The organism is Solimicrobium silvestre (assembly GCF_002976435.1).
Taxonomy (GTDB): domain Bacteria; phylum Pseudomonadota; class Gammaproteobacteria; order Burkholderiales; family Burkholderiaceae_D; genus Solimicrobium; species Solimicrobium silvestre.
Genome location: NZ_PUGF01000001.1, coordinates 519,044 through 571,580, shown reverse-complemented (window position 1 = coordinate 571,580; position 52,537 = coordinate 519,044). Strand labels below are relative to the sequence as shown.

The 52,537-nt window shown below is 45.9% G+C and carries 51 protein-coding genes, 2 tRNA genes, 1 rRNA gene and 1 riboswitch (1 of these 55 only partly in view); of the genes, 34 read left to right on the top strand and 20 right to left on the bottom strand.

The annotated features are described in order from the left end of the window. A 5S ribosomal RNA gene (gene rrf, locus S2091_RS02445) occupies positions 1–103 on the top strand; the annotation flags it as partial. A gap of 195 nt (positions 104–298) precedes the next feature. Here the strand turns inward: rrf and S2091_RS24740 are convergent. Beyond that, positions 299–394: an acyloxyacyl hydrolase gene (locus S2091_RS24740; protein ID WP_423828226.1), complete on the bottom strand. Its 96-nt coding sequence runs from the start codon at positions 392–394 to the stop codon at positions 299–301. 84 nt (positions 395–478) lie between these two features. Between S2091_RS24740 and aat the strand changes: the two genes are divergently transcribed. From aat to S2091_RS02420, 4 genes are all read left to right on the top strand, one after another. Next, positions 479–1,195: a leucyl/phenylalanyl-tRNA--protein transferase gene (gene aat / locus S2091_RS02435; protein WP_105530154.1), complete on the top strand. Its 717-nt coding sequence runs from the start codon at positions 479–481 to the stop codon at positions 1,193–1,195. A 1-nt stretch (position 1,196) separates the two neighbouring features. Further along, positions 1,197–1,922, top strand: coding sequence for an arginyltransferase (locus S2091_RS02430; RefSeq protein WP_105530153.1), 726 nt, complete (start codon positions 1,197–1,199; stop codon positions 1,920–1,922). Positions 1,923–1,985: 63 nt separating this feature from the next. Then, positions 1,986–3,023 carry a quinone-dependent dihydroorotate dehydrogenase gene (locus S2091_RS02425; protein WP_105530152.1) on the top strand — a complete coding sequence of 346 codons (1,038 nt, stop codon included), beginning with the start codon at positions 1,986–1,988 and terminating at the stop codon, positions 3,021–3,023. 15 nt (positions 3,024–3,038) lie between these two features. Beyond that, positions 3,039–3,374 carry a DUF7709 family protein gene (locus S2091_RS02420; RefSeq protein ID WP_105530212.1) on the top strand — a complete coding sequence of 112 codons (336 nt, stop codon included), beginning with the start codon at positions 3,039–3,041 and terminating at the stop codon, positions 3,372–3,374. 24 nt (positions 3,375–3,398) lie between these two features. On the opposite strand, the gene nrdR is transcribed toward S2091_RS02420, so the two are convergent. From nrdR to S2091_RS02390, 5 genes are all read right to left on the bottom strand, one after another. After that, on the bottom strand, positions 3,399–3,884 hold the full coding sequence (gene nrdR, locus S2091_RS02415; protein ID WP_105530151.1) for a transcriptional regulator NrdR: 486 nt from the start codon (positions 3,882–3,884) through the stop codon (positions 3,399–3,401). A gap of 94 nt (positions 3,885–3,978) precedes the next feature. Then, a complete protein-coding gene (glyA, locus tag S2091_RS02410) occupies positions 3,979–5,226 on the bottom strand; it encodes a serine hydroxymethyltransferase (protein ID WP_105530150.1) in 1,248 nt (415 codons plus the stop codon). Between the two features lie 95 nt (positions 5,227–5,321). Next, a riboswitch (ZMP/ZTP riboswitch) is annotated at positions 5,322–5,471 on the bottom strand. A 393-nt stretch (positions 5,472–5,864) separates the two neighbouring features. Then, the gene (locus S2091_RS02400) at positions 5,865–6,929 is read right to left on the bottom strand and encodes an ABC transporter ATP-binding protein (RefSeq protein WP_423828223.1); all 1,065 of its coding nucleotides are present in this window, start codon (positions 6,927–6,929) and stop codon (positions 5,865–5,867) included. Continuing rightward, entirely contained in the window at positions 6,926–8,446 is a 1,521-nt protein-coding gene (locus S2091_RS02395; RefSeq protein ID WP_243405286.1) for an ABC transporter permease, read from the bottom strand. Before S2091_RS02395 ends, S2091_RS02400 begins: the two co-directional genes overlap by 4 nt. A 97-nt stretch (positions 8,447–8,543) precedes the next feature. Then, positions 8,544–9,560, bottom strand: a complete 1,017-nt coding sequence (locus S2091_RS02390) for an extracellular solute-binding protein (protein ID WP_105530147.1) — start codon at positions 9,558–9,560, stop codon at positions 8,544–8,546. 177 nt (positions 9,561–9,737) lie between these two features. Between S2091_RS02390 and S2091_RS02385 the strand changes: the two genes are divergently transcribed. From S2091_RS02385 to S2091_RS02320, 14 genes are all read left to right on the top strand, one after another. Continuing rightward, positions 9,738–10,484 (top strand): SDR family NAD(P)-dependent oxidoreductase, encoded by a 747-nt coding sequence (locus S2091_RS02385; RefSeq protein ID WP_105530146.1) that lies wholly within the window; start codon positions 9,738–9,740, stop codon positions 10,482–10,484. A 302-nt stretch (positions 10,485–10,786) separates the two neighbouring features. After that, positions 10,787–11,215 (top strand): tol-pal system-associated acyl-CoA thioesterase, encoded by a 429-nt coding sequence (ybgC, locus tag S2091_RS02380; RefSeq protein WP_243405285.1) that lies wholly within the window; start codon positions 10,787–10,789, stop codon positions 11,213–11,215. Positions 11,216–11,239: 24 nt separating this feature from the next. Continuing rightward, a complete protein-coding gene (gene tolQ, locus S2091_RS02375; protein WP_105530145.1) occupies positions 11,240–11,917 on the top strand; it encodes a protein TolQ in 678 nt (225 codons plus the stop codon). A 3-nt stretch (positions 11,918–11,920) separates the two neighbouring features. After that, a complete protein-coding gene (locus S2091_RS02370; RefSeq protein WP_243405284.1) occupies positions 11,921–12,340 on the top strand; it encodes an ExbD/TolR family protein in 420 nt (139 codons plus the stop codon). A 23-nt stretch (positions 12,341–12,363) separates the two neighbouring features. Then, entirely contained in the window at positions 12,364–14,139 is a 1,776-nt protein-coding gene (locus tag S2091_RS02365) for an autotransporter assembly complex protein TamA (protein ID WP_165794886.1), read from the top strand. Between the two features lie 2 nt (positions 14,140–14,141). Then, positions 14,142–18,305 carry a translocation/assembly module TamB domain-containing protein gene (locus S2091_RS02360; RefSeq protein WP_105530142.1) on the top strand — a complete coding sequence of 1,388 codons (4,164 nt, stop codon included), beginning with the start codon at positions 14,142–14,144 and terminating at the stop codon, positions 18,303–18,305. A gap of 18 nt (positions 18,306–18,323) precedes the next feature. Then, the gene (locus S2091_RS02355) at positions 18,324–19,295 is read left to right on the top strand and encodes a cell envelope integrity TolA family protein (RefSeq protein ID WP_105530141.1); all 972 of its coding nucleotides are present in this window, start codon (positions 18,324–18,326) and stop codon (positions 19,293–19,295) included. Between the two features lie 17 nt (positions 19,296–19,312). After that, positions 19,313–20,590 (top strand): Tol-Pal system beta propeller repeat protein TolB, encoded by a 1,278-nt coding sequence (gene tolB / locus S2091_RS02350; RefSeq protein WP_105530209.1) that lies wholly within the window; start codon positions 19,313–19,315, stop codon positions 20,588–20,590. Positions 20,591–20,688: 98 nt separating this feature from the next. Then, positions 20,689–21,210 carry a peptidoglycan-associated lipoprotein Pal gene (pal, locus tag S2091_RS02345; protein ID WP_105530140.1) on the top strand — a complete coding sequence of 174 codons (522 nt, stop codon included), beginning with the start codon at positions 20,689–20,691 and terminating at the stop codon, positions 21,208–21,210. A gap of 13 nt (positions 21,211–21,223) precedes the next feature. Then, positions 21,224–21,976 carry a tol-pal system protein YbgF gene (ybgF, locus tag S2091_RS02340; protein WP_105530139.1) on the top strand — a complete coding sequence of 251 codons (753 nt, stop codon included), beginning with the start codon at positions 21,224–21,226 and terminating at the stop codon, positions 21,974–21,976. Between the two features lie 166 nt (positions 21,977–22,142). Further along, positions 22,143–22,218: transfer RNA gene (locus tag S2091_RS02335), tRNA-Lys, on the top strand. Between the two features lie 128 nt (positions 22,219–22,346). Continuing rightward, positions 22,347–22,422: transfer RNA gene (locus S2091_RS02330), tRNA-Lys, on the top strand. A gap of 103 nt (positions 22,423–22,525) precedes the next feature. Continuing rightward, positions 22,526–23,407: a class I SAM-dependent methyltransferase gene (locus tag S2091_RS02325; protein ID WP_105530138.1), complete on the top strand. Its 882-nt coding sequence runs from the start codon at positions 22,526–22,528 to the stop codon at positions 23,405–23,407. A gap of 88 nt (positions 23,408–23,495) precedes the next feature. Continuing rightward, positions 23,496–24,953: a Ppx/GppA phosphatase family protein gene (locus S2091_RS02320; protein WP_105530137.1), complete on the top strand. Its 1,458-nt coding sequence runs from the start codon at positions 23,496–23,498 to the stop codon at positions 24,951–24,953. A 12-nt stretch (positions 24,954–24,965) separates the two neighbouring features. On the opposite strand, the gene S2091_RS02315 is transcribed toward S2091_RS02320, so the two are convergent. Then, positions 24,966–25,691, bottom strand: coding sequence for an ArsR/SmtB family transcription factor (locus tag S2091_RS02315; protein ID WP_243405283.1), 726 nt, complete (start codon positions 25,689–25,691; stop codon positions 24,966–24,968). A gap of 75 nt (positions 25,692–25,766) precedes the next feature. Here S2091_RS02315 and S2091_RS02310 point away from each other — a divergent pair, with 75 nt between their 5' ends. The 4 genes from S2091_RS02310 (at position 25,767) to S2091_RS02295 (ending at position 28,707) form a co-directional block, all read left to right on the top strand. Further along, a complete protein-coding gene (locus tag S2091_RS02310; RefSeq protein WP_105530136.1) occupies positions 25,767–26,948 on the top strand; it encodes a cytochrome P450 in 1,182 nt (393 codons plus the stop codon). A 1-nt stretch (position 26,949) separates the two neighbouring features. Next, a complete protein-coding gene (locus tag S2091_RS02305; RefSeq protein WP_105530135.1) occupies positions 26,950–27,294 on the top strand; it encodes an antibiotic biosynthesis monooxygenase family protein in 345 nt (114 codons plus the stop codon). Between the two features lie 142 nt (positions 27,295–27,436). Further along, the gene (locus S2091_RS02300) at positions 27,437–27,817 is read left to right on the top strand and encodes a hypothetical protein (RefSeq protein WP_133166840.1); all 381 of its coding nucleotides are present in this window, start codon (positions 27,437–27,439) and stop codon (positions 27,815–27,817) included. A 347-nt stretch (positions 27,818–28,164) separates the two neighbouring features. Further along, a complete protein-coding gene (locus S2091_RS02295) occupies positions 28,165–28,707 on the top strand; it encodes an adenine phosphoribosyltransferase (protein WP_105530133.1) in 543 nt (180 codons plus the stop codon). A 2-nt stretch (positions 28,708–28,709) separates the two neighbouring features. On the opposite strand, the gene pstS (S2091_RS02290) is transcribed toward S2091_RS02295, so the two are convergent. Continuing rightward, positions 28,710–29,756: a phosphate ABC transporter substrate-binding protein PstS gene (pstS, locus tag S2091_RS02290; protein WP_105530132.1), complete on the bottom strand. Its 1,047-nt coding sequence runs from the start codon at positions 29,754–29,756 to the stop codon at positions 28,710–28,712. A 163-nt stretch (positions 29,757–29,919) separates the two neighbouring features. Between pstS (S2091_RS02290) and S2091_RS02285 the strand changes: the two genes are divergently transcribed. Further along, positions 29,920–30,138, top strand: a complete 219-nt coding sequence (locus S2091_RS02285; protein ID WP_105530131.1) for a hypothetical protein — start codon at positions 29,920–29,922, stop codon at positions 30,136–30,138. Positions 30,139–30,168: 30 nt separating this feature from the next. Here S2091_RS02285 and pstS (S2091_RS02280) read toward each other — a convergent pair whose 3' ends face one another. Beyond that, on the bottom strand, positions 30,169–31,215 hold the full coding sequence (gene pstS, locus S2091_RS02280; protein WP_105530130.1) for a phosphate ABC transporter substrate-binding protein PstS: 1,047 nt from the start codon (positions 31,213–31,215) through the stop codon (positions 30,169–30,171). A 273-nt stretch (positions 31,216–31,488) separates the two neighbouring features. Between pstS (S2091_RS02280) and S2091_RS02275 the strand changes: the two genes are divergently transcribed. Continuing rightward, positions 31,489–33,459: a polysaccharide biosynthesis protein gene (locus S2091_RS02275; protein WP_105530129.1), complete on the top strand. Its 1,971-nt coding sequence runs from the start codon at positions 31,489–31,491 to the stop codon at positions 33,457–33,459. Positions 33,460–33,496: 37 nt separating this feature from the next. Further along, positions 33,497–34,033, top strand: coding sequence for a superoxide dismutase [Cu-Zn] SodC (sodC, locus tag S2091_RS02270; RefSeq protein ID WP_279337027.1), 537 nt, complete (start codon positions 33,497–33,499; stop codon positions 34,031–34,033). 20 nt (positions 34,034–34,053) lie between these two features. Here the strand turns inward: sodC and S2091_RS02265 are convergent, their stop codons facing one another. The 5 genes from S2091_RS02265 to S2091_RS02245 all read right to left on the bottom strand — a co-directional run bounded on the left by S2091_RS02265 (position 34,054) and on the right by S2091_RS02245 (position 39,713). Beyond that, positions 34,054–34,602 (bottom strand): hypothetical protein, encoded by a 549-nt coding sequence (locus S2091_RS02265; protein WP_105530128.1) that lies wholly within the window; start codon positions 34,600–34,602, stop codon positions 34,054–34,056. 37 nt (positions 34,603–34,639) lie between these two features. Next, on the bottom strand, positions 34,640–35,404 hold the full coding sequence (gene xth, locus S2091_RS02260; RefSeq protein WP_105530127.1) for an exodeoxyribonuclease III: 765 nt from the start codon (positions 35,402–35,404) through the stop codon (positions 34,640–34,642). 147 nt (positions 35,405–35,551) lie between these two features. Continuing rightward, the gene (locus S2091_RS02255; RefSeq protein WP_105530126.1) at positions 35,552–35,899 is read right to left on the bottom strand and encodes an energy transducer TonB; all 348 of its coding nucleotides are present in this window, start codon (positions 35,897–35,899) and stop codon (positions 35,552–35,554) included. Between the two features lie 85 nt (positions 35,900–35,984). Next, positions 35,985–37,751, bottom strand: coding sequence for a methyl-accepting chemotaxis protein (locus S2091_RS02250; protein ID WP_105530125.1), 1,767 nt, complete (start codon positions 37,749–37,751; stop codon positions 35,985–35,987). Positions 37,752–38,183: 432 nt separating this feature from the next. Beyond that, the gene (locus S2091_RS02245; RefSeq protein WP_105530124.1) at positions 38,184–39,713 is read right to left on the bottom strand and encodes a leucyl aminopeptidase; all 1,530 of its coding nucleotides are present in this window, start codon (positions 39,711–39,713) and stop codon (positions 38,184–38,186) included. 49 nt (positions 39,714–39,762) lie between these two features. Here S2091_RS02245 and lptF point away from each other — a divergent pair, with 49 nt between their 5' ends. The 5 genes from lptF to S2091_RS02220 all read left to right on the top strand — a co-directional run bounded on the left by lptF (position 39,763) and on the right by S2091_RS02220 (position 43,652). Next, on the top strand, positions 39,763–40,914 hold the full coding sequence (lptF, locus tag S2091_RS02240) for an LPS export ABC transporter permease LptF (RefSeq protein WP_105530123.1): 1,152 nt from the start codon (positions 39,763–39,765) through the stop codon (positions 40,912–40,914). After that, complete coding sequence (gene lptG, locus S2091_RS02235) at positions 40,914–42,050, top strand: LPS export ABC transporter permease LptG (RefSeq protein WP_105530206.1); 1,137 nt, start codon at positions 40,914–40,916, stop codon at positions 42,048–42,050. Before lptF ends, lptG begins: the two co-directional genes overlap by 1 nt. After that, positions 42,050–42,448 (top strand): sirohydrochlorin chelatase, encoded by a 399-nt coding sequence (locus tag S2091_RS02230; RefSeq protein WP_105530122.1) that lies wholly within the window; start codon positions 42,050–42,052, stop codon positions 42,446–42,448. The genes lptG and S2091_RS02230 overlap by 1 nt, the downstream gene beginning before the upstream one ends. A gap of 8 nt (positions 42,449–42,456) precedes the next feature. Continuing rightward, positions 42,457–42,711 (top strand): YciI family protein, encoded by a 255-nt coding sequence (locus S2091_RS02225; RefSeq protein ID WP_105530121.1) that lies wholly within the window; start codon positions 42,457–42,459, stop codon positions 42,709–42,711. 95 nt (positions 42,712–42,806) lie between these two features. Then, the gene (locus tag S2091_RS02220; RefSeq protein ID WP_165794885.1) at positions 42,807–43,652 is read left to right on the top strand and encodes an alpha/beta hydrolase; all 846 of its coding nucleotides are present in this window, start codon (positions 42,807–42,809) and stop codon (positions 43,650–43,652) included. A 72-nt stretch (positions 43,653–43,724) separates the two neighbouring features. Here S2091_RS02220 and S2091_RS02215 read toward each other — a convergent pair whose 3' ends face one another. After that, complete coding sequence (locus S2091_RS02215; RefSeq protein WP_105530119.1) at positions 43,725–44,177, bottom strand: tautomerase family protein; 453 nt, start codon at positions 44,175–44,177, stop codon at positions 43,725–43,727. Between the two features lie 97 nt (positions 44,178–44,274). Here S2091_RS02215 and S2091_RS02210 point away from each other — a divergent pair, with 97 nt between their 5' ends. Then, positions 44,275–45,252 carry a GlxA family transcriptional regulator gene (locus tag S2091_RS02210; RefSeq protein WP_105530118.1) on the top strand — a complete coding sequence of 326 codons (978 nt, stop codon included), beginning with the start codon at positions 44,275–44,277 and terminating at the stop codon, positions 45,250–45,252. 43 nt (positions 45,253–45,295) lie between these two features. Here the strand turns inward: S2091_RS02210 and S2091_RS02205 are convergent, their stop codons facing one another. The 3 genes from S2091_RS02205 to S2091_RS02195 are packed head-to-tail and all read right to left on the bottom strand — an operon-like array spanning position 45,296 to position 47,623. Then, positions 45,296–45,553, bottom strand: coding sequence for a hypothetical protein (locus S2091_RS02205; protein ID WP_105530117.1), 258 nt, complete (start codon positions 45,551–45,553; stop codon positions 45,296–45,298). Between the two features lie 56 nt (positions 45,554–45,609). Beyond that, positions 45,610–46,677 carry an ABC transporter permease gene (locus S2091_RS02200; RefSeq protein ID WP_105530116.1) on the bottom strand — a complete coding sequence of 356 codons (1,068 nt, stop codon included), beginning with the start codon at positions 46,675–46,677 and terminating at the stop codon, positions 45,610–45,612. 25 nt (positions 46,678–46,702) lie between these two features. Beyond that, a complete protein-coding gene (locus tag S2091_RS02195; RefSeq protein WP_105530115.1) occupies positions 46,703–47,623 on the bottom strand; it encodes an ABC transporter ATP-binding protein in 921 nt (306 codons plus the stop codon). Positions 47,624–48,076: 453 nt separating this feature from the next. On the opposite strand from S2091_RS02195, the gene S2091_RS02190 reads away from it, so the two are divergent. Together S2091_RS02190 and S2091_RS02185 are read left to right on the top strand one after the other, a co-directional pair. Beyond that, on the top strand, positions 48,077–48,772 hold the full coding sequence (locus S2091_RS02190; protein ID WP_243405282.1) for a methylamine utilization protein: 696 nt from the start codon (positions 48,077–48,079) through the stop codon (positions 48,770–48,772). 11 nt (positions 48,773–48,783) lie between these two features. Beyond that, positions 48,784–51,261, top strand: coding sequence for a putative bifunctional diguanylate cyclase/phosphodiesterase (locus S2091_RS02185; RefSeq protein ID WP_105530204.1), 2,478 nt, complete (start codon positions 48,784–48,786; stop codon positions 51,259–51,261). Positions 51,262–51,300: 39 nt separating this feature from the next. On the opposite strand, the gene S2091_RS02180 is transcribed toward S2091_RS02185, so the two are convergent. Both S2091_RS02180 and S2091_RS02175 read right to left on the bottom strand, forming a co-directional pair. After that, the gene (locus S2091_RS02180; RefSeq protein ID WP_105530114.1) at positions 51,301–52,032 is read right to left on the bottom strand and encodes a hypothetical protein; all 732 of its coding nucleotides are present in this window, start codon (positions 52,030–52,032) and stop codon (positions 51,301–51,303) included. Between the two features lie 74 nt (positions 52,033–52,106). Beyond that, on the bottom strand, positions 52,107–52,537 hold the 3' portion of the coding sequence (locus S2091_RS02175) for a sensor domain-containing diguanylate cyclase (RefSeq protein ID WP_105530113.1). 529 nt of this gene lie beyond the right edge of the window; 431 of the gene's 960 nt are visible here — the last part of the coding sequence; its start codon lies beyond the right edge, outside the window; its stop codon occupies positions 52,107–52,109.

Genomic DNA, 52,537 nt, shown 5'->3' with positions numbered 1-52,537 from the left:
ATAGCGAGTCGGTCCCACCCCTTCCCATCCCGAACAGGACCGTGAAACGACTCTGCGCCAATGATAGTGCTGCAACCAGTGTGAAAGTAGGTTATCGTCAGGCTGTTCTTCCTAAAAACCCCCGCTATGTTTAGTGGGGGTTTTTTTATGCCCGTTTGCTTTTTACTGCGCTGATTTATCGGCATAGTCTTTTACTGCGCTACCATTTGACCTGCGCCACCATCTGCGCAGATGGGCTGAACAATGGCGGCACGCTAGAATTTATCCTGCGCCACCACTTGCGCAGATTGGCTATTCGCTAAAAGGCGTAGCCCAGTTTGATCAAGGCGAAATTCATCGCTGGATTTGGCTTCTTGATGCTGGCGTTTGAGAAGTGCTGAAACTTCAATGCAATTTCAATTAGTTCATCGTTGGATTTGCTTTTTACTTCCTGACATTATCCTGCTACGCTTTATCTTTTATTTACTCCGCTCAAACAATGATTCCCTGGCTTGAGGCTGATACACCTTTTCCATCTGTCGAAACTGCGCTTACGGAGCAACAAGGTGCTGCTGGATTGCTTGCTGCCGGAGCAGATTTATCCGCACAGCGCTTACTCGATGCCTATCGGCAAGGGATTTTTCCCTGGTTTTCCGAAGGGCAGCCGATTTTGTGGTGGTCGACTGATCCACGCATGGTGTTATATACCGAGCACTTCAAATTATCTAAAAGTCTGAAAAAAACGCTGCGGAAATTGCAAAATAATCCTTTAGTTGAATTTAAATTCGATAGCGCGTTTGAATCAGTGATGCGCGCTTGCGCTGCTCCGCGCCGTGATGGAACCGGCACCTGGATTTCTGAACAAATGATTAGCGCCTATACTGAATTACATCGGATGGGTTATGCGCATTCTTCGGAAGTCTGGATTAATGGTGAATTGGTTGGCGGAGCATATGGTCTTTGTATAGGTCGTATGTTTTATGGCGAATCGATGTTTTCGCGGGTGAGTGATGCATCAAAAATGGCGCTGGCTCAATTAGTATTTTTTTTGAAGTCGCAACAAGTGCAAATGATAGACTGTCAACAGGAAACCGAGCATTTGGCGTCGCTGGGAGCGGCTCCAATTGCACGTCAGGAATTTACTAATTGGATACAGCAGGCCGTATTGCAGCCGTCAATCAGGGAGTGGAAACTCAGTGAAAAAATAGGAGATTAATGTGACAAAGTTAAATGATTTGCCATTAAATACAATTCAGTTTTATGCCACTGCGCCATATACCTGCAGTTATTTGGATGATCGGTTAGCCCGCTCTCAAGTGGCGACTCCTGCCCACTTTATTAATGCCGATGTCTATTCAGCCCTGGTTAAAAGCGGCTTCCGACGTAGTGGCGAATTTACTTATCGCCCCTATTGCGATGAATGTCATGCCTGTGTTCCGGTGCGTGTTTGTGTTGCTGAATTTACGCCGAATCGCAGTCAGCGACGTGCGTTTGCTTTGCATGCAGGATTAGTCACCACCGTATGTGATTTGAGTTATGTCGCGGAACATTACGATTTATATCAACGGTATCAGCAGGCGCGTCATGCCGGCGGTGGAATGGATCAGGATAGTCGCGATCAATACGTCCAATTTTTATTGCAAAGTCGGGTTGATACGCGTCTAGTTGAATTCCGCGATGCAGACAATGTGCTGAAAATGGTCAGTTTGATTGATATTCTGGATGACGGGTTTTCTTCTGTGTATACATTTTATGAACCTGACATATCGGCGTCATATGGAACATATAATGTGTTGTGGCAGATCGAGCAAGTTAAAAGCGTCGGCTTACCTTATCTTTATTTAGGCTATTGGATTAGTGAAACCGGTAAAATGGCATACAAATCAAATTTCCGTCCTTTTGAGGCTTATATCAATGATGAATGGAAATTACATTCGAGTTAGCCAACCCCACTTATAATACCCAGCCCTGAGCTTAATCAAATCAACCTTGTACCGCCCGCCTTCATGTCTACTAAACTCTTATACGCATTTGCCCGCCCTTTCTTATTCTCGATGGATGCGGAAAGCGCACATCACCTTACTTTACCTTTGTTGAAAAATGCCGTAGCACTCGGAATGGGGAATTTAATTACCCGCCCGAGCTCTGATCCACGTACCGTGATGGGAATTACGTTTCCCAACCCAATTGGTTTAGCGGCTGGTTTGGATAAAGATGGTGCTTATATTGATGCACTGGCGGCACTGGGTTTTGGCTCAATAGAAATTGGCACCGTCACTCCGCGCGCCCAAGCTGGAAATCCTAAACCACGCATGTTTCGCCTACCTCAGGCACAGGCCATTATTAACCGCATGGGATTTAATAATGGCGGTGTTGATGCGTTTATTTCCAATGTTCAAGACTCGCGGTTTTATCAAGATAAATTGGGCGTGTTGGGATTGAATATTGGTAAAAATGCCGATACGCCGATCGAGCGTGCCGCCGATGATTACCTGCATTGTCTGGAAAAAGTGTATCCGTATGCCAGCTATGTAACGGTAAATATTTCATCACCAAACACCAAAAATTTACGTCAGCTGCAAGGTGCAAATGAACTGGACGATTTGTTGGCCAAGCTTAAAGATGCACAACAACGATTGTCGGATAAGCATAAACGTTATGTGCCGCTGGCCTTAAAAATTGCACCGGATATGGATGCCGAGCAGATCAAAATGATTGCAGATAATTTACTGCAACATAAGATCGACGCAGTGATTGCCACCAATACAACCTTGAGTCGCGATGCTGTTGCAGGCTTAAATCATGCGGCTGAGGCGGGCGGTTTGTCGGGTGCACCGGTATTTGAATTATCGAATGCGGTGATACGCGGATTGAAAGCAGAATTAGGTGACGCTATTCCGATTATTGGCGTAGGTGGGATTTTATCCGGTAGCGATGCCAAAGCAAAAATTGCTGCCGGTGCCGAACTGGTGCAAATCTATTCAGGATTAATTTATCAAGGGCCTGCGCTGATTCGTGAGTGCGCAGAAGCCATCAAACACTAAGATAGGATGCAATCAATGGAATCGAAAATATCAACGCAACATAATCAGCAATTAGCGCAAATTAATCAGAAAATTATCGCTGACGGCGAGACGCTTCCTTCAGTGATGCTTAAAGATGGGAGCTCTGTTCAAACTGGAACGGTCGCCACTATGCTGCATAATATTAATTTATACAATGCGGGTCAGCGTGGAACAGTGGAGACGGAGCTTGAGCTGGCAATACCGACCTTATTTAAGGTTGGTCTGTTTGATTTGTTTGTGCCAGATGAATGGTTGTCGGATGGTAATTCGGGCCGTCAATTCGTTGGAAGAAAAGCCAAAGAATTTTTGGCAAATAAAGTCAATAAATAAAAGGGCTTGCGTCCGCAAGAAACCTCAAACAAGTTTTGAGGTTTTTTTTCTTGGATGAGCTGTAGGGCTAAACTCATCAATCATGTCGCGGAATTCAGCCACATCTTCAAAGCTTTTATACACAGAAGCAAAGCGAATGTAAGCGATTTTATCCAGTCGTTTTAGTTCGTGCATGACCAATTCACCGACTTGTACTGAAAGGATTTCACGTTCGCCGCTGGCTAGTAAGCGCTCTTCAATGTGCTCAATGGCGCTATCAATAGCGGGTGCTGAAACCGGACGTTTGCGTAATGCCAGCATTAAACTGGCGCGTAATTTTGACGAGTCATAATCACAGCGGCTGCCATTTTTTTTAACGATGTATGGCATCGCCAATTCGATACGTTCATAGGTCGTGAAACGTTTTTCGCATTTATTGCAACGACGTCGACGACGAATAGCGTCGCCCTCTTCGGATACGCGGGTATCCAAAACTTGGGTATCATCGTTATGGCAAAAAGGACATTTCATAGTCTGGTCTGGGTTATTGAGTGTTGACGCAATTTAGTTGTGACTTCATTTCACATCAACACTCTGTCCAACTTAGTTGAACGCTGATTTATTCTTATGCAGAATAAACCGGATGCGCATCAGTTAATTTCTTAACTTCCGCTTTAACACGTTCAATCGTTGCTGCATCAGTTGGGTTATCCAATACATCCGCCAACAAATGCCCGACTTTCGCTGCATCAGCTTCTTTAAAACCACGAGTCGTCATTGCTGGGCTACCCAGACGAATACCGGATGTTACGAACGGTTTTTCAGGGTCGTTAGGAATCGAGTTTTTGTTGCAGGTAATGTGAGCAGAACCCAAAACAGCTTCAGCTGCTTTACCGGTAATGTTTTTAGAACGTAAATCTACCAACATCACGTGCGATTCAGTACGACCGGAAATAATCCGCAAACCGCGTTCGATTAATGCATTTGCCAAGGCGTTAGCATTTTTAACGACTTGTTCTTGGTAGGTTTTAAATTCCGGTGTTAACGCTTCTTTAAATGCAACCGCTTTACCTGCAATCACGTGCATTAACGGGCCGCCTTGCAAGCCTGGGAAAATTGCTGAATTGATGATTTTTTCGTGCTCAGCCTTCATCAAAATAATACCGCCGCGTGGGCCGCGTAATGATTTGTGCGTAGTTGAAGTAACGAAGTCAGCGTAAGGAACCGGGTTAGGGTACACGCCAGCGGCGATCAGGCCAGCGTAATGGGCCATATCCACCATAAAGTATGCGCCTACTTCTTTGGCGATTTTTGAGAAACGTTCAAAATCAATCCGCAATGAATAGGCTGATGCGCCAGCGATGATCAGTTTTGGTTTGGTTTCACGCGCCAAACGTTCCATCGCTTCGTAGTCGATTTCTTCTTTATCGTTTAAACCGTAAGAAACTACGTTAAACCATTTACCAGACATATTTAACGGCATACCGTGCGTTAAGTGACCGCCTTCCGCCAGCGACATACCCATGATGGTGTCGCCTGGTTTTAACACGGCAAAGAACACGCCTTGGTTAGCTTGTGAACCGGAATTCGGTTGCACGTTAGCGGCTTCCGCTCCAAACAGTTTTTTAAGGCGATCAATCGCTAATTGCTCTACTACGTCTACGTGTTCGCAGCCACCGTAATAGCGTTTACCCGGATAGCCTTCAGCGTATTTGTTCGTCAGTTGTGAGCCTTGCGCTTCCATGACGGCTGGTGACGTGTAATTTTCTGAAGCGATCAACTCAATGTGTTCTTGTTGACGCTGATTTTCGAGTTGAATAACCGCGAAAATTTCTGGATCGATCTGGTCTAAAGTATGATTTTTGGTAAACATTATTTTTCCTAGCGATGAAGGATAAGTCCGATATCGTTTAATGCTGCATGGATTGCAAAAAGGGAAAGACAGGCAGCCGTCAACGTTCTTACCATATGGGCTACCCAGGCGTACGGCTTTGGACTCTTACTGTAACGCATTACTACAATGCGAGCCCGAACAAAATCTCACGCTTCCCGATGGAACTCCATCTTGCGCCGCACCTTGGTAGAGGTGTGACGGCTTCGCCAGTTGCGTGAGACGAAATGGTGGGCAAATTCTACGCGATGCTCCATTTTTGGGCAAGTTCAACGCGCTTATTTGCCGGTCTAATACCCATCAATTACGCGTTAATTTGCTTTGAAATAGCGACGAATTACACGGAAATTGTGCTGAAATCGGCACAATTCATATGCTCCCTCCCGTTATATTTTAATATTTTTAGCATATCCAATGGTTTTTCTGTGGGTGAAAATCATATTTTCAACAGTATATAAATAGTCAAATAGGTTTATTTGATAATTTGTCAATTTCATCAAAACTATACTCCTGTACTTTAAAATATTGAATGGTCGTTAAGGAATTTGTCCTTGCAAGGACAAATCGTTACGTAGGCGTGATGCATGCATCATGAAACCCCTGCTTCACCAGGTGTATTCTCAACTTGAAATGCCACTTTTTTGAAACGTGATGACATGTTCAACATCAGGTTTTATTTCGAGTTCAATACCAATATAGTCGTCAATCGCGTGCGGATAGTGGCTGGGAATTCGCGATAAAACTCGCTGGCCGCTGGGCAGCTCCAGAGTATATAAACAGTCGGCACCGCGAAACGCCTTGCCCACGACTTTAGCCCGTAAATTACTGCGCTCACTTTGCACAATGTCGTCCGGACGAAGTAGTAATTCAATGCTGCTGCCGCGTGGATGGCCGCGCTGGTTACGAACCAGCCCTAATTCGATTTCGATTTGATGCTCGTTAATCACCTGCCCATCAATGAAGCCGCCCTCGCCGATAAAATTCGCCACAAAACGATTGCTCGGCTGGTGATATAACTGATCGGCGCTATCCCATTGTTGCATGCTGCCTTGATGCATAACCCCAATTTCATCGGCCATGGCAAACGCTTCATGCTGGTCGTGCGTGACCAAAATTGCAGTGCTGTTTTGCCGCTTTAAGATGGTGCGAATTTCGATGCAAAGTCGTTCGCGTAACTCTACATCAAGATTGGAAAACGGTTCGTCGAGCAGCAATAACGCAGGTCTGGGTGCTAAGGCACGCGCCAGGGCAACGCGTTGTTGCTGGCCGCCGGAAAGTTGATGCGGGTAGGCTTTGGCGTAGCCGGATAAGCCGACAATTTCGAGCAGTTCGTCCACGCGTTGTTGGCGTTGCGCCGCGCCGAATTTAAACAGACCAAAGCTAATATTGCGTGCCACATTCAGGTGCGGGAATAAAGCATAATCCTGAAAAATCATACCGATTTGGCGTTGCTCAGCCGGCTGATTAAAGCCTGCACGACTGACTAACTGGTTGTTGATGAGAATCGCACCGGAGCTAATTTCTTCAAAGCCAGCGATGCACCGCAATGCGGTAGTTTTTCCGCAGCCGGAAGGCCCCAGCAAGCAAGCGATTTGTCCTTTCATGAGCTTAAAGCTGAGTTCTGAAAAAGTTGTTTTACTTGAGTAGGAATGAGCGACCTGCTGTAGTTCTAATAAAGGCATCATGCGAACTCCTTTGGTCTGATTAATAAAAATACCGGCAACAGGCCAATCACTACAATCGCCAGTGCTGGCAATGCTGCGTGTTCCCATTGCCCTTCAGAGGTCATTTCAAAAATGCGCACTGCCAGGGTGTCCCAACCGAACGGGCGCGTCATTAAGGTGATCGGCATTTCTTTCATAACGTCGACAAATACCAGCAGCGCTGCGCCTAATATTCCGCCGCGTAGCATCGGGAAATACAGTCGTGAAAATAGTCGCCAGCCGGTTAAGCCCAAGCCTCGCGCTGCGTCTTCCTGATTTTTTGTAATGCGCTGCATGGCACTGTCGAGCGTATTAAAAGCGGGTGCCAGAAAACGCGCCAAATACGCGCACAACATCAACGCCAGGCTGCCGCGTAACAGCATGTGGCCGCTTATGTCAAAAAACTGTTGATCTAGCCATGCCGCCGGAATAAAAATTCCGACTGCTAGAACCGTGCCGGGAATCGCATAGCCGAGCGTGGCAAGTCGTACAAAAAAACGAGTAGGCCAATCATGATGACGGCGTAAGGTAATCACCAGTACTAGCGCTGCCAGCACCACCATACCTGCTGCCATGCTGGACAGCAGCACGGTATGCCAGACGAAACCAGCAAAGCGCTGATCCCATTCGCCAGTAAGCGATTTCGAGCTCCAGGCCAGCAATTGCGTCACCGGAATAACAAAGCCCGACGCAAAAATTACCGCGGCAAATGCACAGGCGTACCAGCGTGCTTGAGGGCTGAGTTGAATGCGTTTGGACGCAGAATTGTCAGGTGAATTACTGTGATATCGACGTTGCCGCTGCCAGTACTGTTCGGCAAACACCAGTATTAAAATTGCCAGCAATAATAAGGAAGCCAGTTGCGATGCGGCGCTCAGTGAAAACAGGCCGAACCAGGTTTTGTAAATGGCGGTGCTAAAGGTGTCGACATTAAAAATCGACACTGCGCCAAAGTCGGCCAGCGTTTCCATTACGACTAACATCAGGCCGGCGGCAATCCACGGTCTGGCCATTGGCAATGCAATGCGAAAAAAGCCCATGCGTCTAGTCAGCCCTAGTGATTGTCCAGCTTCCAGCGCACGCGAACCTTGCGTTAGAAAGGCTTGGCGAGCCAATAAATACACATACGGATAGAGCGATAAACTCAAGATGAGAATCGCTCCGCCGAGTGATCTAATTGGCGGAAACCAAGCGCTGCGACCGCCAGTCAGGTCGCGCAACATAGTTTGCAGCGGGCCGGTGAAGTCGAATAGGCCGATTGCGACAAATGCTGCAACATAAGCGGGAATCGCTAGCGGTAGCATTAGCGCCCAACTGAAGAAAGTACGGCCGGGAAATTCGCACACGGCGGTCAGCCATGCCAATGCAACGCCTAACAACGCAGTGCCAGCAACTACGCCCAGCACCAGCCACAGCGTGTTGCTGATTAATTCCGGCAGCACGTAGGTTTGCAGATGTGCCCAGATTTCTGTTTCGGGAGTGAACACAGAAAAGAGCACGACGGACAGCGGCACCAGGGTGATTAAGGATACTAGCCCGGCACAAAGCCGCCATGCGCCTAGCGGTTTGTACTCAAAGCGAGTCGATGAAAGGAGCTTATTTATAACCAGCCCTATCCATCAATTTAACGGCTTCCGCTTGTAACTCACCGGCTTTGCTGACATTGATCAGATTCTGTTTGAATGGTCCCCATTTTACTAAGCGCGGATCGGCTGGAATGGCCGGATTGGCCGGAAACTCCATCGCGCCATCGGTGTATAGGTTTTGTGCTTGGCTGGATGATAACCATTCCAGTAATTTTTGCGCACCAGTCGGGTTCTTGGCGAACTTGGTCACGCCGGCACCAGAAATATTTACATGCACGCCGCCGTTATTTTGATTAGCCCAGAAAATGCCGATAGGCAGCGTCGGCCATTTATCCATCAAGCGGCCGTAATAATAGCTATTGGCAATCCCGACTTCACACTGACCAGCCGCAATCGCTTCCAGCATTTTTGTGTCATCGGAAAAAACCGGCGTAGCTAGATTGGAGACCCAGCCTTTCACTATTTGCTCGGCCTTGATGGCACCATGTTCCGCGATCAGCATAGCCGTGAGTGACTGGTTGTAAATTTTTTTGGAGGTGCGCAAGCAGAGTTTGCCTTTCCATTTTGGATCGGCCAACTCTTCATAAGTAGACAGGCTAGCTGGAGTTACTTGCTTAGTGTTGAAGAAAATCGTGCGGGCTCGAATTGATAAGCCGAACCATTGATTGTTGGTATCACGTAAATGCGCTGGGATGTTGGCGGTTAAAGTGCTGGATGTCAGTGGCTGGAATAAATCCATTTGCGCGGCTTGCCACAAATTACCTGCATCCACTGTCATGAAAATATCGGCTGGTGTCTGTTTACCTTCGGCTTTGAGGCGCTCCATCAGCGGCCCTTCTTTGTCGGTAACAAATTTGATTTGTACGCCAGTTTGTTTGGTGTAAGCATCAAACAGTGGTTTGATTAATTGTTCATTGCGTGCGGAATAGACCACGACTTGTTCTGCGGATGCGGTCAAGCTGGTGGCGAGTAGTGATGTAAATAAGGCGGCGGATATGAGGCGAGTAAGGTGGTTTAGTTTTTTCATGAAGTCGGGGAGAATGATTAATGGCAGGTTATAAGTTATTAAATGAGAATGGTAATCATTACGACTTGAATGGCACTAACAAGTTCCAATTAAATGTTCAACTAATGAGGGCAGTAATGAGTTGAGGTAACATAGCGGCTAATCAGAAAGCCGCATTTAAATCAAAGGGAGTTGAACATGATCGTACTAATTACTGGGGCGAGTTCCGGTTTTGGCGAAGCAATGGCGCGCAGGTTTGTGCAGGGCGGCCATCGCGTGATTGCGGCAGCGCGGCGCAGCGATAAACTGGCTGCGCTAGCCGCTGAACTGGGTGCTGCATTGTTGCCGATCACCTTGGACGTCACGCAAACCGATACTATTCCGGCTGCGTTGGCGGCATTGCCAGCCGAGTGGCAAGCCATCGATGTGCTAATTAATAACGCCGGTTTGGCATTAGGCACGGCGCCGGCCCAGCAAGCATCATTGCTTGATTGGGATACGATGATTTCAACCAATAATCGCGGTTTGGTACACATGACGCACGCGGTGTTACCTGGCATGGTGGCGCGCCGTAGTGGTTTGGTGATGAATTTGGGCTCAGTGGCTGGCAGTTATGCGTATCCGGGCGGCAATGTATATGGCGCGAGCAAGGCATTTGTTGATCATTTCACCTTAAATTTACGTGCTGATCTGGCAGGAACCGGGGTTCGTGCTACCAATATTGCACCGGGCTTATGCGGTGGTACCGAGTTTTCTCAGGTGCGCTACAAGTGGGACGAAGCTGCTGCAGCCAAAGTGTATCAAGGCACACAGCCATTAACTGCGCAAGATATTGCAGAAACCGCGTATTGGATTGCTACGCTGCCGAGCCATATCAATATCAATAATATTGAATTGATGCCGGTATGCCAGAGCTTTGCCGGAATGGCGATAACTCGGGAGTAGCTGTAAAAAGTAGAAAATTCGAGATAAATGTAGTGGGGATGACGGAAGTTAGGCTGAAAAACAGAAAGTAGCGCTATTTTTATATACCCCCACTATTTTTGAATTTTTTTAACCATTTTAATGACTATCCAGATAAATAAAATCACTAATTTCGACAGTATATTTAATTCACCTATATAGAATATAGTGAAAATAGCTATTTAAGTAAGAATATGCCAGAGTATGCCAAAAAGCATAAGTGCATATTTGATGTTAAAAAATACGCTAAAATGCCTGACTTTAGCGGATATGAAAAGGCTCAAGTGATACAAGATTCAAATTTTTGCTGGCCACTGCGCATCTATTACGAAGACACCGATGCAGGCGGCATCGTTTATTACGCTAATTACCTCAAATATTTTGAACGCGCCCGCACGGAATGGTTACGTCAGCTCGGCGTTAATCAGCAAGAATTGGCCGATCAGCAGCAAGCCATGTTCGTCGTGAAATCAAGCTTGGTCGACTACCATCTGCCAGCTAGATTAGATGATGAATTACAGCTTATAACGGTAGTTGAAAAACTCGGCCGAGCCTCTCTAGTGTTTGTGCAAGAAGCATGGCGTGGCACCCAATGCCTGGTCAGTGGGCGCTTTAAGGTTGGCTGTGTTGATACGCAAACTATTCGTCCTTGCGCGATTCCTCCGGCAGTATTACAAGCGCTGCAAGCATCGCATTTCCCTTCTTTAGACTAATTAAAGTTACCTTCCCTCAAAATGATGACTGTTACTCAAGACCTCTCCTTTATTACCTTAATTACCAACGCGTCGATCATCGTGCAAATTGTGATGGCGATGCTGTTGTGCGTTTCGCTGATGAGCTGGAATTATATTTTCCGCAAACGCTTTGCAATTAAAAAAGCCCGTATCCAGACCGAAAAATTCGAACGTGAATTCTGGTCAGGCGGCAGCTTAAATGAATTGTATAAAAGTCTGGATCACCGTCGCGAACAAAGCGGCGCATTAGAGCGTATTTTTGGTGCAGGAATGAATGAATTCCATAAAAACCGTGCCACTGCCGGTACCGACAGTGCTGCGATGCTAGATGGCGCACGCCGTGCAATGCGTGCCGCGTACCAGCGTGAAATGGATGCATTGGACTCCCACTTATCTTTCCTGGCGTCAGTCGGTTCCGTATCGCCTTACGTCGGTTTGTTCGGCACAGTATGGGGAATTATGAATGCTTTCCGCGGATTAGCGAATGTGCAGCAAGCGACTTTAGCGGCAGTGGCTCCGGGTATTGCAGAAGCGTTGGTAGCGACTGCAATCGGCCTGTTTGCGGCAATTCCAGCCTTGGTTGCGTATAACTCCTGCACTCATGATATTGACCGTTTAGCGATTCGTTTTGAAAGTTTTGTTGAAGAGTTCTCTAACATTCTGCAACGACAAGGACGTTAATCTATGCCAGTTAGTATGCGCAGCGGTCGCACCCGCAAATTAAAGTCTGAAATTAACGTCGTGCCGTACATCGACGTAATGTTAGTGCTGGTGGTTATTTTAATGGTGGCAGCACCAATGACTAATCCCAGCGTCGTGAATTTGCCGAACGCAGGAGCAAGCAAACAGGCACCGACTGACTATCTGGAACTCACCATTAAACCGGACGGTACAGCCAGCGTCGGCAAGCATAGCCAAGGCAAAGCAGAAGCCAGTACTGGTCGCGCAGATTTGTTAGAGCGTCTGCAGCACTTGCATGAAACCGAGCCTGATTTGCCTCTGCTGATTGCAGCGGATAAAGAAATTAAATACGACGAAGTGATTCAGATGATTGCCGGAGCAAAAAAACTCGGCATTTCACGCGTAGGTTTAGCGACTAAATGAGGTTAATTTTCTGTGCTGCGCTCATGCTTAATTTATGGGTAAGTCTGCCTTGCCTGGCACAGGAAATTAATCCTGATCCGGAATCCGCGGTATCAGAAGACGCAAGTACATCAACTGAGCCAGAACAGGCTCTGTCCACGCAATTTGATTTAGTAGAAAATTCTGCGATTGACTCAAAAATCCATGATTTACTGAAAAATCATGTCAGCGTATTGAATCGTCCGGCCGATAAAATTACCTCATCAGAACTGCGTTTGTTACGGTTTTCAGTGCGACGTGAAATTGCTAACATTCTAGCCACCGAAGGCTATTTTTCACCGCTCATTAATTTTGATGTGCAAATAAAAAAATCCGAAAAAATTTTGGTGCATATCAAGGTTGAATTAGGGCCGGTAACTAAAGTCACTACCGCGCAAGTTAATTTTGTCGGCGACGCAGTGCCACCTGAATTGCAGCAATCAATACAATCCAATTGGGGCTTGCAAAAAGGCGCGACATTTCGCGATGACGATTGGAGCCACGCGAAAACTAAAGCGTTAGAAAGCTTGACCGAACACAGTTATGCCGCCGCCAAAATTACCGACAGTCAAGCGACAATTCAAGATCAGCAGGCCGACCTTTCTGTGCTGCTAGACAGCGGCCCGGTATTTCGTATTGGCGAACTTCGTATACAAGGTTTGAATTTGTATAAACCTTGGCTGTTGGATCGCTATCATCCGCCGGTAACGGGTGATGTATACAGTCGCGAGAGCCTGTTGAAATTTCAACGCACCTTACAAAACTCTCCTTACTTTTCCTCGGTCTCGGTTAGTGTTGACCCAGACCCAGAAGTCGCTGCGGCGGTGCCAGTTGAAGTGTTGGTTAAAGAGCGGCAGGAGCATGATGTCGGCTTGGGCGCAGGCTACAGTACTAATACCGGTGCGCGCGGGGAAGTCTCTTATCGGGACAGAGATTTTGTCGGCGATGCGTATGATTTAAGAAGCGTACTGCGAATTGAACAACTACGGCAAATTGGCTACGCCGATATTTATCTGCCGCCGCGCTTAAGTGGTTATCTCGATTCGTTCGGGGTGTTGTTTGATCGCTCCGACATTTCAGGCTTACTCACTGCTACCAGTTCATTCGGCGCTAAACGAGTCATCACCGAAGACTCGGTAGAAAGGCGTTTGGGCCTGTCTTTTGTGTATGAACAAAGCACCGTTAGCGGCGATGAAGAAACCCACGCTAAAGCGTTGGTGAGTTCTATCGGTTGGACTTGGCGCGCAGTGAATAATGTGTTCGAGCCGCGACAAGGACAAATTACTCAATTGGATATTAGCGGTGCGACGAAACACCTGATCTCCGATCAAAATTTTCTACGTTTATATGGAAAATATCAACGCTGGATACCGGTTGCTACGCGCGACGTTATTATTTTGCGGATTGAAGCTGGATACGTGCTGGCCGCTGACAGTGTCGGTATTCCTGAAGACTATTTATTCCGTGCCGGCGGTACTGCCAGCGTACGCGGCTATTCGTACCAAAGCCTTGGGGTTAATCAGGCCGACGGTGTGGTGGGTGGTCGTGTGCTGACGACGGCAACTGCTGAGTACGTGCATTGGTTAGAGGCAAACTGGGGCGTGGCTGGTTTTGTGGATGTAGGCGATGCTGCCGACCATGTTTCTGATCTGTCTCTGAAACAAGGCATCGGTATGGGGCTGCGTTATAAAACCCCGGCGGGTCCGATTGCGCTTGATTTGGCTTATGGTCGCCAAACGGAAAAATTACGTTTGGATTTTTCTATTGGGATTGCGTTCTAATAATGACTGATCCTACTAACACTGCTAATCATATAAATGCAGCTGCAGCAACGCCAAAACAGAACAAAAAAAGCGTAGCCAGACGTATTTTTAACATGCTGTTTTTGAGTGCGCTACTCTTCATAGCGTTGCTGATTTTGGCCGCGGCTTGGTTAGTTGCAACCGAAGCCGGCGCTAAAACTACCCTTGCTTTGTTGGATCGCTATGCCAGCATACATAGCCAAGGCGTTTCCGGCAGCTTGCTGCATCAACTCAAGATTCAACATATCGAATTGCGTAATAAAGAGCTGGATTTAGTCGTCGATGATGTGGCGTTGCAATGGCAGCCCAGTGCATTATGGCGTCAACAGCTACAGCTTGATTATCTGCGGATTAATAGTCTGCAATTAGCCCTTGCACCAACACCAAGCGATGATAAGCCAGCGATTTTGCCTGCATCATTAAGCCTGCCGCGTTTAATTAAATTAGTTAAGGCAGATCAGCTTGCGATTAATAATTTTCAGTTATCAACCTTGGATGCGAGCGGGAAACACGGTGGAGTGCAGCAATTTTCTGCGTTAACCGCGCAAGTGGTAATTAATTCAGAGAATTATCAACTGCAATTCTCCGGCACAACGCCGTGGGGTAATGCTGCGTTATCTGGTAATTTAGGCAGCGCTGCACCATTTAATTTACAAGCCAAGTTCGACTGGCAAGGTCTGGCGATCCAACAAAGTGGCGTTACTGTTCCCGTGACGCAATTGCACGGCACATTATCAGGGAATTTAAAAAAATTGCTGTTACAAGCTCAGCTTGATGTAGCCGAGATTGAAAAAAATGCCGCACCAAATTTCAAACCTGCCAGCGGTCAAATTCACGCGGTATTAACGCCGTTTTCCGTATTGCCGCTAGATACCTTGCAATTGGATTTAAACTCAGTCAACCCAGCTAGTTTTTATGCAGATGCCCCCAAAGCAAATTTGCATCTTAAGGCCGATTTTAAGGCGGTCGGCGATGTAAAAGCGCCGATCTTGCGCGGACATTTTGCAATTAAAAATACCATGCCGATGATCTGGAATGCCGGCGGAATCCCAGTTGCGGCGATCAGTTCAGACATCACATTAGATGAACATCAAATCAGTTGGCAGGCGACGCAAATAGAACTCGAAGCTGGTGGTTCGGTGCTCGGTTCGGGGCATCTCAACTTGCATAAAACGGCTTTGCCTGATCTGTTTGCTCAATTAGATTTAAAAAATGTGGATTTACTTCACATAGATAAACGCTTAAAGAAAACCCAGTTAAGCGGACAAGTTCGAGTAGAAAATATCACAACCGGCTTGCAATTTGCACTGAATCTACACGAATCCCAACCTAATTTATCTGCCAACTTAAAAGCCAATGTTCATCTAAGTAATGAACAACTGCTGAGTGTGCAAAAACTGGAATTACTCGCCAAGGATGCTACTTTAAACGCGCAAGGTAGTTTTGCATTGCAGGGCCGGCAAGAATTTTTACTGCAAGGTGAAGCGCATAATTTAAATCCGGCGCGTTGGATTGATGTGCCGGAAGGGCACATTGCTACGCGCTTTAAGGTGGCTGGCCAAGTACAACAAGGTTGGAGGATTGATGCGCAATTGGCTGAATTGTCCGGGCAATTTGCTGGCTTGGCGTTGCAGGGCGAATCTAATTTGATTGCTCAGCAAGGCAAATTGTTGTCGATCAAAAAATTAGAATTAAACTGGGGTAAAAGTCATTTATCGGCTAGCGGGAATTGGCAGTTAAATGAATCGGCGAATGCTAATCAACATGAGCAATTGCAGCTTGCGCTTGCGGTGCCTGATCTGGCTGCGTTAAGCCGCCCCTTTGAAAAAATAGTACCGATCTCATTAAAAGGTTCACTTTTTGTGGATGGAATTTTGTCGGGAAATTCAAAGCAACCTAGTGGTCGGCTGAATGTGAAAGCCGATAAATTAGCTATCCCTGAACTCATCACGTTGGAAAAATTGCAGGCAAATATCGAGTTGGCAGAGGGTATCACCGGAAAAATTGACGGCAATTTGGAATTGACTGGATTGGCCGCGGGGAAAAGTGAAACGGAGAATTTTAAGATTGAGCGCATACAGGCCAGTTTGTCCGGCTTGCGTCATGCACATCAATTGCATGTAAGTGCGAATTTACCGCAGCAACATCAAATTGAATTGCAGGCGCAAGGTGATTTGCAAGAGGCAAGTGCTGGCACCGATAATGTGACTCAGTGGCAAGGGCAGATACAAAAATTAAATTTGGCAGGCGAGTTGGATTTTCAATTGGCAGCGCCTTTTGCACTAAAAATTTCCAGCAAAGCCGCTCAAATGGGCGCTGCAAATTGGCAAGGTAAATTGGGACAGCTGCAAGTGCAACAAGTCAATTGGTCGCGGGGACAGTTAAGCACGCAAGGGAAATTACAGGGCTTGCAAGTGGTCAATGCGTTAAAGCTCTGGCATGCGGATATTCCCTTGGCCGGAAAACTACAAATTGATGCGGCGTGGCAGCTAGATATTGGTCAACAAATTGCTGGGCAGTTTGAAATCAAACGCACCAGCGGTGATCTGTCAGTAAAAGATATGGCGAGTGGATATAACCAGACTCTAGCACTCGGTTTGCAGAATTTATTTCTCAAAGCCAGCACGGGCGATGGCGGTGGGAGTGCAAGACAGCAAGCGATCAACGTGCAATTGCAAGCACAAGGTGCCCAGCTCGGGCAGATAGAGGCAAACTTGCGCAGTGCCGTCAATAAGACCGAACAAGGTTGGGCATTGGCGGCTAATGCACCTTTGTCGGGAACGGCCAGCATTCAAATTCAAAATATTCAATGGGTGAGTCAATTGCTAGGTTCGGGTATTGCGTTACGCGGCGAGTTGCAAGCGCAGGGGCAACTTAGCGGGACGTTGGATAAACCAGATTATTCCGCTCAAATCAACGGTAAAGATTTGCAGATTTCACTGACGGAATTAGGTGTATTGTTGCCTAACGGAAGTTTGAAGGCGAGTATGGATAAAACGCAATTTACACTCAGTAGTTTGAAGTTTTCACAAACCATTAAAGCGCCGCCCAGACACGATAAATTAACCGAATTTACCTGGCTCAATGAAACCGGTTTTGTTGAGTCGAGCGGAACGGTTGATTTGCAAAGTGGTCGTGGTTCAATTACGACCCGTTGGCAGCATTTTCCTTTTTTACAAAACGCCGATAGCTGGTTGGTGGCGACAGGCGATGCGCAATTAACAGAATCCGGAAAAACCTGGAATTTAACCGGGCAGTTACTAGCGGATGGTGCTTATTTTTCAGTGCCCAAGCAAGCCCCGCCTAAATTATCTAGCGATGTGGTGGTTTTGAAAAAAAATGCTAAAAAGAGCGTGGAAAAGTCGGATGGTTTACAATCCAGCGTGGACTTTAGTATCAAAACTGGTAAGAATTTTGTTTTTGTTGGACGCGGTCTGGATACTAGTCTCGATGGCGATTTACGTATCCGGATTAAAAATGGCGGCTCTATTTTGGCCACCGGTTCGATTCAGACCACCGGTGGAACCTATGAAGGCTATGGTCAACAATTAGCGATTGAACGTGGCATTTTAAATTTCCAAGGTGCGCCAGATAACCCCGGTTTGAATGTCCGCGCTATTCGACGCGGTTTGCCGGTTGAAGCGGGCGTGGAAGTAATCGGCACCGTGGCAAAACCAGAAGTCAGGTTGATTTCAGAGCCGAATGTTCCTGACCCGGATAAACTTTCCTGGATGGTGTTAGGCCGTAGCTCAGATCAGATGGCAGGTTCCGAAGCGGCTTTGTTAATGAGTGCTGCCGGTGCAATTTTTGGTGGTGACAGTGGTAGCGGCAGTAATATGCCACGCGATATTGCGCATAGTTTAGGGCTGGACGACCTTTCGGTCGGAACGACCAGCACCGCGCCCGGATCACAATTACCTAGCCAGACTGTGGCTGGCAATATCAGCGCTACTTCGCCGAATGAACAGGCTTTCAGCGTTGGTAAACGCATTACCCCGAATTTAGTTTTTTCTATTGAGCGTAGTTTGACTGACGCAACCAATGGTTTGAAGTTGACGTGGCAATTAACTCGTCGCTTCAGTGTGATTGGTCGTGCTGGCAGTGATACCGCAATTGATGGACAATATACCTTTTCTTTTGATTAAAAAGCGTAATGAAATAGTATGAGTGAGAGAGTTAATATCAATCGAGCACAAGTGAATGGCAACGGGACTCTGGGAGTCGCTGATTCATTAACTGGTTCGCATTATCAAATCCCCAAAGAGCCGGGCAGAAACTCCGCCTTTTTGTTGGCTGGCGTAATGCATGTGCTGTTGTTTATGTTTTTGTGGATAGGCATCCGCTGGCAAAGTCAGGAGCCTGTCGGCGTTGATGCGGAAATTTGGGATATGACTACGCGTGAGGCGGCGCCCTTACCTAAGATTGAAGTGGCACCTCCTCAGCCACCAGAGGTTGAAAAAACGGAACCAGAACTTACTTCCAAGCAAGTAGCGCAGGAGCAAGAACAAGAGCAAGAAGCGGAAATCGCCATTGAGCGTGCTCGCAAGCAAAAAATTGCCGATGAGAAGCTTATTGAGAAAAAGAAAATTGAAGATCAGTTGAAAGAAAAGCAGAAAGAAGATCAACTGAAAGAAAAGCAAAAAGAAGAAAAATTGCAAGAAGCAAAGGACGAGCAGAAGCGTAAAGATGATTTGCAAAAAGACCAGAAAAAGCAAGATCTGGCTAAGGCAGCAGAGCAGAAAAAAGCTGATGCCCTGGCAAAAAAGCAGCGTGACGATAACTTAAAAAATCTCACCAGTCAGGTAGTTGGTACAGGTGGAACAGGCGATGCTGTTAAATCCACAGGTAATAATCGGGTTGATCCTAGTTATGCTGGTAAAATTGCCGCTAAAATTAAGTCGAAAATGGTGTATTTAGGCTCGGATAATGGCCCAGATAATCCTACAGTGGAATTTAAAATTGATTTATTTCCAGATGGATCATTGAGAGGGGTTCCTCACAAAACAAAATCCTCTGGCGTTGCGCAATTTGATGACGCCGTGGACAGTGCTATTAGAAACGCAGCCCCTTATCCGGCAGATAAATCAGGTGTTGTGCCGCAGACCATACCATTGACCTATAAATTGAAAGATTAAAATTAATGAATATTGCAATGACAAGTCAAATTAATAAATATGTAGGCAGACTATTTTTACTAGGCTGTCTGTTGAGTTTTTCAGCTCATGCGCAATTACATGTAGAAATTTCTGGCGTTGGCGCAACTCAAATTCCTGTCGCCATTGCTAGTTTCGCGGATGAAGGCATTGCCCCGCAGCTGGTGAGCCGTATTATTAAAGACGATTTGATACGCAGTGGCTACTTCAAAATTATAGAAACTTCCGGCGCTTTGTCAGAAACTGACAGCGTTAATCTTCCTGAATGGAAAGCGCAAGGCGCTGATGCATTGTTGGTTGGTAGCGTGCACAAAACGGATGATGGGCGGTTTGATGTCCGCTACAAACTGTACGACACGAATAAGTCGAGTACCTTATCCGCTTTTGCCGTTGCAGCAACTCCCCAATATAATCGCGTAAGCGCGCATAAAATTGCCGACGATGTGTATGAAAAGCTGACTGGAATTCGCGGCATATTTTCAACCCGCATTGCCTATGTGACAAAAAGCGGCCCAAATTATCAGTTGGAAATAGCTGACTCGGATGGCGAAGGCGTGCAAGTGGCATTCCGTTCCAAAGAACCGATCATGTCGCCTTCCTGGTCTCCGGATGGCACCAAAGTCGCTTATGTTTCGTTTGAGTTAAGAAAGCCAGTGGTTTACGTGCAAAATTTAATGACTGGTGCACGCACTTTAGTGGCGAATTACAGAGGTAATAATTCCGCCCCGGTATGGTCGCCTGATGGAAGCAAGGTTGCATTGGCTTTATCGCGCGATGGCAATACACAAGTTTACACGGTCAATGTTGACGGTAGTGGTTTGCAGCGCATGACCAACACCAGCGGTATTGATACCGAGCCGCAATTTTCTGCTGACGGACAATTCATTTACTTTACCAGTGACCGTAGTGGTGGGCCACAAATTTACCGGATGAGCGCAGCCGGAGGCGAAGCGCGCCGTGTTACATTTACAGGAAGTTACAATATTGCACCTAGAATCTCTCCTGATGGACAGACTTTGGCGTATATTTCTCGCCGCGATGGAAAATTTCAACTATACGCACTAGATTTAGGGAATAATCAAGAGTTGCGTTTAACTGATACGCAAGATGACGATTCACCCAGCTTTGCACCCAATAGTAAATATATAATGTACGCTACTGAAGTTGGTCAGCGTGGCACTTTAGGGGTTGTTTCAGTGGATGGCCGTAGTAAGCAGCGTTTAACAACTCAGGCTGGTGATGTGCAGAATCCCACTTGGGGCCCGTTTATGAAATAGTAGCAAATGGTAGTAGGTAAAAAGTAATGTGTTTAGGCGTTTGGGATGCTTGTGTAATAAAACAAGTAAATTAATTTAATTCAATAAAGGAAATAAAAATGAATAGTATTACATCTAAATTGGTCTTGGCGATGGCCGCAGCTGCATTGATGAGCGCATGTAGCACCCCGGTAAAAGTGGAAGAAAAAGCACCGGTAGCAGAAGCACCAGCGCCAGTAGTTAAAGCACCAGAAGTACGTGCTGTACAACCAGTTGTTGCAGAAATTGATCCGTTAAACGATCCAAAAGGTGTTTTGGCAAATCGTAGCGTTTATTTTGATTTCGACAAATACACAGTTAAAGACGAAGCCACTGCAATGTTGTCTGCACACGCTAAATACTTAGCTTCACACACTGCACGTAAAGTTTTAGTTCAAGGTAATACCGATGAACGCGGTGGCCGTGAATACAACTTGGCTCTCGGTCAAAAACGTGCAGTTGCAGTGACTAAATCTTTAACAACTTTAGGCGCTTCTGCTTCACAAATCGAAGCCGTATCTTTAGGTAAAGAAAAACCAAAAGCTACTGGTAACAACGAAGCAGCTTGGGCAGAAAACCGTCGCGCTGACATCGTTTATTAATAGGTACTGATCAATGAAGCGATTCTTTCTTAGCCTGCTCACTGTTTTATCCATCGGCATACTCACAACACCAGCACATGCTGGGTTATTTGATGATGATGAAGCTCGTAAGGCAATTCTAGATCTGCGCACTAAGCTTGATACGGTTAGTAGCAAGCTTGATGATCAGATTACGAATAAAGCGGATAAAACAGTAGTTCTTGATCAGTTGAATCAACTAGATTCGCTGCGTCAGGAAATTGCAAAATTACGCGGGCAGGTTGAGGTTCTATCGAATGATGTGAGTGATAGTCAACGTCGACAAAAAGATTTTTATGTCGACCTTGATAATCGCTTGCGTAAGCTAGAGCCGCAAAAACTGCTGGTAGATGGGAAAGAAGCGCAAATTGATCCAAATGAACAAAAAAGCTATGACACGGCATTAGCTGTGTTTCAGTCTGGGGATTATTCAGGGGCTGCCAATGCTCTGAATTCCTTTATTCAGATGTACACACGTTCTGCTTATGTGCCGAATGCGCAATATTCTTTAGGCATCGCTTATTACGCGCAAAAAGATTATAGAAACGCGATCGCTACTTTTCAGTCGCTAGTCAAAGCTTCTCCTGATTTCTCTAGAGCGCCGGATGCAATGTTGACTATCGCAACTTGCTATTCCGAGCAAAAGGATAAAACGGCAGCCAGAAAAGTACTGCAAAATTTACGTACGCAATACCCTGATTCAGCAGCAGCGAAAACGGCCATTGACCGTTTGAACGCGCTGAAGTAAATCTTGATTTTTTTAGAGGTGGTGGTTGCTGCGCCTTAATTGATGCGTTATGTGCTTAAAAATAACGCATCAAAAGTAACTCCCACTTTTTTGTCTGCTAATTCAAACATAAACCGAGTTTTTGTTTGACACTGAACCAGACACTACCCTATAATAGCCGTCTTTCGGGTCGTTAGCTCAGCTGGTAGAGCAGCGGACTTTTAATCCGTTGGTCGCAGGTTCGAATCCCGCACGGCCTACCACGAATACCTAAAAGGCTTAGGTTTTAGATCTAAGCCTTTTGTTTTTGGTGAAATTTAGCATTTTAGAAAATGCTAACGTAATGTTTAAATAGTTTTAATGCAGTCATTAAGATGCAGCAAATAGTTTTGGGTCGTTAGCTCAGCTGGTAGAGCAGCGGACTTTTAATCCGTTGGTCGCAGGTTCGAATCCCGCACGGCCTACCAAAATGAAGAAGGACTTAGGTGAAAACCTAAGTCCTTTTTTGCATTTATGTTTTTGAATTTTGCGATTTGAGTTAATCTGAGCAAACTTATATATGGTGCTGTCATGAAGAAAAATAATTCGACTAAAAATTCAACCGACACTTCATCGGCGGCAGAAGGCTTGGCGCATGAAATCAGGCCGGGGCAATCGATAGAATTGCTGAAAGAATTGCACATTTTGACGCGTGACGGGAAGATGAATCAGGATAGTCGCCGCAAGTTGAAGCAGGTTTATCATTTATACCAGTTCATTGAACCATTAATGCAGGCAGTGCAATTGGATCATGCTGACGTGTCGTTAGTAGATCATGGTGCTGGCAAGTCGTATTTAGGCTTTATTTTGTACGATTTATATTTTAAATCGCAACAAAACCAGTCGCGGATTTATGGCATAGAAACACGTGATGAATTAGTGAGTAAATCGCAGGCATTGGCAACACGCTTAGGCTTTGCAGGTATGTCGTTCCTAAACCTATCTGTAGCGCAATCGATTACTTCCGATGCGTTGCCGGCAAAAATTGATATTGTGACGGCGCTGCACGCCTGTAATACGGCAACCGATGATGCGATAGCCTTTGCCCTGAAAAAACAGGCCAGCTATATTGTGCTCGTTCCCTGCTGTCAGGCTGAAGTGGCGGCTACTTTAAAGAAAAGTAAAAACGCGGCAATAAAAAATAACCCTTTATCCGAACTGTGGCGTCACCCTATTCACACGCGTGAATTTGGTAGCCAGTTGACTAATGTGTTGCGCTGTTTGCAACTGGAAGCGCATGGTTATCAAGTTACTGTGACTGAGTTGGTTGGATGGGAGCATTCGATGAAGAATGAGCTGATCGTCGCCACTTATAAAAATTTACCACGCCAGCATGCTCAGGAGCGACTGACTCAGGTGTTGCATAGCACCGGTTTAGAAGCGCTGCAGGAGCGGTTTTTTACTGCGCCATGAGCCAACACTAAATACCTGTCATTGGATTGTCATTCTGCTTCGGTATGATGGTAGACCGACATAAAAACTACGCATTAAAGGAAGTGAAATGTACGCAGCGGTAGATTTGGGATCAAATAGTTTTCGTCTGCATGTAGGGCGCTTTGATGGCGATGCGATGCGCATTGTTAAAAGTGCGCGCGAACCGATACGCTTGGGCGCGGGTTTGGATGCAGATGGTAATTTAACGCCGGCGGCAATTCAGAGCGCGATTGTTGCATTGTCACGGTTCCGTACCATTCTGGGCCAATATGCGCTGGATTCAGTGCGGGTTGTGGCAACTAATACCATGCGTATTGCAAAAAATGCGGGTCAATTTTTGCCTGAATTAGAAAAAGCGATCGGCTATCCGATTGAAATTATTTCGGGCGAAGAAGAGGGGCGCTTAATCTACATGGGGGTTGCCAAGGTCTTGGCGAATCCTGCTGAAAATCGCTTGGTAATTGATATTGGCGGCGGCTCTACGGAAGTGATTTTTGGGCACGGACAAGAGATTTTAAAAGTGGCCTCGTTTAGCGTTGGCACAGTTAAGCAGAGCTTATCTTTCTTCCCCGAAGGCAGGATGAGCCGCGAAAGTTTTGAAGCGTCGATCTTGTCAGCGCGTTCGCACTTTGAAGACGCCGCACCGTTTTACCAAACCTGCAATTGGACTCGGGTTTACGGATCTTCCGGCAGTGTTCGCTCGATTGCTGAAGTGATGGCGCGCAATAAGATTGGTGATGGCAGCTTAAGTTTAACAAATCTGGAAATTTTAAAAGATCTCTGCATTCAGGTAGGTCAAATTAACCAGCTTGAATTGGCTGGCATTAAGCCTGAACGGACTGCCATGGTGGTGGGTGGCTTGGCGATTTTAATCGGTGTGATGCAAGAGCTTAATGTCGTTCAGGTGCAGACCATTGAAGCTGGCTTGCGGATGGGCGTGATTTGGGATTTACATCTACGGGCTACGCAGCATGACCGGCGTGAACAGGCGGTGCTTAATGTGTCTGCAGCGTTTCAGGTTGAGCCGCAACGGGCTAAATTTGTCGTTGAACTGGCGCATATTATGTATGAGCAGCTCAAGCCCAGCGCCGACACGTACAAGGCGCAATTATTGTGGGCAGCACGTTTGCATGAGGTTGGTTTAATTGTTTCCCAAACGGGTTACCACAAGCATGGCGCGTATTTGGTTGAGTATGCTGACATGCAAGGCTTCACCACCCGTGAGCAGCGCAATATGAGCAAAATGATTTTGAGCCAAAAAGGTAATTTACGCAAAGTACAAGAGTCTTTGCTGGATGCAGATTTTGCTAAAGCGGTGCTGGCATTGCGGCTGGCGGTTCTGTTTATGCATACTCGCCTTGAATTATCGTTGGCAGATGTGCGCGTTAGGATGAAAAGTAAAATCGAATTGGAAATTAAAGGCGAATGGCTCACGCAACATCCCACCTTAAGTTATTGGCTGGAAAAAGAGCATGAAGCCTGGTCGGAAATAAATATCGACTTCGTGGTGCGTGTTACGCCTTGATTAATGCTGGCTTTATGCGTCGATAGCAAATAATTTTTTAAACTGCCGTTGCCCTTCTTTACTAATGATGAGGGCGCGGCCATCCAGCTCACGTTCTAGCCAAGCACGGTTCAGCATGAATTTGAGTAGGGCGTTACCCAAGGCTCCAGCAATGTGTGGCTTGCGTTCACTCCAGTCAAGACAAGCACAGGCAAAGCGGCGCCGGGTTTGGCGTACGCTGGTCACATCCAAACCGATATGCTCTAAAGCGGCAATACCATCGGGATGTAAATCGTAGTTGGTTCCATCATCCGAAATGGCGGTTAGCCAACCTTGGTTTTTAAAATAATCATGTAATTCAACGGCTACCGAACCTGCCATATGATCGTAACAACTGCGTGCATTACGTAGCTTGGTGGGCGTGTTTGGTATAAAGCGCGCTTGCGCAACGCCTGCTATGCGCAGTAATGCTTCCATCGCGTCAGCAACCTCTTTCCCTGCAAGTTGATAATAACGGTGCTTGCCTTGTGCTAACACGGTCACTAAGTATTGTTCTTTTAGTTTGGCTAAATGACTGCTTGCGGTAGATGGGCTTATTTCACCAACAACGGCAAGCTCGGTGCTGGTTCTGGCTCTTCCATCCAATAAGCAGCACAACATTTTAGCTCTTGCGGGCTCAGCAATTGCCGCCGCAATTTGGGATAAATGTATATCCACATGATTGATGTCTTGCATATCCGAGGTAGTCAGTGCATTCATAGTTTGATGTAAATCGAATTGTTGGATGAGTTCGAGAACTATACTTTGGATTCAATGTGAGAGAAAGTAAAACAAATGAACTCTATTAATTCAATCGCTGCGTTGAATACCGCTACAAATCCTTACCCTGATTATTGTGCTTTACTGAGTGGACCTGAACTCGTTTTTAATGAGCAGTTGCAATGCTGGGTCGCAAGCCGGGCAGCTGTGGTCGATGAAGTATTTAATAATCCGTATTGTTTAGTAAGACCGAGTGCAGAACAAGTGCCAAAGACCTTAGTTGGAAGCAGTGCTGGGGATATTTTTGCGCGGTTGATCCGCATGAACGAAGGTAATGCTCATGCATGCCCGAAGCTGGCAACTTTAAAGGCCTTGAACACGTTGGATGGCTTGCGTATTTCGATATGTACTAATGAAATGATCGCATTACTCGCTGCAAAATATGCCTTATCTGATGGCGCTTACTTGGCTGCATGGATGTTTGATCTTCCTATTTATGTTGTCGCCAAATTGTTGGGCTTTAATGATGTTGAGTTGCCGCGGGTGGCTGAATGGGCACGTGACTTTGTGTGCGGTATCTCCCCATTGGGTAATGCCGAGCAGTTAAATTCTGCCAGCGTCGCAGCCAGAGCTTTGCTACTGCGATTTAGGGTGTTGATTGAATGTGCACCCGTTCAAGAAAAAAGTTTGTTGAGTCACTTGCTGCAAGAAGCACAGTTGGCGGGTTGGGACAATTGCGATGCGATTCTTGCTAACCTGATTGGTTTTTTATCGCAAACCTATGAAGCTACAGCGGGTTTGATTGGTAATGGATTTATTGCCTTGTTTAATCGACCCGAACTGCAATTGTTGATAAGCAGAGATATCAGTCAAATGGATCATCTAGTGCAGGAAGTCTGTCGCTTTGATCCGCCAGTGCAAAATACACGCCGTTTTGTGGCGCAAGCAACTATCGTGGCTAACCAGCATCTGCAAGCGGGGGATTCTATTCTTGTGTTGCTTGCCGCCGCTAGTCGTGATGAGCAAGTAAATGCCAGGCCGGATGAATTTATCTTAGAGCGCACTAATCGGCGTTTATTTGTATTTGGGCATGGGCGACATGCTTGCCCTGGGCAAAATTTATCCTGCACTATCGCCAGTGCTGCGCTATCGGGATTGCTGCCTTTGCTCGTTGATATTAAGCAACTTAATTGGACATATCGCCCATCATTCAACGTGCGTGTCCCGGAATTTACCGTAATAACGAAAAGGAGTTGACGTGATCGCTGTGATTTTTGAAGTATTACCTTATGCGGATGCCAAACAGCAATATTTGGATATTGCCAGCTCACTCAGCCCGATGTTGATGGGTATGGATGGCTTTATTTCGATAGAGCGATTTCAAAGTTTGAGCAATCCAGAAAAAATTCTTTCCTTATCGTTTTGGCGTGATGAAGCCGCAGTAGCCGAATGGCGCAATAGAGAGGAGCATCGTGCGGCACAGAGTACAGGAAGGTCGGCAATTTTTGAAGATTATCGATTGCGAATAGCCTCTGTAGCGCGTGATTACGGTATGACTGAGCGCGATCAAGCCCCGCCAGACAGTCGGGTTCAGCATGCTTAAGTGATTAAGGCGCACAATTTAATGCTGTGAATCAACTCAAATAAAGACATAAATCAAATCAACGTCAATAACTCCCGTTTTTTGACGTTTCATCCCCCCGTTTTGCAGCTTTGTCGCATTCCCGTAGCACAGTGATTCAGGCTTGTTTAAAGTGCGTTCATCAACTAAACAACCCCTGAAGGGAAATGAAATGAAAACCTTAAATCTTACCCAAGCCAATGTTCAATCTAAACTGATTTTGGCTGTAGCATTGATCGCTGCTGTTGCTGCTACCAGCTTGGCATTTCAAAATGGTGGAGGTGCAAAAAATACCGCGATCGCTATGACTGAAGTTCCAGTGCAACAAGTAGTGATTGCAGGAAAGCGGATGACTGCGGAAGAAAAACTGGCCTACGATTTAGCACCAAAAGAAATTGCTCGGGTGGAAATTATTGGTCAGCGTTTGAGTGCCGATGAAAAAGTAGCGATGTTGGCTGAAGATGAAATCAATGCAAAACATGCTGCAGCTCATAGAAAAGCATAAATGGATGCGCTGACTTTATACGTTTTTAACCTCTTTTCCCTCTCCTCATTCTTTTTGATACATGCTTATTTGCCGACATGACTGACCTGATTCGTAATATTGTTAGAAATGTCGCCAAATAAGCATGCATTAGCACTTTTAAGCCACCCTATTTTTGACAGCGTATTTTGCTCTCAATATACGCACATAAAATATTAATAATTTATTAATCGATATAGTCAAAAATTGTGAAATAAAATTCTTAAATTTTATTGCTCCATAAAATCAGATTTTCCACCAGAGTTTATGGTAATGTTGCGCCGATTCATCTCACCCTTATAGATGCAAAAATACGACAGCGGCGGACTATGTATAACCCATCAGACTATATTAAGAATCACATCAGAACCGTAGCCAACTGGCCGCAAGATGGCGTGATGTTTCGTGACATTACTCCGTTACTGCAAAATCCCAAAACATTCCGTGTGTTAATTGATTTATTTGTCCATCGCTACATGGATGCCAATTTGGATTTAATTGCCGGTATGGATGCGCGCGGATTTATTATTGGCTCAGTCGTCGCATATGAGTTGAATTTAGGCTTTGTGCCGATCCGTAAAAAAGGCAAATTGCCGTTTACGACGATGTCCGAAGAATACACACTGGAATATGGCAGCGCCACGGTAGAAATGCATACCGATGCATGCAAGCCGGGTGACAGAGTCGTGTTAATTGACGATTTGATCGCCACTGGTGGCACGATGTTGGCTGGGAAAAAATTGCTGGAAAGAAATGGCGCATTCATCATCGAAGGCGCCGCCATTGTAGATCTGGTCGACTTAGGCGGCTCTGCGATGCTAAAAAAGAGTGGATTGCCCTTATTTACCGTCTGTGAATTTGACGGCCATTAAATTTATATCGGTGACCAATTTAAATGATTGCCGGATGTATCGGTAATCGACATCATTTGTTTAAAGATTTTGGCCTGGATAGAGTCAGGTAAATGCACGAAATCCAGGTTGTTCACATAACGATCACCTTGTATAAACCCCCAGGAAAAAAACTTCAGCGCAGCAATAGTTTGGTTATTATTTTTGGTAACTTTCGGCATGATAATGAAAGTTCCCATGGTAATTGGCCAACTGGTCGGACCGGCTTTATCTGTCAAGGTTTCATTGAAGTTGGCTTGTGTTTTCCAGCCGCTATGGTTTAAAGCAGCTTCAAAATTAGCCGGTTTAGGGGAAACAAAATTACCGTCTGCATTTTGAAGTTGCACAAAGCTGAGTTTTTCTTGCACTACGTAGCTGTATTCCACGTAGGAAATGCTGTTAGGCGTTTGTTTGATTGTCGCCACTATGCCGTTACTGCCTTTGATTTGTTGTATTTCAGCAGGCCACTTAATTATAAAATTACAACCGAAATGGGCTTTCCAGTCCGGGCTAACGTGGCTTAAATAATCACTGAAATTGTAGGTAGTGCCAGAGCCGTCGAGACGAGCTAATGCGATAATTTCTACTTTAGGCAAGCTTAAGTTGGGATTTAAGGCAGTAATCGCTGCGTCATTCCATTTAGTGATTTGATGAGAGAAAATTCCGGACAAAATCGACCCGTTGAGTTTCAGCTCGCCGGGCTTAATTCCAGGTAAATTAACCACAGGCACCACGCCGGAGATGGCACTTGGAAATTGTATCATCTGATTTTGTTGCAAATCATCCGCACTCAGTGCTACATCGCTGGCACCAAAATCAATTAATTTACCTTTAATTTTTTTGATCCCGGCAGTAGAGCCGATCGCGTCATACTCCACATCGAATCCGGTTTTTTGTGCATAAGCCGTGGCCCATTTTGTATACAAAGGCTGCGCGGCAGAAGAGCCAGCGCCATTTATTGGGTCGGCAAACGTTGCCTGAAAGATACTTATAGCAAGTATACCGAGAATGATTTTTTTAAAACTGAACATGATAATTACTAACAAAAATGGGATGGAAGGTGGGTATAAATAACCCCTGACAGATTTAGCTACATCAAAAATATGACAATATGATGACAAAGGGCAATATTGTAAGGCTTGCCGAGGTGATTAACAAACTTTTCTCACTAAATTGTCGTTTTGAGCGAATTAAATGAAAATCAAACAACTCGCCTCATTTCAGGGGGAAGTCGTGTTGTTTGTCTTTGACGACATAGGCGCGAATTGGGAATTGGTGTGGAGATGGCGCAATGTTGGCCGTGGGAATTGCTGTGGGAGTGGTGTAATTATCGTCGAAGGACCCGCCATTGTTGAGGTGGTCAACATAGGCGGATCAATGATATTAAAAAAGAGAGGCTTGCATCAAAATTGACCGTCGGTGATGTTGACGGTCACTAGTAACTTACATCGGTGACCAATTTAAATGATTACCGAAAGTATCGGTAATCGACGTCATTTGTTTAAAAATTTTGGCTTGGATAGAATCTGGTAAATGCACGAAATCCAAGCTATTCACATAATGATCGCCTTGCATAAAGCCCCATGAGAAAAACTTAAGTGCAGCAATAGTTTTGCTATTATTTTGTGTCACCTTCGGCATGATAATGAAGGTCCCCATGGTAATTGGCCAGCTAGTCGGACCGGCTTTATCAGTCAACATTTCATTGAAATTGGCTTGCGTTTTCCAAGTGCTATGGTTTAATGCGGATTCAAAATTGGCGGGCTTCGGCGTAACAAAATTTCCGTCCGCATTTTGAAGTTGTACATAGCTGAGCTTTTCTTGCACCACATAGTTGTAATCGATGTAAGAAATAGTGTTGGGTGTTTGTTTAATCAGCGCCACAATGCCACTACTGCCTTTAACTTGTTGCGTTTCAGTTGGCCATTTAATTAAAAAATTACAGCCAAAGCGGGTTTTCCAGTCAGGGCTAACGCGACTTAAATAATCACTGAAATTGTAAGTAGTACCAGAGCCATCGACGCGGGTCACCACGATAATGGCTGCTTTTGGTAGGGTTAAGCCGGGATTTAATGCCGCAATCGCCGCATCATTCCATTTAGTGATTTGATGGGAGAAAATACCTGCCAAAGTTTCTCCATTTAATTTAAGCTCACCTGGCTTAATACCTATTAAATTAACAACAGGTACAACGCCAGAGATAGCACTTGGAAATTGAATCATTTGGCTTTGTTGTAAATCATCAGCGGTAAGGGCCACATCACTAGCACCAAAATCAATTAATTTACCTTTAATTTTTTTGATACCAGCGGAAGAGCCGATCGCCTCATACGCTACGTCCAATCCGGTTTTTTGCGCATAAGCGGTCGCCCATTTCGTGTACAAAGGCTGAGCTGCAGAAGAACCTGCGCCGTTAATTGGATCAGCTAAACTGACATGCTGGATACTTATAACAAGTAGTCCGAGGATGATTTTTTTTAAACTAAACATAATAATTGCTAACAAAAATAAGAAGGAAAGTCTGGTATGAAGTTCGACTGGGCAACACTATCGCAAAATTATGACACTATGATGATATAGGGCAATATTTTAAGGAGTGCCACAGACAATCGCATTTTTTCTAACTAAATGATTGTTTTACATAAATTAAATGAAATTTAAAAGAATCCATTGTTAAAATGCAGTTTTATCAGCCGTCCACGTTACGTTTCTATCGGGCGATGAACTCACTCACGTTATTTGTTGCAACTGAGAAATAAAATTATGACCCGATTTTTATCGTTAACCCGATTCCAAAAACAATGCATTGCTGTCAGTGCAGATCTATTTTTCTTGCCATTCATGTTTTTAACCGCGCTGTGGATGCGGTTTGATGTTGTTGATTATTTGTTGATTAAGCAATTTGGGGTGCTAATCATCGCCGCGCCATTAATTGCGATTCCCATTTTTATTCGTTTGGGGTTATATCGCGCGGTAATTCGGTTTGTGGATCAAAAAATAGTGTTTGTTGTGGTCTATGGCGTAACCCTTACTGTATTTGTATTGTTGGCGCTGGCAGTTTTTTTGCATGTGGGAATTTTATCGCGTGCCGTATTTGGAATATTTGGCATTAGCGCGGTGATGTATATGTTGGCGAGTCGGTTTATGGCACGCGCTTATTTGCTGCAGCTTAGTAATAATGACAACGCGATTCGCGTAGCTATCTACGGAGCAGGGCATACGGGAGCACACATCGCAACGGCTTTTAATGCCAGTCATGACTACATACCCATGTTTTTGATTGATGATAAAAAAGAATTGCAAGGTGCGACGATAGCTGGGATACGCGTTTATCCTTCCACTGATTTGCCAGAATTGATTGCTAAAAATCGGGTTCAGGAAATTCATTTAGTAATGCCGTCCACCCCTAAAAAAACACAATCGGTAATTTTAAATCGCTTAGAAAAATTGCGGGTTAAAGTGCGAATAACTCCGCCGATTCGTGATTTGTTAAATGGTGAACTAACAGTTAAAGATCTGCGTGAAATTGAGATTGAAGATTTACTTGGACGAGATTCCGTTGAGCCAAATCACGCATTAATAGCGGCTTGTATTGCTGATAAAATAGTGTTGGTGAGTGGTGCGGGCGGCTCGATTGGCTCAGAATTATGCCGACAAATTTTATTGCAAAAACCGACCCGGTTAATTTTGTTAGATACCTCTGAATTTGCGCTCTATACGATAGAAAAAGAATTGGCGAGTTTAAAAACAAGCCATGCTTTATCAACGCAAATCATGCCATTTTTAGTCTCCGTGTTAGAAACTGAGAAATGCCAACAAATCTTAAGCACTTTTAATGTTCAAACGGTCTATCATGCCGCTGCTTTTAAACATGTTCCATTGGTTGAGCAAAATCCAATTGAAGGCATACGTAATAATGTGTTCGGAACTCTCAGCATAGCCAAAGCCTCGATGCATGCTGGTGTCGCTAATTTTGTGTTGATATCAACAGATAAAGCCGTGCGTCCGACCAATGTAATGGGAGCGACTAAACGGTTGGCGGAATTAGTTTTGCAGGGACTCAGCGCGCAAAAAACCGTTGATCAAATCGCAGTGACTCAAAAATCAAACACCCGTTTTTGTATGGTACGGTTTGGGAATGTGCTTGGTTCTTCCGGTTCTGTTGTACCCTTGTTTCGCCAGCAAATTATGGCTGGTGGACCGATTACCTTAACGCATCCTGATATCACCCGATATTTTATGACCATTCCAGAGGCCGCTCAGTTGGTGTTGCAAGCTGGTTCCATGGGGGCTGGCGGAGATGTGTTTGTGTTGGATATGGGCGAGCCAGTCAAGATTTTAGATTTAGCTGAGCGTATGGTGCACTTAAGTGGCTTGTCATTGACCTCTGAAAGTAGTGAGAGTAACGCCATTGAAATTCAACATGTAGGGTTGCGCCCTGGTGAAAAATTATTCGAGGAGTTACTCATCGGAGATAATGTTGATGGCACTGAACACCCTCTGATTATGCGCGCGGAAGAAAGCATGATCGCCTGGCCTGTTTTGCAAGTTCTGTTGGATAAATTGGATATTGCATGCCGAAATTTTGCTTATGAAAAAGTGCGTGAATTATTGCTGGAAGCGGTCAAGGAATATCAACCGCAATGCGGCATTGAAGATATGATTTGGCATGAAGAAAAGAAGCGGCCACTTTATGAAAATGGCAAGCATGTAAATGATCGAAAATTGCACTAGTATGGTTTTATTTAATGTAACTAAATAAGGAGCTGAGATGAAAAGTAACAGCCGCATGATGTTTAAATTAAGCAGCGCATTGCTTATTACCATGGTTAGTGCCTCCGCCTTGGCAACTGAAATAATCATGAATGAAGTTGATGCAGCAGGTAAAGTGACTGCTGTTGGCAGTGTGATGCTGACTGAGACGCCTTATGGCGTGTTGTTCACGCCTAACTTGAAGAATCTACCAGCAGGAATGCATGGCTTCCATTTGCATGAAAAATCCAATTGCGGTAATACCACCACTGACAGTGTCGTTATGGTTGCGGGTGCCGCCGGCGGGCATTGGGATCCTGAGCATACGTTGAAACATGAAGGCCCCTATGGACAAGGCCATTTAGGTGATTTGCCCAGCCTGTATGTGGCTGCAGATGGTACTGCAACGATACCTGTGTTAGCTCCGCGTATTAAGGATTTAAGTCAGGTGCATGGCTTGGCGTTGATGGTGCATGCCGGTGGCGATAATCATAGTGACCACCCAGCTAAATTGGGTGGCGGCGGTGTGCGTATTGCATGTGGCTTAGTAAATTAACCTAGTTTCTCATTAGAATATTAACGGTGAATGATAATTTTACGGTTGATTTCCAATTGAATCCGATAAAGCGCCTTTACAACTTTTTCACCCCGCATCCCGGGAAGAAAGATTAATGTTTTAAAGGCGCTTTTTAATTCACCTTCTTCCTCGTCGGTTAACAGCCCTTTTCTCTCAATAACTACATCATCAACTGTGCCTCCTTCGTTGATGTAAAGCGCCATGACCACGACTTGCCGGATTGGCGTAGTCAATCCTGCCGTGTCATCTTGCAGTACATGCACTGGCTGGCTTAATTCTTGGGGCAAATAATAGCGATCTTCATCTATTGGTGGCTCCGTATCTTCTGTATTAATGAGACTTTCAGGAGTTGCAATCAACTCGCTCAAATCGGGCGTGTTTTCCTCATGCGGGCGTAGTATATTGGGCGTGGTGATAGGCAGCGCTACGCTGACGATGACATAGGGTGATTTGCGTGCATCGTGATGAAAAAAATTCGTCGTGGCGCTAAGATACAGCACGCAATGCAATAGCACGGTAATACAGATGGCAGTAGGAGAAAACTTCATCTTACGGTTGGCTGACGTGTGGGCAATTAGTCGAAGATCAGGCTAAGGTGGCAATGACGGGCGCATGATCAGAAGGTTGCTCCCATTTACGTGGTGCACGATCAATAACACAGCTTTGGCAACGTGCGGCTAACGGTGTTGAAAGTAAAATATGATCAATGCGCATCCCTTTGTTTAAGCGAAAACCTAAGGCGCGATAATCCCACCAGCTAAAACTTTTATCAGCTTGTTCAAAAAGGCGATAAGAATCAACTAAAGGTAACGCTATCATTGCTTGAAACGCTGCCCGTTCTGGTTCTGAAACTAAATTTTGTCCTTCCCACGCAGCTGGATCATGCACATCGCGGTCTTCGGGTGCAATATTAAAGTCACCCAGTAGCGCGAGTTCTGGATACGTTTTTTGCTGCTCAATCAGCCAGTTTTGCAGCGCAGCTAACCACTTTAATTTGTATTGATATTTATCTGAATCCGGCGCTTGCCCATTCGGAATATAAGCGCAGATGATACGCATGCCTTGGATCGTCACGGTTAATAACCGCTGCTGCTCATCGTCAAACAGAGGATTGTTTTTCACCACATCAGAGATCGGATGGCGCGATAAAATCGCGACCCCGTTATAGGTTTTTTGACCACTAAACACGACATGATAACCAGCAGCTTCAATGTCAGTCGTTGGAAATTTATCGTCGGTCAGCTTGGTTTCTTGCAGACAAAGTACGTCAATCGGGTTGTCTTGAAGCCATTGCAATACCTGTGGCAAACGGACTTTTAATGAGTTGACATTCCAGCAGGCTAATTTCATAGTTGATTAATCTAGTTTGTTGATACGGGTTTTAATGATTTTTACTTGTGACGTCATTATACGCAGGACAATAAATAAAAAAAGGCGCAATCTGAAACTGCGCCTTTAAGTTACTAAGCTCATGTTACAACTATCGTCTTTATTAAGTCAGTCTAACTTCCAGACAAACTCAACTTTAGCCCAGAGTTGATCCGGCTTGCCATCTTTGGTGCCTGGTTTGAACTTGCACTGACTAAAGGCCGTCAATGCGGCTTTATCCAGGCTTTTACTGCCACTTGATTTTTCTACTTTTGAATCAACCACTTTTCCATCTGCGGCAACCAAAAAGAGTAATGAAACTGTGCCGGTCTCTTCATTCATTAACGCCGCTTTAGGGTACTTGGGGGGATCGCAGGATTTACTGTCTAATACGGGAGCGACTTCAGCTCCAAAGGCGGCGACACATACATACAAAGTGGCGGCTAGGGCGGCTATGTTGGATAAACGGGTTTTCATACAAATCCCCTATTTTATGCATCTCAATTCCGGCTGTAACTGATCCAGCACTTGCAACTTTATTCGTGCCGATTGTTTCCAGCGTTTAAAACTCTTCCCAATCATTACCATCAACGGCAGCGTTTTTCTTGGCAGTAGATTTAGCGGCTGGCAATGACTTAATTGAACTTTTAGCCGCACTTTTAATTTCAGCTACTGGTGATTTAGCCTTAACTTGCGTTAGTTTTACTTCGGGGCGCGCTGCCGATGGGGCTGTTTTTTTTGCAAAATTGAGTGGCGCATTCGTGGTGAGTTTGAAAATGCTCACGACCTTAGCTAATTCCGCTGCTTGATCTTGCAAACTTTGCGCAGCCGCTGCCGCTTGTTCAACCAGTGCTGCATTTTGCTGAGTCATTCCATCCATATCAATGACCGAGTGATTTATCCCCTCAATATCCGCGCTTTGATCTTGGCTTGCGTGACTGATTTCAGCAATGATGTCGTTGACCTGTTTGACGCTGGCGACAATCTGATTAATCGTCACGCCAGCCTGGCCGACTAGCTTGGTACCAACGCCCACTTTTTCTACGGATGTGGTGATTAATCCTTTAATCTCTTTGGCAGCGACTGCGCTGCGTTGCGCTAAATTGCGCACTTCTGACGCAACAACGGCAAAACCACGCCCTTGTTCGCCAGCGCGTGCCGCTTCAACTGCCGCGTTTAGCGCCAAAATATTGGTTTGGAATGCAATGCCATCAATGACGCTAATAATGTCTTCAATTTTCTTGGCCGATTCATTAATTGCGCTCATCGTGTCAACAACCTGCGCCACGACTGTGCCACCATGACGCGCTACTTCCGATGCAGATAAGGCTAATTGATTCGCTTCGCGGGCATTATCGGCATTGAGTTTGACGGTTTTGGTTAATTCTTTCATTGCAGAAGAGGTTTTTTCTAATGAGCTGGCTTGTTGTTCTGTGCGTGAAGACAAGTCCAGGTTGCCCATCGCAATTTCACTTGAGGCGGTCGCAATCGTGTCGGTTCTGACCCTGACTTGACCAACAATGTTGACCAGACTGTCACGCATGGTTTTCATTTCGGCAATCAGGCTGGTTTCATCTCCGGGTTTGGTTTCTATCATCGCAGCCAAATCACCGGCGGCAATTTGGCTGGCAATCTGACTGGCATAATCCGGTTCACCGCCGAGTTGTTTTAACAAGCTGCGGGTAATAATGACGGCCGCTGCAACGCCAGTGATTAGCGCCAAGCCGCCTAACAACAACATCAATGTCCGAGCAGTGCTAAATGCAGAGTTGGCTTCATGCGCTACACCTGCATTTAATTTGTCCTCAAGCGTGGTCATATCGTCCAACGTATCAAGCCATTTTTTTTGTATGGGACGCAGTTTTTTAATTAAAGTAATGGTGGCAACTTCGGGGTTATTGGCCAGGCCAAGTTCCTGCGCTTTAGCCGGCAAAGGTGCCGCAGCAGTTGCTTGGTCTTTGAGCTTGCCCAACATGCTTTTCTCTTCAGCAGTTGTACTACTTTCATCCTCAAACATTTTCGCTAATTTGGCTTCGGCTGCTGCATATTTATCCGATTGTTCTTTGATCTTGGCTAGGTCGGGGCCCATATCGTCAATATCATTGAGCAGCGTCAGGTTGCGCAGTGAAACCATGCGGTCATAGACGATGGCGCGCATATCAATAATTAATCGTGTTTCAACATTACTCACGGTGACTATTTTATCCAGCCGGTCTTGAATTTGTGACATGCGGGTAATACCCAGCATGGTCACCACGATCAAAAATGCGAGCACTAACGCAAAACCTAAACCTAAGCGCTTCCCTACTTTAATTTTTGAAAGATTCATATTCTTATGTCGATGCAAAAAAATTAAATTTCTTATCTCAGCAACGCTGCATTGCTTTTTGGATAAGCGCTAGGTAATGACCGTTGCAGTAATTTGAGTGGGTGGAAGCATATTAAGTGTGTTGAAACAATAAGTTTGAATGTCGCTTGAACGTTTTCGGATTTAAAAATTAAAGCTAGATTTCATCTTAGAGCGCAAAAATATAATTTCAATCTAGAAATGGCGCCACCATTGAAATAGTGAATAAAATAATAATTTTAGATGCGTTGAAATCTGGCAAAGATTGCCAGGGGTGTTGGAGGAATAATGATTAAATAGTAACTGAGGTGGTACTAGCAAAAGATTATTTGCTGCGGGAAGAGCTAAAACAGCAACAACCTTTCGAACTTGCGTGGACCTTATGCAAGTTCGAAAGGCTCGAACGGTTCGAAACTAAGCGCTGGCGCGGTTAATCAAGAATGTTGTTAATAATGAGACAGGACGGCCAGTTGCACCTTTAGCTGCGCCTGATTTCCATGCAGTACCTGCAATATCCAAATGCGCCCAAGTATATTGTTTAGTAAAGCGTTCCAGGAAGCACGCAGCAGTAATACTGCCTCCGGCTGGTCCACCAATATTCGCAACGTCAGCGAAATTAGACTTTAATTGCTCGTTATAAGCCTCACCAATCGGCATGCGCCAAGCGGTGTCGCCGGTATCTACGCCAGCAGCTAATAATTCATTGGCTAAATCATCATGCACTGCGTCATGGCGAGTAAATAAGCCAGAGTTATGATGACCTAATGAAGTAATGCAAGCACCCGTTAACGTAGCAACATCCACGACGGCAGCCGGTTTGAAGCGTTCAACGTAAGTTAATGCGTCACATAAAACTAAACGGCCTTCAGCATCAGTATTCAATATTTCAATAGTCTGACCAGACATGGAAGTAACGATATCACCTGGCTTGGTAGCGCGGCCATTTGGCATGTTTTCGCACGATGGAATCACTGCAATAACATTGAGTTTGAGCTTTAATTCAGCAATTGCGCGCATTGTACCCAAGACGGAAGCAGCGCCGCCCATGTCGTATTTCATTTCATCCATGCCTGCGCCAGCTTTTAATGAAATTCCGCCGGAATCAAAGGTAATACCTTTGCCGACTAACACCACTGGAGCATCTTTAGCTTTGCCACCCATGTGTTTTAACACGATGAATTTTGGCGGTTCGTCACTGCCGTTGGTAACGGACAAAAAGCTGCCCATCTTTAATGCCTGGCATTGTTTGCGGTCTAAGATTTCAGTGCTGATTTTAAATGTAGCGGCGTTAAATTCTGCAGCGATTTTTTTTGCCGTATTCGCTAAATAAGTCGGTGTGCAAAAATTGCCTGGTAAATCAGCTAATTGCTTGGTCAGTGCGATACCGTTGGCGAGTGCAATGCTCTGCGTTAAGCTGGTTTTTGCGCTGGCTTGATCTTTACTCTGTATTGAAAAAGCGACCTTGGCGACGCCGGTAGTAATCACTTCAGGCTTGCTTTTTAATCCATCACAACGGTAAGCAGAAGCGCGCAAAGCCAATACCAGGCTACGAATCGCGGCATTTAAATTTTCAGCGTGTAATGTGAGTGTGATGAGCGCATCAGCGGCAGACAGGCTAGCCAGACATTGCGCTGTAGCTTGTGCCACCTTGGTGAACGTAGCGTTATTTAATGTGGTGACGGCTTTTGCTGCAGGAGCGCTGCCCAGACCGACTAAAACGACCCGTTCAGCGGCGACACCAGCCAAATTGCGTAACACTAAAGTACTGCCTACTTTGCCGGTTATATCGCCTGATTTTAAGGCAGCGCTGATAGCGCCTTGGGAATTGAGTGCTTCCGCTTCAGGACTTAATTTTTTATTCTCATAAATACCTACTACGATGCAAGCAGTTTTACTGCTTGAGAAGTTACTATTTGCGGCTAGGGGTTTTGTGCTAAAGTCCACGTGTTTCTCCTCTTTTATACTTAGACAATTCGCCATTATAGCCCCTTCCATGATTTTTAAGCGCGCTCTTCAACGTGAGTTGGCCAGCACAGCCGGTGCTGTGTTTACTATTCTCTTCACCATCGCAATCACCGTTCGACCGATTAAGATTCTCGGTATGGCCGCCAGCGGCAAGGTCGATTCTGATGATGTATTTACCCTGATTGGGTTTGCTGCACTCAATTTGCTCCCCATTATTATTGTATTAACGGGTTTTATTTCGGTGTTGATGGTGGTAACACGCAGCTATCAAGACTCGGAAATGGTGGTGTGGTTTGCCTCCGGGGTGAGCTTAACGAATTGGATCGTGCCGATTTTACGTTTTGCTGCACCGCTTTTCGTCTTGACTGCGCTCATGTCTTTCTTTGTTACGCCGTGGGCTAATCAGCACAGCGTGGAATATACCGATCGGTTCGAGCAACGCTCCGATATTGCCCGGGTATCTCCCGGCAAATTTCAGGAATCTGCGTCACGGGAACGGGTGTTTTTTGTCGAAGGCGTAGCTGGCGATTTATCTAAAGTAAGAAATATTTTTGTCAATACGATACAAAATGGTCGCCATAGCGTAGTCATCGCAAAAGAAGGCGAGATTGTGCTTGATAAATTCGGCGATAAATTTTTGATAATGCATCAAGGACGGCGCTATGACGGCGCACCTAATCAAACCGATTTTCAAATGATGCAGTTTGATCGCTACGGCGTGTTGGTTGATAGCGACACGAAAGCGTTAATTACCGAGAAAAAAGCCGAAGCATTGTCAATGTCCGAATTGTGGGCCGATCAAAATCCGATCAATATGGGCGAATTATTGTGGCGAATTTCCTTGCCAATTATGGGTGTTTTACTCATGGTGCTAGCGGTACCGTTGGGCTACGTGAATCCGCGTTCCGGGCGTTCGGCCAACTTCCTGCTAGCTCTATTTTTGTGTGTTTTTTACTACAACATGGTGCTGGTATCGCAAGCTTGGGTTAAACAATCCAAGTTCTCTTTGTTCTTGTCTTGGTGGCCGATACATTTGGCCTGCTTGTTACTGATTACCGTGTTGTTTGTCTGGCGCTTGAATGTAAATAGTCGGTATCACCCACTGCAAATATGGGCGCAGCTAGTGCGGAAAAAGCCTGCTTGCCAAGTGCCTCAAAGTGCGCAAGGAAGCGCGTCATGATGAATACCTTAGAAAAATATTTTGCCCGTGAAATTTCCCGTTCAGTGCTATTTGTGTTACTGGCGTTTGTCGCTTTACTGGCGTTTTTTGATATCGTCAATGAAGTTAAAAGTGTCGGAATCGGTGGTTATACCTTAGCCAATGCCTTGTACTACGTGTTTCTTGGCATTCCAGGCAATGTGTATGAATACATGCCGTTGGCAGCGTTGATCGGAACGATTTTTGTGATGGCGCAATTTGCCTCGCGCTCAGAATTCACCATTATGCGTGTGTCGGGTTTTTCGACATTCCAAGCGATTAAAATGCTGCTTAAAATTGGCTTGGCGTTTGTCGTAGTCACTTTTGTATTCGGTGAATTGTTTGCTCCTTATACGTTCAAAATGGCCGAGCGCTATAAAATTAGTGTTATGCCTAGCTCGCATAAACAAGATTTTCAATCGGGTTTATGGACTAAGGATTTAATTCGCACTGGAGGCTTAACCGGAGAAGTAATTGGCTCGCGGTTTTTAAATGTGAATATCGTTGACCCTAGCGGTAAATTAATTGGAATTGATTTTTATGATCTCGACACACAATTTCGTTTAATTAAGAAAGTGACTGCTGCAACTGCTGAGTATCAAGGCGGTTCAGTTTGGCGCTTGAGCCATGCGGAAGAAACCTATTTTCCATTGTCGTTAAACGACACGGAAATGACGCCGGTAGAAGTGAAAGAGTTGGACCACGTTGATTTAATCTCCGAAATTACCCCTGCGATTTTATTAGCTTCTTCAGCGGATAACGATACTGACCGCATGTCGGCTTACGACTTAAAACTGTATTCAAAACATTTAGTCGATAACAAACAAAGTGCAGAAAAATTTGAAATCGCATTTTGGAAGAAAGTTATTTACCCATTCGCTGTTTTAGTCATGATGGCACTGGCTTTGCCGTTTGCGTATTTGCATTTCCGATCCGGTGGCGTAAGTTTGAAAATTTTTACCGGAATTATGATCGGCGTTGGATTTTATTTATTGAATAATGTCTTCGCCCATATTGGCTTACTGCATACGTGGCCGCCTTTCGTTACCGCCGTATTGCCTAGCCTGTTATTCCTGGCCGCGGCCATGATGGCGTTGTGGTGGGTGGAAAATAACTAATGAGCGCGCCGCAAAATCAGCACCAGGCGCTGATTTTATTTGCGCATGGTGCACGTGATCCGCGCTGGGCTGAACCATTGGCGCGCTTGCAGCAATTAATTGCTGCGAGCGTTTCCTCATCGGTACATATTCATCAGGCTTTTTTAGAGCTAATGTCGCCAACGCTACCGGAATTGGTCGCGCAATTGGCAGCGCAACACTGCCAGGCTATTACCGTGGTACCGATATTTTTAGGGCAGGGCGGCCATGTGCGCCGCGATTTGCCGCAATTAATGACGCAACTTGAAGCACAATATCCACAGATTCAATTTAATCTAGCGACAGCGATTGGTGAAAATGAACGAGTATTAATGGCGATTGCCGAAGTTTGCGTTGCGAACCTATTCAAATCACTGTAAGGGAAATAATGCAACGTTATTTAGTGATGACCATCCGAACCCCGCAATTTCAAACTTCCGTCATTGACGCGCACTATGCATTTTTAGACCGCTTGAGACAGCAGGGGAAACTTGAATTAGCCGGCCCGTTTTCCGATAAATCTGGCGGGGCTTATTTAATTAAGGCTGCAAATCTTGACGAGGCTAGAGCCGTGGCCTTCAGTGATCCGGTGCATACCACGAATTCCTCCGACGTTACCGTTTACGAATGGAATGCAACGTAATTGAATTTGTTTGCTGTGTGAATGAATGCTCATTTTCAAAAATGCCTTAGGTGCAGTTGAAATATCTCATCGCCCCTCAAAAAAAGTAAACACATATGTTCGTAGAAAAATATCTTGAACGAATTCAATACCGTGGAAAAAGTACAATTCACGGTTCCCGATTGCTATGCGTATTTTTATTGTTAATGTCGAGTTGCGTATCGGCGTTTAATTCACGGCCTTCAGAGCAATCGACAATGACGCTGACTGATCATGCGCGCACCATCCCAATTCAACTCTATTTTCCAGCGCATAAAGAATCTTGCACGCCTACACAGCGCTGTCCGGTTGCTTTGGTGAGTGCTGGATATGGTGTAAGTAATCTGGCATATTCGTTCATCGCAGAATCGTTGACCGGGCTTGGATATTTAGTGGTCAGCATTCAGCATCAACTACCTGGCGATGCACCATTAACTAGTGATGGTGATATTTATAAAAATCGCACACCCAACTGGCAACGCGGTGCGCAAAATATTCGTTTTGTTCAACACTATTTGAGTTCCACGTACGCTGGGTTTGACTGGCAGCATCCAATACTAGTCGGTCATTCCAACGGTGGCGATATTTCAGCATGGCTGATCAAGGAATCCAGCACATTCGCTTCCGCGATCATCACTTTGGATAATCGGCGCGTGCCACTGCCACGTGGTGTTGCGCCGCGCGTACTGTCGATACGCGCTAGTGACTTTAGCGCCGATGAGGGTGTTCTTCCGACTGAAGATGAAGCGCTGCAATTTGGCACTTGTATCGTGAAAATAAACGGCGCACATCACAATGATATGCAAGATGACGGTAGCCCGGCATTGAAGAGTAAAATCACTCACGCAATTGAAACCTTCCTTCGTCCATCGGCTACCGATGGTAAGCAATATGCGTGTGATAGCAGCTCTTCTCTAGATTAATAATCTGCTGCGTGCCTTTTACATGATTCGATCGCAAGCCTCTACTTGCGGCTCGCTACTGTTTGAGTTGCGTCAGTTGATCAGTGCTTGCAGATGCATGAAGCCGGCAGCTTGCGCAAACTCAGGCAATCTCCAGATAATGCCGTTACCGCCCCAAGTGCCATCAGTCACGTCGTGCAGCACAACGGAAGTCGCTAGCTGCCGTTGCTCGCTCGTTGGTAAGGACTGTTTAAATGCTTCGTGAACTCGCGCCACATAGAGTGCCCGTGCCGCATCGTCCAGCACTCCCGCTGGCAGATAAATCATGGCAATGCAGGGGATAATCTGCTCAGTCATGTCGAGCGCGCCACAAGTCCATGAACCTGGCTCAACCTCGTCAATAATGATCCAACACATAAACCGTTTTTTAGGTTCATCAGGAATTTGTTCGGAAGAAGCAGCGGCATCATTGAGCCGTCGTACCAATGCCGTGCGGTGCTCAGGAGGAAAAGAACCCTTCGGAATTTTGACGAGGATGTTGGGCATGGTCAGCTTTCTATTAATTAATTGGAGCTTGTATTAAAACGTGATCTGACTCAAAATCACAGCGTCTGTTTTGACATATTTAAAGCTATTTCAGCCAATGATTGATTTCACTGTTTTGGTTCTGCCAGGCTCTTTTGCGTCAAGTGTGGCGCTGACTCTAGATATTTTATCGGCCGCAGCGTCGTTAGCCGAACGTGTAGGTTGTGCCAAACCGCGCTGGTGCGTGTACTCAGCAGAGGGAGGTGATGTTCAGCTCAGTAATGGCCTGAAAATTGAAGCTAAAGCGCTGCCAAAAACGATCCGCTCTGATGGCTCTGTCTGGGTGATACCAGGGCTAGGCGTTGATAACCCACGCGCAATAATGCAGCTCTTTACGCAGCCGGAGGTACTTCTTGCGATGAAAGCACTGCAAGGTCATGCGCGAGCTGGTGGGACGGTTGCTGCGTCGTGTTCAGCCGTCTTTCTGCTTCAGTCTACGGGTCTTTTAGTCGGGCGAAAAGTCACCACGTCGTGGTGGCTGGCGCCACTATTACAGAGAATGGAACCGCGCTGCATGGTCGATGCTGACCGGATGGTAATTAGCGATGGAGCAGTTGTGACTGCCGGTGCCGCATTTGCCCAGACCGATTTGATGCTACATCTTTTGCGCACCAGATTCAGCCCTGCGCTCTCCGATGCCGTGTCGCGTGCATTGTTGATTGATGGAAGACAATCTCAGGCGCAATTCATTGCTCCTGCCATGTTCGCTGATGGTAATGAACTGATCGCCAGGTTGGTGACGCGTTTCGAATTATCATTACCTAATCCGCCCAGCGTTTCTGTTCTCGCTGCTGAATTCAGTATGTCTGACCGTACTCTCTCACGTCATGTGCGGGCAGCGACCGGACGTAGTACTTCAGCCTTGTTGCAAAGCGTGCGACTCAGCAAAGCGCGGGTGCTGCTTGAAACAAGTAAATTGACGGTTGAGCAGGTAGCTGAGCGGGTAGGTTATGCTGATACAACCGCGCTCAGGCGCTTAATGCGCAAGGCGATGGGCGCAACGCCAAGGCAGTTTCGACCGGCAGTGTCTGACTGATTCGTCAGGATGAGGTCACTACGGAATGGTCGCAAAGTTGTAATTATTTCTGCTGTTTCTTGATCTGAGCACGCGCCAGCCCGGACATTGTATTGTCTTTTTTCGGGGTATTACTATTTATGTTCACGGTTGACTGTGTGTCGACGTCTTTATTAAAGTCAGCGAATGGATTTAGCTTAACCACTTTTTTCAAATCGCTCGCGATGACCGCAGAGTGATTCAATCCATCTTTAACCGTACTTACTGCATCGCTTGCTGTCATTGAAAAAGACAGTAGTAATGTGATGAAATATTCGATCATAAAATTTCCTTTTTTATTGAACTGCGAAGTGGTTTTTGCTCACGTATAGCCTGAGATTAAACCCACCTAAATCGTTTACTCGCCAAAACAAAAAGAAGTAACGTCCAGCCGGCAAGAATGGCTAGTGACGAACCCAGACTGGTCAGGCTGGCGCCGTCGTTGAAAACTGCTCGCAGCGCTTTTAGTAGCGGTGTTAGCGGCAAAATATCTGCGCCACGTTGCAACCAAACCGGTGCGGAATCTAATGAAAAATAGACGCCTGATAACAGCATCAGTGGAAGAAATACCATGTTTGAGAAGCCGCTATACACATCAACATTACGTGCAAAACTGGCCAATAAATAACCCATGCTGGTGAAGCAGGCTGAACCTAATACTAGCAATACCAGCAAACTCAAATAGCTGCCCTGATTGGTAATTCCGAAAACCAGCGCACCCACTAACATGAGCATTGCGGCGGCAGCGATCACGACAGTTAAGCGCACTCCAAGTTGGGCTGCGAGGTAGATATGACGTGGTAGCGGTGTAGTCGCGAGGCGTTTGTAGCCGCCTTTTTCTCGTAGCGTCACATCTACCATTCCGGTAGAAAATACGCCCATCATTAACAGATTTAACCCAAGTAGTCCCGGCAATAAATAGGCGGCATAGGGGCCGTCGTGGTGGCCGCCCGGGCTGGACATTACTACGGGTATGCGTGTTAGTTCAACTGTGCCGAGCGCGCGTGCCTGCACCATTAAAAATCCCTGCTGCACTAAGGAGACAACCGGCATTCCTTGTCCACTTAAGTAGGAGTTGACGCGCATGCTATAGCGCTCGCCCTGACGTTCTAATAGCGCTGGTAATTTTCCTTCTTTCCAGCGCTCTTCTGCTTGTGTGGGCGTTAGCATTTCTAATGTCAAACCGAGTTCAGCAAGTGCGTGTCGTAGCGATACATCTTCGCTCGAGTCTGCTGCCGTTTGTGACCAAACCAGCTTGATGCCGGAATTGGATGATCCGCCGAATATTGTCCCCATCCCCATTAGCATGACGATAGGAAAAGCGATCATCCAAAACATGGCGGAAGGAACGCGCAAATAGATTTTGAGACCCATTAATAACTGATTGAAAAAAATACGTGAGTACATGAGTTATTGCTCCTGTTATCAATTTTTAATCGCGCAAGCTACGTCCAGTGCGCTGTAAGAAAACATCTTCCAGGCTGGCGCGACGTACGTGGAGTTGTTGCATAGGCAGGTCTAGCGCTTCGACACAGCTCAATAATTGTTGCAGATCGCGCTTAGGGTCAGTCAACGGTACTGCCCAATGCTGAGCTTTAACTTCCACGTGCATTCCAAGACGTTCGGCAAATGGTTGTACATTCGGCACAGAGCCTTGGAATTCAATCTCGGCGTAACTTGGTTGATTCAGGCTGGCAATCAGTTCACGCGGAGTTCCCAATTGCAGTATCTGACCGTGATCCATGATGCCGATACGGTCACATAAAGCTTCGGCCTCATCCATATAATGTGTCGTCAAAAGTACGGTACGGCCTTCGCTTTTTAACTGGCGTACCAAGTCCCAAAGGCCTTGCCGCGCTTGAGGGTCCAGCCCGGTGGTTGGTTCATCGAGGAAGACCAGTTCAGGCTCATTCACCAAAGCCAGACCCAGTGCCAGTCGTTGACGTTGACCACCACTTAATTTGCTTTGATAAACTTCAGCCTTGTCTTCTAATTGCAACAGGCGCAGTAAGTCAGCAGGCTTGCGCGACTTGGCGTAATAGCAGCCAAACATTTCAAGCGCTTCACGGACTTTGACTTTGTCATCCAACTGAGTGCTCTGAAACTGCACCCCAATCCGGTTACGGATCGCAGCGCCTTGTTTACGCCAGTCCAAACCGAGAATGCGAATTTCCCCTGCATCTGGTTGCACCAGACCTTCCAGCATTTCCAGGCTAGTCGTCTTTCCGGCGCCATTTGGCCCCAATAGACCAAACACCTCGCCACTTTTCACCTGCAAATCTAAGCCACGAACCGCATGCACGTCACCAAACCGTTTTTGCAATCCGGTTGCTTCAATCGCTAATGCTGCCATTATTTATCTCTTGTGAGGGGGAATCAGAATGAACCTGGTCGTGTTGCTGAAACTCACCAGCTTTTGACACTATTTGTTTATGCGAGTTTGTTCATTGAATGGATTACAAATTTATATTGTTTGAAATCGTAAATTGATTATTTTTGCTTGTCTATACCCTATTTAGGGCATTTGCATAGCTGAGTAAGGAGCTTGATAATGCGCGGAGGAAATACAGCGCGGTCGATTTCCCACTTTTATGTGGGCAGCAAGAGCAATGTCAGCCCTTTTGAGCCTAAAAAACACTGCAACTATGCATAAATTTTATCCTAGACTAATAACGTTACTCTGGCCGAAAAGTGTCCATCTTGTTATGTTGATGTGTTGCTTATTGACACGAATATAAGGGTAATGCAGGAGTTCTATTCATAAAACACGGTCTTAACGGACAAAAATACTTCCGAGGTCGCTTGCATGGAGAATCAATTATTTTCGGGAATACATTCAATAGCGCCAAAGGTCCGCTTATTTAGCTTATTCGGCGCTATATGCCTGACTTGCCTGGTGTGTTTGAGTCCCTCGCCATTGCTAGCCGCAACCCTGTCAGTGCAAGTTACGGATAGCTTGGGCGCACCGCTGGAAGATGTCGTCGTGTACGCCGAACCGGTATCCGGCGAGAAGCTGCCGAAATCTGTGCGGGCAGTCGAAATTGCGCAAAAACATCGACAGTTCGTGCCGTTGGTTACTGTGGTGCAAGCTGGAACCGAGATAAGTTTTCCTAATCTAGATACGGTAAAACACCACGTTTACTCATTTTCTCCCACTAAATATTTTGATTTGCCGCTCTATTCAGGTATGGCTGCCAAACCGCAATTATTTGATCTGCCGGGCACAGTGGTTCTGGGTTGCAATATTCATGACAAAATGGTTGCCTATGTTCAAGTCGTGAATACACCGTATTTTGCTAAGACCGATGCTACCGGCAAGGTTAAGTTGAACGGCATTATTCCTGGCAAGTATCAGCTTAAGGCGTGGCATTTTATGTTGCCGCCGTTGGCGCAAGTGGTTACCCAGCCGATCAACATTGTGGGGGATGAAAATACTGCCTCGTTCAAGCTCAATGTAAAACAGGCAAAACCGGCGACTGAGGATTCCACTCCGATTCCATAATGAAGGTAACAATGCATTTCCGCACCCTAGAAAGCCGAATTGTTACTTTATTCCTTGCCCTGATACTGGTTGGGCAGGCGGTTAGTTTTTGCGTGATTCGCAATGGGATTATCGATAACGAGCAAGCGGCGATCCGTGACCAGTTGGCTTTGGGCGTGCCCTTATTTAATCGTCTGCTGGAACAAAAAGCGCAAACCTTGACGAGCAGTGCCCGTGCTGTTTCAAAAGATTACGGATTTCGCCAGGCGATCGCGTCCAACGATAAAGAAACCATTGAATCGGTATTGACCAATGCCGGGCAACGGATTAATGCATCGCTGACCTTGTTTATGGGGCTGGATCGCCAGATTAAGGCGACTACCACCAAGCAGCAGCCAGGCAGTTTGGAACAATCTATTTTGCTGTTGATTGATCAGGCTGAAGAAAAAGACGGTGCAGTAGGGATGAGTATTTTTGAAAATCGACCCTATCAGGTGTTGGTCGTACCGGTTCGCGCGCCAGTCACCATTGGCTGGATTGCGATGGCGTTTCCGCTCGACTTGAAGTTGGCGTCCGATATGCGCGATTTGTCGTCGCTGGATGTCTCTTTTATGGTTAGTGATAAAGACGGTGGTTGGCAGGCGGATGTATCGACCTTGTCGCAAGCCGATGCGAGCAGTGTAGCGTCTTTATTACAAGGCTTATCTGGCAAGGTCGCTGCGCTCATGCCATTACGTATTGCCAAAAGCGACTATAGCGTGCGCATTTTGCCGCTAGTGCAAAGTGTGGCCGGAGGGCAGGGCGCGATTGTCGTGTTGCAACGATCGATTGATGAAGCGATTGCGCCTTACCGGCAGCTACAAGTCAGTTTGATCATGATTACCGGCTTGGTGACATTCGTTGCCTTTATTTTGAGTTTTTTCGCAGCGCGGCGTATTGCCAGCCCGCTACGGGATTTGACGGCGATTGCCAAGCGCTTGGGCGATGGTGATTATCAAACCCAGATTGAAATTAAAGGCGACGACGAAATCCGTAAATTGTCGATGGCCTTTGAAAGCATGCGCGGCGGCATCGCCAAACATGAGTCGCAGATTCGGCGGCTCGCTTATTGGGATACGTTGACCAATCTGCCGAACCGCGCTCAATTTACCGTCATGCTGGATGAGGCAATTAAAAATTCGGCGCAACTGGTCAATGAGCCGGCGAACCAACAGACGAATCACGAGGAAAATAAGCGCACAAATCGGCGCACAAATCGGCACATACACAAGCAAACAAATCAGCAAACTAAAACTGGTCACATATTGATGATGGACCTGGATCGTTTTAAAAATGTGAACGATGTGCTGGGACATCATTTCGGTGATGAGTTGTTGCGTCAGGTGGCGCATCGGTTGACCAAAACGGTTGGAATTCACTACCCGGTAGCACGGCTGGGCGGCGATGAATTTGCGGTATTGCTACCGATGACCGACGTTTCGGAAGCGAAAGAAATTGCGGCGCGGGTGTTGAAGTCGCTTGAGTTGCCCATTTCGTTGGAAGACCAAACCGTTGATCTCGGTGCCGGGCTTGGCATTGCGGGTTTTCCACTGCATGGAACGGATGCCGAGTCGTTGATGAGCCGGGCCGAAGTCGCGATGTATGCCGCTAAAATAAATAGTAATGAAGCCGTTCTTTATGATCCGGCACTGGATAAGGCCAGCCAGCAGAATTTGTCATTGTTGAGTGAGCTACGGCGTGCGTTAGAGTGCAATGAATTTAAAATGTTTGTGCAGCCGAAACTGCGGATCGATACGGGCGAGTTTATTGGACTAGAAGCGTTGGTGCGTTGGGAACATCCGGAAAAAGGCATGATTTATCCTGACCAGTTCATTCCATTTTCGGAGCAAACTGGCTTTATCCGTGCTTTAACGCGCTGGATGCTGGAGCAGTCGGCCATGTTGTGCCGCGACTTAACTGCCTACGGAATCAACGCTAAGATATCGGTTAACTTGTCGACCCGCGATTTACTCGATCAGAATTTGCCCGCCAAATTTTCTGCCATGCTGGCACGCTATGCTGTTTCCGCATCCTCGTTTTGTCTTGAAATTACCGAGAGCTCGATCATGGATGATCCGGTGCGTGCCTTGCTGACTTTGGATGGCTTGCACGCGATGGGTGTTGATTTGTCGATCGACGATTTCGGTACCGGTTACTCGTCACTGGCGTATTTGAAGCGGCTGCCGGTCGATGAACTTAAAATAGACCAGTCCTTTGTGATGAATATGGAATCCGATATTGAGGACGCTAAAATCGTCCGCTCGACTATTGATCTTGGTCACAATATGGGGTTACGGGTGGTGGCGGAGGGAATTGAAAGCGAGGCTGTTTGGTGGCTGCTGGCGAAAATGGGCTGCGATCAAGGTCAGGGATATTTTATGAGCCGACCTATGCCAGCAGCGCAATTAATTGGCTGGATTGCGCAATGGGTTCCGCCTCGTATGAAGCGAGACACGGTTAGTAGTAAATGAATGAGTAGCGAATGAGTAAGTAGCAAAGAGTTCCGGCATTCAAAAACCAAGCACGGCTTGCATCCGGAATGTGGTGGCATGGGTTTGATCAAATACGTCAAACAAGATGGCGGCATTGTAGTTGATCACATTTTTCTCGCTTAATGCAATTTTTCCAAATAACGCTGGGCCGAGGCGGTGTGACTGATCTTTTTGCGCCGCCCAATGATCCCATTGGCCGAATTCGCCGAAACCCTGTATGCCTAAATCAACCGGCAGATTCAAGTGCTGCTTAACTTGCCATTGGTAACCCATCTGCATCGGATTGGAAAAATCGGCGAAGTAATTACGCTGAAATAATAAGTTGAAATTGATTTTTGTTAAACCTAATTCAGTTTGCAGCAGCGGGCCAAAAGTGAGTTGTTCACCAGCAGTACGATCGTGTTCGTATTCGATTTCGGTGTACAGGCCAACGTCGACGGGTGACTGGCTATTGGTAAGCAAGAACGTGTTTTGCCATGCGGCGGAATCGAACTCAGTAGCACCACTCCCTATTTTTACATAGCCCACATAAATTTCACTAAACCAGTTTTCGGTAAAACCGTAACCGAATCCTAGTGTTGATGCATCTTGGCTGGGCTGTCCTGTTTGTCCGAGTGAGCCCAGTTTAAAATCAATTTGGCGCAACCCGTTTTCAGAGTAGTTCGTCAAAATACTATCGTCTGGGTCAGCCAATACCGGAGTTGAAAACATTACCGCAATCAACGCACTGGAAGCGATGACTATTTTCATGTTGGCACCTGTTAAGCTGTTAATTAGGATGCGGGTAAGTCGGGAGTTAGGTCGATTGTTGTTATGATTAATGATCAATGTTTAGTATGCTTTTTCACGTACATTGCGGCATCAGCTTCTTGGATCAGGTCTGCTAGTGATGCATGTTTTTCTGAATCGTATTCGATTTGCCCAACACTAAAAGAAATGTCATAACCACGCTCTGCTTTTTTATTGTATTCGTCCAATTTTTGACGTAATCGTCGAATAACTTCTGAGCTACTTTCGTAGTTTGCATTAGTTAATAAAATGACGAATTCGTCGCCACCAAGCCGTGAAATTACATCACTGTCTCGAAAAATTAGCCTCAGTATTTCAGAGAATTTTTTAAGTGCGTAATCTCCCTCCGCATGCCCATAGGTATCATTAATTTTTTTGAACTTATTCAGATCAAAAAACAAAATCGAAGCAGGCTTATTAATTCTTTTGCAGACATTAAGTGCATGTTGTCCTAGTACTTCAAATC

What these genes read in the sequence shown, in the direction of transcription:
- aat (WP_105530154.1), top strand. Translation starts at nt 479, where the DNA reads ATGATTCCCTGGCTTGAGGCTGATACACCTTTTCCATCTGTCGAAACT.
- S2091_RS02425 (WP_105530152.1), top strand. Translation starts at nt 1,986, where the DNA reads ATGTCTACTAAACTCTTATACGCATTTGCCCGCCCTTTCTTATTCTCG.
- S2091_RS02420 (WP_105530212.1), top strand. Translation starts at nt 3,039, where the DNA reads ATGGAATCGAAAATATCAACGCAACATAATCAGCAATTAGCGCAAATT.
- nrdR (WP_105530151.1), bottom strand. Translation starts at nt 3,884, where the DNA reads ATGAAATGTCCTTTTTGCCATAACGATGATACCCAAGTTTTGGATACC.
- glyA (WP_105530150.1), bottom strand. Translation starts at nt 5,226, where the DNA reads ATGTTTACCAAAAATCATACTTTAGACCAGATCGATCCAGAAATTTTC.
- S2091_RS02400 (WP_423828223.1), bottom strand. Translation starts at nt 6,929, where the DNA reads ATGATGCCTTTATTAGAACTACAGCAGGTCGCTCATTCCTACTCAAGT.
- S2091_RS02390 (WP_105530147.1), bottom strand. Translation starts at nt 9,560, where the DNA reads ATGAAAAAACTAAACCACCTTACTCGCCTCATATCCGCCGCCTTATTT.
- S2091_RS02385 (WP_105530146.1), top strand. Translation starts at nt 9,738, where the DNA reads ATGATCGTACTAATTACTGGGGCGAGTTCCGGTTTTGGCGAAGCAATG.
- tolQ (WP_105530145.1), top strand. Translation starts at nt 11,240, where the DNA reads ATGACTGTTACTCAAGACCTCTCCTTTATTACCTTAATTACCAACGCG.
- S2091_RS02370 (WP_243405284.1), top strand. Translation starts at nt 11,921, where the DNA reads ATGCCAGTTAGTATGCGCAGCGGTCGCACCCGCAAATTAAAGTCTGAA.
- S2091_RS02365 (WP_165794886.1), top strand. Translation starts at nt 12,364, where the DNA reads ATGCTTAATTTATGGGTAAGTCTGCCTTGCCTGGCACAGGAAATTAAT.
- S2091_RS02360 (WP_105530142.1), top strand. Translation starts at nt 14,142, where the DNA reads ATGACTGATCCTACTAACACTGCTAATCATATAAATGCAGCTGCAGCA.
- S2091_RS02355 (WP_105530141.1), top strand. Translation starts at nt 18,324, where the DNA reads ATGAGTGAGAGAGTTAATATCAATCGAGCACAAGTGAATGGCAACGGG.
- tolB (WP_105530209.1), top strand. Translation starts at nt 19,313, where the DNA reads ATGACAAGTCAAATTAATAAATATGTAGGCAGACTATTTTTACTAGGC.
- pal (WP_105530140.1), top strand. Translation starts at nt 20,689, where the DNA reads ATGAATAGTATTACATCTAAATTGGTCTTGGCGATGGCCGCAGCTGCA.
- ybgF (WP_105530139.1), top strand. Translation starts at nt 21,224, where the DNA reads ATGAAGCGATTCTTTCTTAGCCTGCTCACTGTTTTATCCATCGGCATA.
- S2091_RS02325 (WP_105530138.1), top strand. Translation starts at nt 22,526, where the DNA reads ATGAAGAAAAATAATTCGACTAAAAATTCAACCGACACTTCATCGGCG.
- S2091_RS02320 (WP_105530137.1), top strand. Translation starts at nt 23,496, where the DNA reads ATGTACGCAGCGGTAGATTTGGGATCAAATAGTTTTCGTCTGCATGTA.
- S2091_RS02315 (WP_243405283.1), bottom strand. Translation starts at nt 25,691, where the DNA reads ATGAATGCACTGACTACCTCGGATATGCAAGACATCAATCATGTGGAT.
- S2091_RS02310 (WP_105530136.1), top strand. Translation starts at nt 25,767, where the DNA reads ATGAACTCTATTAATTCAATCGCTGCGTTGAATACCGCTACAAATCCT.
- S2091_RS02295 (WP_105530133.1), top strand. Translation starts at nt 28,165, where the DNA reads ATGTATAACCCATCAGACTATATTAAGAATCACATCAGAACCGTAGCC.
- pstS (WP_105530132.1), bottom strand. Translation starts at nt 29,756, where the DNA reads ATGTTCAGTTTTAAAAAAATCATTCTCGGTATACTTGCTATAAGTATC.
- S2091_RS02285 (WP_105530131.1), top strand. Translation starts at nt 29,920, where the DNA reads ATGAAAATCAAACAACTCGCCTCATTTCAGGGGGAAGTCGTGTTGTTT.
- pstS (WP_105530130.1), bottom strand. Translation starts at nt 31,215, where the DNA reads ATGTTTAGTTTAAAAAAAATCATCCTCGGACTACTTGTTATAAGTATC.
- S2091_RS02275 (WP_105530129.1), top strand. Translation starts at nt 31,489, where the DNA reads ATGACCCGATTTTTATCGTTAACCCGATTCCAAAAACAATGCATTGCT.
- sodC (WP_279337027.1), top strand. Translation starts at nt 33,497, where the DNA reads ATGAAAAGTAACAGCCGCATGATGTTTAAATTAAGCAGCGCATTGCTT.
- S2091_RS02265 (WP_105530128.1), bottom strand. Translation starts at nt 34,602, where the DNA reads ATGAAGTTTTCTCCTACTGCCATCTGTATTACCGTGCTATTGCATTGC.
- xth (WP_105530127.1), bottom strand. Translation starts at nt 35,404, where the DNA reads ATGAAATTAGCCTGCTGGAATGTCAACTCATTAAAAGTCCGTTTGCCA.
- S2091_RS02255 (WP_105530126.1), bottom strand. Translation starts at nt 35,899, where the DNA reads ATGAAAACCCGTTTATCCAACATAGCCGCCCTAGCCGCCACTTTGTAT.
- S2091_RS02250 (WP_105530125.1), bottom strand. Translation starts at nt 37,751, where the DNA reads ATGAATCTTTCAAAAATTAAAGTAGGGAAGCGCTTAGGTTTAGGTTTT.
- lptF (WP_105530123.1), top strand. Translation starts at nt 39,763, where the DNA reads ATGATTTTTAAGCGCGCTCTTCAACGTGAGTTGGCCAGCACAGCCGGT.
- lptG (WP_105530206.1), top strand. Translation starts at nt 40,914, where the DNA reads ATGAATACCTTAGAAAAATATTTTGCCCGTGAAATTTCCCGTTCAGTG.
- S2091_RS02230 (WP_105530122.1), top strand. Translation starts at nt 42,050, where the DNA reads ATGAGCGCGCCGCAAAATCAGCACCAGGCGCTGATTTTATTTGCGCAT.
- S2091_RS02225 (WP_105530121.1), top strand. Translation starts at nt 42,457, where the DNA reads ATGCAACGTTATTTAGTGATGACCATCCGAACCCCGCAATTTCAAACT.
- S2091_RS02220 (WP_165794885.1), top strand. Translation starts at nt 42,807, where the DNA reads ATGTTCGTAGAAAAATATCTTGAACGAATTCAATACCGTGGAAAAAGT.
- S2091_RS02215 (WP_105530119.1), bottom strand. Translation starts at nt 44,177, where the DNA reads ATGCCCAACATCCTCGTCAAAATTCCGAAGGGTTCTTTTCCTCCTGAG.
- S2091_RS02210 (WP_105530118.1), top strand. Translation starts at nt 44,275, where the DNA reads ATGATTGATTTCACTGTTTTGGTTCTGCCAGGCTCTTTTGCGTCAAGT.
- S2091_RS02205 (WP_105530117.1), bottom strand. Translation starts at nt 45,553, where the DNA reads ATGATCGAATATTTCATCACATTACTACTGTCTTTTTCAATGACAGCA.
- S2091_RS02200 (WP_105530116.1), bottom strand. Translation starts at nt 46,677, where the DNA reads ATGTACTCACGTATTTTTTTCAATCAGTTATTAATGGGTCTCAAAATC.
- S2091_RS02195 (WP_105530115.1), bottom strand. Translation starts at nt 47,623, where the DNA reads ATGGCAGCATTAGCGATTGAAGCAACCGGATTGCAAAAACGGTTTGGT.
- S2091_RS02190 (WP_243405282.1), top strand. Translation starts at nt 48,077, where the DNA reads ATGGAGAATCAATTATTTTCGGGAATACATTCAATAGCGCCAAAGGTC.
- S2091_RS02185 (WP_105530204.1), top strand. Translation starts at nt 48,784, where the DNA reads ATGCATTTCCGCACCCTAGAAAGCCGAATTGTTACTTTATTCCTTGCC.
- S2091_RS02180 (WP_105530114.1), bottom strand. Translation starts at nt 52,032, where the DNA reads ATGAAAATAGTCATCGCTTCCAGTGCGTTGATTGCGGTAATGTTTTCA.